Here is a 42,276-nt window from a genome sequence, read left to right on the forward strand (position 1 = left end):
CTGACGTGAGTAACGACAAAACGGGTGAAAAACCCGTTCGCCGAAAGACCAAGGGTTCCAGTCCAACGTTAATCGGGGCTGGGTGAGTCGACCCCTAAGGCGAGGCCGAAAGGCGTAGTCGATGGGAAATTGGTTAATATTCCAATACTTCTGTGTAATGCGATGAGAGGACGGAGAAGGTTAAGTCAGCCTGGCGTTGGTTGTCCAGGTGGAAGGATGTAGGTATGTATCTTAGGCAAATCCGGGGTACTCTATACTGAGATCCGATAGCAAGCTGTACTTGTACAGCGAAGTGGCTGATACCATGCTTCCAGGAAAAGTCTCTAAGCTTCAGTTACACAGGAATCGTACCCGAAACCGACACAGGTGGTCAGGTCGAGTAGACCAAGGCGCTTGAGAGAACTCTGCTGAAGGAACTAGGCAAAATGGTACCGTAACTTCGGGAGAAGGTACGCTGTTGTTGGTGATGGAACTTGCTTCCTGAGCTGATGACAGCCGCAGAAACCAGGCCGCTGCAACTGTTTATTAAAAACATAGCACTCTGCAAACACGAAAGTGGACGTATAGGGTGTGATGCCTGCCCGGTGCTGGAAGGTTAATTGATGGGGTTAGCGTAAGCGAAGCTCTTGATCGAAGCCCCAGTAAACGGCGGCCGTAACTATAACGGTCCTAAGGTAGCGAAATTCCTTGTCGGGTAAGTTCCGACCTGCACGAATGGCATAATGATGGCGGCGCTGTCTCCAGCAGAGGCTCAGTGAAATCGAAATCGCTGTGAAGATGCAGTGTACCCGCGGCTAGACGGAAAGACCCCGTGAACCTTTACTGCAGCTTGACACTGAACTTTGACCTTACTTGTGTAGGATAGGTGGGAGGCTTTGAAGTTGGAACGCTAGTTCCAATGGAGCCGTCCTTGAAATACCACCCTGGTAATGTTGAGGTTCTAACTCTGTCCCGTTATCCGGGACGAGGACCGTGTCTGGTGGGTAGTTTGACTGGGGCGGTCTCCTCCTAAAGAGTAACGGAGGAGTACGAAGGTGCGCTCAGCGTGGTCGGAAATCACGCGTAGAGTATAAAGGCAAAAGCGCGCTTAACTGCGAGACCCACAAGTCGAGCAGGTACGAAAGTAGGTCTTAGTGATCCGGTGGTTCTGTATGGAAGGGCCATCGCTCAACGGATAAAAGGTACTCTGGGGATAACAGGCTGATACCGCCCAAGAGTTCATATCGACGGCGGTGTTTGGCACCTCGATGTCGGCTCATCTCATCCTGGGGCTGAAGCAGGTCCCAAGGGTATGGCTGTTCGCCATTTAAAGAGGTACGCGAGCTGGGTTTAGAACGTCGTGAGACAGTTCGGTCCCTATCTACCGTGGGCGCTGGAAATTTGAGAGGATCTGCTCCTAGTACGAGAGGACCAGAGTGGACGAACCTCTGGTGTACCGGTTGTGACGCCAGTCGCATCGCCGGGTAGCTATGTTCGGAAGGGATAACCGCTGAAAGCATCTAAGCGGGAAGCCTACCTCAAGATAAGATTTCCCTAGGAATTTATTCCTCTAAAGAGCCGTTCGAGACTAGGACGTTGATAGGTTGGATGTGGAAGCATAGTGATATGTGAAGCTGACCAATACTAATTGCTCGTGAGGCTTGACTATACAACACCCAAGCAGTTGTATATAAAGCATCAATCGATTCATAAATCTACAAAGCAACTTGATTTAGTTATTCCACTAGATAAAATGAACACAGTCAGATTCAATCAGCCCAATCTGTAAAGATTTGGAAAACGCTTCGGCAGTCAATAAGACCAAAGCAAGTATCCATAAACAGTTGTGCTGGCGACCATAGCAAGAGTGAACCACCTGATCCCTTCCCGAACTCAGAAGTGAAACCTCTTAGCGCTGATGGTAGTGTGGGGTTACCCATGTGAGAGTAAGTCATCGCCAGCTCATTATTCTAAACACCCCAATCTCAAAAGAGGTCGGGGTGTTGCTTTATGGGCGGTAAATCAATCAGAAAAGAAATATTTAAATATAGAGCTACAAATCATTTTTGGATGCTTACTCGGTTCTATGGATATAATGAGGAAGTTTTTTATTTTTGGTGTCCCCGTGAAAATTAATTCTTTCTCTCCCATATCTGAAGACGATGAAGAACTTTCTCTTCCAGAGTTGATCTATTGGGCATCTTTAGGTGATCTAGAACAAGTAAAACAATTATTAATAGATGGAGAAGACCCTAATCAGACTGATGATGAAGGGTATACTGCTCTACAAGCAGCGGCTGAGAATGATCATTTAGAGATAGTGAAGCTCTTAGTTGAAAAAGGGGCGCATGTCACTTATAAAAGCGAATATACAGCACTACAGCTTGCAGAAATGGCGGGTAATACTGACATAGTGAATTATTTAAAAAGTTTATAAAATTAAAAAGCCCCTTTTATTTGAAAAAGAGGCTTTTTGTTCAATTTAAGACAAATGATATTTCTGTAGTTTCTCGACAATTGATTGAAGCCCTTTTACTTCAAATTCATTGGCTTCGAACTTTTCATCTTTATTGCGTTTAAAGATATCTCGTATTTCTATTACAGCATTTGGGTCAACAATACTTAAACTTGAAGTGACTTGGCGTATTTGGCTAATAGAACGAGAGCCATTTGTTGAGCCATAGCCAATAAATGCGGCTGGTTTGCCACTCCATTCTTTACCAACATAGTCGAGTGCATTTTTTAAAGCTGGACTGTAACCATGGTTGTACTCTGGGCTAATAAAGATAAATGCATCAGCTTTGGCAATTTTATCTGCCCATTCTTGTTGTTTAGGTTGATCATAAATACCTGTTGCAGGTGGGTGAGAGCCTGAAAATAACGGTAAATTCCACTCTTTTAAATCAATTACTTCTGTCTGGAAATCTTCTAGATTAAATGATGGAATTGCTGTTTCTAACCAATTGGCAATTTTAATAGCTGTGCGTCCTTCACGAACACTTCCTACGATGATATAGACCAGCATATATTTTTCCTACGGATTTTTATCTTTATAACTTAATTCATTACCTAGAACGTGAGAATATAGAATTTGTAAGGATTCTTATGACCCATAAAAGTTAAATAATAAAAAAGCCCTCAATCGAGGGCTTTTTTTACATCAACTTAATGCCTTGCTGGCCAGCTGGAGTTACTTTGAATATCTCTACTTCAAAAGTAATATTTTTGCCAGCTAAAGGGTGGTTGAAATCAATTTCAGTAATATCATCATTCACTGACTTCACGACACCAAATAAAGTTGCTTTTGCTTTATCTTCAAACTCGATCATGTGACCAGGAATAGGTCGTTGTTCAAATTTAACTGTATCAAAAGTTTGTATATTTTCAGGGTTCCAAGGACCAAAAGCATCTTCTGGTGGAAGATGTACAGTACGTCGATCACCTGCACGTAAGCCGAATAAGGCTTTCTCAAAACCTGGTAACAAGTTACCGTCGCCAATAGTCAAGCTAACAGGTTCTTCACGGCTCCGTGTATTGTCAATTTCTACGCCATTTTCAAGAGCAACAGAAAAGTGTAGGTCAACTTTAGAACCGTCAGTAATACGAATTTCTTCATTAGGTTGAATAATTTCGGTCATATTATGCATCCGAATTTTTAGGTCTTTGCTTCTCAAGGAAGAATGTATCGATGAGTAGCAAAATGGTACCTAGAGTAATGGCACTGTCCGCTATATTAAAAGCTGGAAAGTGATGATTTTGGTAATAAACATGAATGAAATCGACCACATACCCTAAAGTAATACGGTCAATTAAATTACCTAATGCTCCACCTAAAATTAAAGCGATAGCTACAGGTAGCACCACCATTTTTTTAGGCATACGTAGCAACCAAAATACAAAAAGTATTGAAACTAAGCCTGCCAAAGATGTGAAGAAATAGCGTTGCCATCCTCCAGCATCAGATAAAAAGCTAAAAGCTGCACCATAGTTATGTAATAGTGTCCAGTTTAAAAATGGAAGTACAGGTACAGGATCTGCGTAGTTCAGATGTGTACTTGCAATCCATTTTGTCCATTGATCCAACACAATGGCAAGGACAGAAAGTCCAAGCCAAATGAGGTTGTGCGGATAAAACTGGAATAAGCCTTTTTTAGCTTGTGAATTAGGCATATTTTCTCACTTCGCCACGACCAGTGACGTTCACAATACAACGACCACATAAACCAGGATGATCGGCGTGTGTATTCACATCAGGAAGGACATGCCAGCAACGTGCACATTTTTCACCTTCAGCTGCAGATACTTGTACACGTAAGCCTTCCATTTCAGTTGCTTCACCTTGTTCAGCAAATGGATGTACTACTACTTGCGAAGTAATAAGAACAAAACGGAGTTCATCAGCCAGTTGGTTTAAAACTGTTTGTAATGATTCATTTGCCCAAAGTTCAACTTTGGCTGAAAGATTACTACCGACAAGTTTAGCGTTACGAGCTGCTTCAATCTGTTTATTTACTGCAGATTTTACGCTAATCAATGTTTGCCAATCTTCTTCAGAAAGCAAGTTTGCTTTTGATGAAACAGGTAGATCATACCATTCAGCTGTAAATACATACTTTTCAGTTTGTTCTGGAATAAGTGGCCAAGCTTCTTGAGCAGTGAAGCTTAAGATAGGGCTCATCCAGCGCACAAATGCTTGTACGATATGGTAAAGCGCTGTTTGTGCAGAACGACGTGCTTGTGAGTCAGCCTTAGTGGTGTATTGACGGTCTTTGATAATGTCTAGGTAGAAACCACCTAAGTCATTAATACAGAAGCTTGTTAATGCGCTACACACGACATGGAAGTTCATTTCTTCATAGGCCGCGATAATAGTTTGTTGTACTTCATTCGCACGTTGTAAGATGTATTGATCAAGAGCAATAAGGTCATCTACTGCCAGAGCATCTGTACTTGGTTTGAAACCATTTAAGTTTGCAAGCAAGAAGCGGAGCGTATTACGAATACGACGGTAGCTATCACTTACACGGCTAAAGATTTCTTTTGATGCTGCAATTTCATAGCGATAGTCGCTAGATGCTACATATAAACGTAAGCCATCGGCACCCAGTTGTTTGATAATTTCTTCAAGCGGAATATAGTTGCCTAAAGATTTCGACAATTTACGGCCATTTTCATCCACTGTAAAACCATGAGTTAACAAGGCTTTATATGGCGCACGGTTATGAATTGCCATAGAGGTTAATAAAGAAGATTGGAACCAGCCACGGTGTTGGTCTGAACCTTCTAAATATAAGTCAGCAGGGCTTTCTAATTCTTCACGTTGCTCAAGTACAGCGTAATGTGTTGTTCCAGAGTCAAACCATACATCAAGCGTATCACGAATAGCATTGTACTGTTCAGCATCTTCACCAATGAAGTCTTTTGCATCACGGTTAAACCATGCATCGATACCTTCTTGTTCGATAAGTTTTGCAACTTCTTCAATGAGTTCAGGCGTACGAGGGTGCAATTCATTCGTATCTTTATGAACGAAGAAAGGAATTGGCACACCCCAAGTACGTTGACGTGAGATACACCAGTCCGGACGGCCTTCGATCATTGATTCAATACGGTTTTTACCCCAGTTCGGTACAAACTCGATATCGTTTTCAATCGCGTTAAGCGCACCATCACGTAAACCTTTTTGATCCATGCTGATAAACCATTGTGGTGTAGCACGGAAAATAATCGGAGTTTTATGGCGCCAGCAGTGTGGGTAGCTGTGTTTAATTGGTTGATGAGCCCATAAGCGACCTACAGCACCTAAAGCTTCGATAATCTTTGGATTGGCTTTATAGATGTGCTCACCAGCAAAGATTGGTGCAGTTGGTAAGTAAACTCCGTTACCACCCACTGGATTTTCAACTTTCAGGTTGTATTGAAGACCTACTTTATAGTCGTCTGCACCGTGGCCAGGCGCAGTGTGTACCGCACCTGTACCGCTTGTTGCGATAACGTGTTCACCTAAAATAACCGGAACTTGACGATCGGTAAGTAAAGGATGTTGTAAAGTAAGGTTTTCAAGAACTGAACCAGTGAAGTCAGCTAAAACAACTGGGTTTTCAAGCTTGTAACGCTCAATTGCAGAAGCAACTAAGTCTTTAGCAAGAACAAAGTTTTGCTTACCGCGTTCAGTAGTCACTTGTACCAATTGATATTCAATTTCGGCATGCAATGCAACTGCTTGGTTCGCTGGTAATGTCCAAGGAGTAGTGGTCCAGATCACGATATCAGTTGGATCTTGAACATCTACATTTACACGAGCGCTTAAGTCTTTTAAATCTACAACGCCAAAACCAACGTCAATTGCGTCAGACTTTTTATCTTCGTATTCAACTTCAGCTTCAGCAAGTGCTGAACCACAGTCCATACACCAGTTCACTGGCTTTAAGCCCGGCTGGATATGACCATTTTTTTGGATTAAACCTAAAGCACGAACGATATCGGCTTCTTGTTTGTAGTTCATGGTGAGGTAAGGATTATCCCAGTCACCTAAAATACCAAGACGTTTAAAGTCAGTACGCTGTAAATCAATTTGCTTTAGCGCATATTCACGGCAGTGTTTACGGAAAGTGGCTGCATCAACTTTTTCGCCCACTTTACCTACTTTTTCTTCAACTTTTAGTTCGATTGGCAAACCGTGACAGTCCCAACCTGGTACATATGGCGCATCGAAACCTGCCAAAGTACGGCTTTTTACGATGACGTCTTTGAGTACTTTGTTAACCGCATGACCCAAGTGAATTGTACCGTTCGCATATGGAGGGCCATCATGCAAAATATATTTTTTCTTGCCAATACGCGATGCACGAATCTGCTGATAAATGTTGTCGGTATACCACTCTTCTAACCATTTCACTTCACGTACTGCCAAATTTGCTTTCATTGCAAATTGAGTATCCGGCAGGTTTAGCGTGGCTTTGTAGTCCACTGCATTTTCAGTAGTTTGCTTATCGCTCATGCAAGTTGTCTTCCAGTTTAATCAGCTTGGGAGCCGACATGTTTTACAATCAAAATTCGAATTAAAAAGGAAATTGTGTCGTGTCGTTACGATATTGTCGTAATTGCTGCACGTCATTATCAATTCCTGCCTTAAGTGCCTCAAGCGAAGGGTAGTTCAATTCACCATGAAGATAGTGAAGAAAAGTCACCCGCATAAATAAGCCATACAGATTAGCAGAAACATCAGGGAAATGTACTTCTAATCTCCACTCTGGATGCTCTTGCTGGATGGCCGGACGAGTACCGACATGACCTGCACCATAGAGGCTGTTTTCATGATATCCGGCAATTCCCGGTTTTTCAGGATCATCCTGAAGCACTTTTTGAGTTAGCGAAGTTGTTTCGCAAATGACTTCAACGCCATAAATACCATTTAAACAAGGCTTATGGCGGTTTAGACGAACATTAATCGTTGGAAAATCTAAAGTTCGTCCAATTTGGTCGCCATATTGAACACGTCCGGTAATACTGTACGGACGGCCTAATAATTTAGCTGCTAAAGCGAGATTGCCCACTTGAAGCACTTGGCGAATACGAGTTGAACTGACGCGTTCACCTTCGAGTTCAATCGTATGTAAATTTGTGACTTGAAATCCGTAATTCTTTAAAAATTCGCTGTTACCTTGACGGTCTTTGCCGAAATGAAAGTCATCTCCTAAAACCAAAGCTTGAGCATTTAATTTGTCTTTTAATAAATCTGCAAACTCAGAAGCACTCATGCTACGGAAATGCTGGTCAAACTTGGCAACCGCAATGTAATCCACCCCAAGTTCAGCTAGATATTCAACTTTTTCCCGTAAGGAATTAATACGAGGCGGGGCATCGTAGCCTTTAAAGAACTCAAGCGGTTGGGGCTCAAAAATCATGACCAATGTTTTTAAGCCTTGTGCTGCAGCAATTTTTTTCAGTTGAGCAATCATCGCTTGGTGACCTAAATGGACACCATCAAAATTACCAATAGTTACCGCTGTTTGCGGCAACTGGAAATTGGGCGATAACGCATTAAGACGTAGCAGTTTCATGAACTTAAAATATGGCTATTTTTGCAAGGGCTATATATTGCCATAATCTCACAGATTCGTCTTGTTGTTGTGTTTTTACTCAGGTATTTTTCAATATGAATATCTTTTATATCTAAAAAATTGATGAATTAAATAAAAATAAATCAGTTTTTCTTATTATTAATTTATCCTACTATAGTTTCATCCACTCTTTGATTAGAGACTTAAGATGAAAAGACCCTTTTACCAATTAAATCAAAGTAAAGATGTTATACGGCATTTTACCCCAAATTGGTTTACAGCAACTATGGGTACTGGTGTGGTGAGTATGATTTTAATTCAGCTTCCATTTGCCAAATCATTTTTATTTATGCTGGCGACACTGTTATGGCAATTTAATATTGTTCTATTTAGTGTTTTTTCAGGTCTTTATTTATTGCGATGGTTTCTTTTCCCTCATGAAGCGAAGCAAGTATTTAATCATCCAAATATGAGCTTGTTTTTAGGCGCTATACCGATGGGACTTGCAACCATACTAAATGGCTTTTTAAGCTTCGGAATCGGGCTTTATGGTGAAGTAGCAATCCATATTGCCCAAGCTTTATGGTACATCGATGTCTTTTTAGCGTTAGCAATTGCGTGGATCGTACCATTTTGCATGTTTAGCCGTCAGAATCATCAGCTACATACCATGACTGCAATTTGGTTGTTACCTGTTGTTGCTTGTGAAGTCGCTGCAAGCTCTGCGGGCATGTTGGTTGCACATTTACCAACAGATTTTCACAGCTTTCATTTATTGTTAGCGGGATATGTACTCTGGGGAATTTCTGTATTACCTGCATTTGCCATTTTAACGATTTTAATGTTGCGTATGGCTTTGCATCAGTTACCAGAAAAAGAAGTCGCAATTTCTAGCTGGTTATCTTTAGGCCCAATTGGCACAGGTGCTTTAGGTCTATTGTTGCTAGGTGAACAGGCAAAAAGAGTATTGGTAAATGTTGACTTTTCTGAGTTTGCCCATGTATTTCAAGCATTAGGCGTTGTGGGTAGTCTGGTACTTTTAGGGTTCGGGTTATGGTGGCTAGGTCTTGCGATTTTAACAACACTTCGTCATGCAAAAACAGGTATTCCGTTTAACTTGGGTTGGTGGGGTTTAACTTTCCCATTTGGTGTGTTTATTTTGGCTTTATTTAATCTAAGTCTTCAGATTGAAGTTATATTTCTACAATACGTTGCTGTGGCATTCAGTATTTTATTACTTGTAATGTGGAGCGTAGTAATGAAGAAAACCCTAGCTGGCGCATATAGTGGCAAGCTGTTCTTTTCTCCATGTTTGGTAGCTTTACAAGAAAGAATGCAGTAATGGTGAAAAGGTGCAAAAAAGCTTTTGCACCTGATTTATACTTATTTTCTAATTTATTAATCTTGAATTGAGCCTTTTTGAATGAACAAAGATATCGCTTTAATTATGGCACTTCCTAATGAATCTAAAGGTTTATTTGAGCAAGCAGGTATTGAAGTCCATTACAGTGGTATCGGTAAAATCAACGCTGCCTTTAAAGCATTTGAAGTTATTCAAAAAACAGGCTGTAAAACTCTAATTAACTTAGGTACAGCTGGAAGTTCGTCTTTTAATCGACATGATTTAGTTGAAGTAAAAACCTTTGTACAACGTGATATGGATGTTTCACCATTAGGGTTTGAAGTAGGTGTAACGCCGTTAGATGATCATTTACCGGCAGAGATTCATCTTCAACCACATTTTGCTGATTTGCCAAAAGGAATTTGCGGGACAGGGGATTCATTTGAAACTGGCCAGCCAAAAGTCGCGTGTGATGTGGTGGATATGGAAGGGTATGCTTTAGCCAAAGTTTGCCACAAGCTAGGTGTACGCCTAATTTCGGTGAAATATATTACTGATGGCGCAGACGATACCGCTCATTTAGATTGGGAAGAAAATTTATTATTGGGTGCGCAAAAGCTCTTGGCTCTTTATCAAAATCATTTTTAAAAAAGATCGGCAAATTTGCCGATCTTTTTTATTTTAGCGAGGTAATACGCCGTAGAGCATCATATGTACTGTATGCTCAATCGAGCGTTGGAACATACTGCGGTTACGAAGCGTTTTCCCGGTTACCATTTCCATTTGAGTCGCAAAATCGGCATAATTTTGTGTAAGCCCCCAAATATTGAGAATTAAAAGCTCCGGGTCGATATCCGGTGAAATTTTTCCTTCTTCTTGCCATGTCTGAATAACCTTAGCTTTGCGCTTAAATAGCTTTTTCAAAGGCCCTTTCAGTATAGGCAAAATGTGCGGTGCCCCTTGGATAATTTCCAAAGCAAATAATCGCGAAGCTTTTGGTTGGCTACGAGAAAGTTCGATTTTTTGTATTAAGTAGTGAGACAAAGCTTCGGCTGGTTCTAACTCAGCTTCTAAAGTTTGTAAGGGAGCAAGCCATTTTTGTAAAACTGTGGTCAGCACTTCCACATATAAAGACTCTTTATTTTCATAGTAATAGAAAATATTCGACTTATGCATGTCAGCGAGTTGGGCAATTTCATCCAGACTTGCACCACTGAACCCATATAGTGAAAACACATCAAGGGCGGCAGCAAGAAGCTGATTGCGCTTTTGAGTACTCTTCTTTTGTTCCATTTGCTGCATAAATTAAAAAGATAGTGCTCCCATTGTAAGGTAAATCGTTTGATTTGTGCACAGGTGTCTCACTTTTTTAGTGAAAAAACGGATAGTTATTTGAGCAATAGATATACTATTGTGCAAAAAATAGAGAGATTCACTAGTTTATTGTTATTCTTAAAAATATTTTTTTATATTCGCCCCAAAAAAGAGCAATAAATCATCAGTTTTATTGCTCATTAAGTGGGCATTTTGTTGTTGAAATGGTTCTCATTACTCATCTCAACCTTAAGTTGCTAAGACTGCGTCGAGTACTTGTTGTTCAAGCTGGGCAAAAGTGATGCTCTTTTTACGCGGACGTGGCAAATTCACTTGAAAACTTTGGGCAATTTGGCCCTTATCTAATAGGATAATACGGTCGGCCAGTTGCACTGCTTCACTTACATCGTGTGTGACCAAAATGGCAGTAAAACCTTGCTCTTTCCATAAACGTTCAATCAAGCTTTGCATCTCAAGGCGGGTGAGCGCATCTAATGCACCCAAAGGTTCATCTAGCAGTAAAATACGGGGAGTATGAGATAACGCACGAGCTAGGGCGGTACGTTGTCGTTGTCCACCAGAGAGCTGTGAAGGCCATTGTCCCGCTTTTTCTTTTAAACCTACTTTCTCTAATAATTCTTCTGCTAAAGCATGTTGCGATTTTGGTAGCCCAAGTTGAACATTTTGAAGAATATTTCGCCAAGGAAGTAGGCGTGGGTCTTGGAACATAACCCGAATATCATCGTTAGTAATTCCTTCGCGTAAATGTCGGGCAGATTTAAACTTGATCTCACCAAAACTTGCTTTTTCAAGTTGGGCAATTAAGCGTAGTAAGGTACTTTTACCGCAGCCACTACGACCAACAATAGCTAAAAATTCGCCCGGTTGAATATGTAGGTTAAGATCTTCAAGAACTTTAACCTCACTATAAAACTTATAAAGCTGTTCAATCAGAATCTCTGCACCTACTACGGGTTCTTGTGACTCTGGATGATTTTCTGGAATGAGCTCTACGTCATTCTGATTAATATTTAAATTCAGATTTGTCATATTTTAAGCTCCTTTATTTTTGATAACCGGCATGCCAGCGTAGTAAATAACGTTCCAAAAGTTGTGCTAAAACATCGGCTAACTTACCTAATAGGGCATAAAGAAGAATACCGACGAGTACCACATCTGTTTGCAAAAACTCACGCGCATTCATGGTCATGTAACCGATACCTGCTTGTGCTGAAATAGTCTCAGCTACAATGAGTAACACCCAAACCAAACCTAATGCAAAACGTAAACCAACTAAAATAGAAGGCATCGCACCCGGTAGAATAATTTCTCTGTAAAGCTGCAAACGGGAAAGGCCATAGCTTTTACCCATCTCAATCAATTGGGGGTCGACTGAACGAATACCGTGATAGGTGTTGATATAAATAGGGAAGAAAACACCAACTGCCACCAAGAATAATTTTGCTGTTTCATCAATACCGAACCACAAAATCACCAATGGAATAAGTGCAAGAGCCGGAATATTACGAATCATTTGCAAGGTCGTATCGAGCAGGGTAGAAGCGAAACGTGAAGATCCATTGAGCAGACCTAATAGCAAACCTAAACCGCCGCCGATTAGAAGGCCAAGCAGTGCACGACCAGCACTTACTTTAACGTGATGCCATAGTTCCCCACTCACCAAAAGATGCCAAAATGCCGAAACGACAGCAGTCGGGGCGGGCAAAATACGGCTTTCTAAAAGACCCGAAGTTGAGGCAATTTGCCAAACAACCAATAGAAGAATAGGGAAAATCCAAGGCAGCAAACGCTGCCCGATTTGTTTTGTTCCACGTGAAACCACACTTTCAGCTTTACTCATGCAGGCTCCTTGACGGAACTATTTTGTTTCTTCTCGTCTGGAACGTAGTTGTTGGCAATAATTTCACCGAATGGACCGGTTAAATTTGGCTGAGCAAGTTTAGCGCGAGTTTCAATTGGTAATAACGGGAATACTAACTCTGCAAAACGGATTGATTCTTCAAGGTGTGGATAGCCTGAGAAAATGAAGGTATCAATACCAAGGTCTGCATACTCTTGAATACGAGCAGCAACTGTTTCTGGGTCACCTACAAGTGCCGTACCTGCACCACCACGAACTAAACCAATACCTGCCCAAAGGTTCGGAGAGACTTCTAGCTTGTCTCGGTTGCCGCCATGTAACGCGGCCATACGTTGTTGGCCTACAGAGTCCATTTGTGCAAATTTTTTCTGTGCTGCAGCAATAGTTGCATCGTCTAGATACTGAATAAGTTCGTTAGCAGCTGCCCATGCTTGTTCGTTGGTTTCACGAACAATGACATGTAAGCGAATGCCATAAGTTAATTTACGGCCTTTAGCCTCCGCTTTTGCACGAACATGTTCGATCTTTTCTTTCACGGCCGCTGGCGGTTCACCCCAAGTGAGGTAAGTGTCCACTTGCTCAGCCGCAAGGTCGACCGCGACGTCTGAAGAACCGCCAAACCAAAGAGGTGGGTAAGGTTTTTGAACAGGTGGATAAAGTAGTTTTGCATCATCGACTTGTAAGCGTTCGCCGTGGAATGTAAAAGCTTCACCTGTATGTGAACGCGTCAAAATTTCGCGCCAGATTTTTACGTATTCATTGGCAGTTTGATAACGCGTTGAGTGATCTTCATATAAACCGTCACCGCGTAGTTCTGCTTCATCGCCACCTGTTACCAAGTTGAGTAACACACGACCATTGGACAAGCGGTCAAAAGTTGCAGCCATACGCGCAGCTAAAGCTGGTGTTGTTACACCCGGACGTAACGCAACTAAAAATTTAAGGTGCTGAGTTGCATCAATTAGGCTCGCCGCCGTAATCCATGGGTCTTCACATGAACGGCCCGTTGGAATAAGTACACCTTCATAACCCAAATTATCTACTGCCACAGCAATTTGCTTCATATAGGCATGGTCAACCTGACGAGCGCCTTTACTTGTACCTAAATAGCGACTATCACCGTGGGTAGGAATAAACCAGAAAATTTTCATGTGCATTACCTATATGTCTATTGAAATTACTTGGCACCCCAAACAGCTTGTTTAATGCTGATTGGTTTTGGAATGATGCCTTGTTGAGTAAAGATGTCTGCAAGCTGCTGCTGTTCAGCAATAACTTTGCTGTTAAGAGGAGCTGCTGCTGATGGACGTGGACGACGTTTAATGAATAAGTCACTGGTTGCAGGTTTTAAGCCTGTACTTTGGCCAATCGCACTTGCTGTTTCTGCTTGATGGCTTTGAACCCATTTGTCAGCTTGATTGATCTGCTTGATGAGTCCTGGAACAGCTTTTGGATATTGCTTAACAAAATTTGGAGCGGCTAAGTAAAAGGTGTAGTTCGGGCTTAGGCCTTTACCAGATGCAAGAACACGAGCTTGGTCTTCTAATTGTGCTGAAGCGTAGTAAGGATCCCAAATTGCCCATGCATCAACGGCACCTTTTTGGAATGCAGCGCGAGCATCGGCAGGTGTGAGCCAAATTGGCGTAATGTCGCTCCATTTTAAGCCCGCTTTCCGCACAGCCTGTACAAGTAGGTAATGTGAGCTAGAACCTTTTTGTAGCGCAATACGTTTGCCTTTCAGGTCTTTAAGTTGAGTAAGCTGTGAGTTTTTTGGAACTAAAATTGCCGACGCTAAAGGTTTAGCTGCTTCATAAGCAATATAATATAAAGGCTTGCCAGCGGCTTGAGCATAGACTGGTGGCGTGTCTCCAGTAACGCCAACATCGAGTGAGCCAACAGCCAAAGCTTCTAAAATTTGAGGGCCAGCGGGAAATTCATTCCAAGTGATTTTGGCATTCGGAAATTCTTGTTCAAATAGTTTTTGTTGCTTGGCAATCGCGAAGTTAATCGAGCTTTTTTGGAAACCGATACGCAGTTCTTTTACAGTTGGGTCAATTGCCCAAGCAGGCGCTGCGATTGTTAAACCAAATACAGCGAGCGCGCTAAAGCGCTTAACTAAATGAGTCCACTGACTCTTCTTAAATAATGACTGATCTTGCATATTGATACCCTTGTTCCCTTAAGGCAAGGCACAGCATTTATATCGTTATTTAAGCTGTGCCAAAGCCAGGTTTATTTCAGTTTTAAAATGGCTTCTTGTATGGTGAGCTTGTTGGGAATGAGCTTTTGCGCGTAGAAGGCATCAGCTACATATTGTTGTTCTTGGGCGACCTTGTCAGATATTGGCTGAACTCCAAAACCCATTCGCGAAATGGACGTTTTGAGTACATCAAACTCAAGTGCCGTAGGTTTTTCGAGTAATTTGGCAGCCTCATCTTGGTGTGTGCTGACCCATTCAGTTGTCTGATTTAACGTTTGCACAACAGTGTTGAGTACTTTCGGATTACTTTCTGCAAATTTACGATCAGCCAAGTAAAACTGATGATTGCTCACCAAATTTTCACCAGTCGCTAAAACACGAGCTTGAATTTGATGTTCAGCTGCTGCAAAGAACGGGTCCCAAATCACCCACGCATCGACAGCGCCTTTTTCAAAGGCAGCACGTGCATCTGATGGAGGTAAATAAACAGGTTGAATATCACTTAAGTTCAAGTGATTTGCTTCTAAAACTTTTAATAAAAGATAGTGAACATTCGAACCTTTATTCAGTGCGACACGTTTGCCTTTTAAATCCTGAATAGAGTGAATAGGAGAGTCCTTTTGTACCAATAATGCTTCTGCTTTTGGTGCAGCCGGTTGGTTTGCAATATAGACTAAATTGGGATTGGCCGCTTGAGCAAAAATAGGAGGTGCTTCGCCTGCTTCACCCAATGAAACGCTTCCGACATTTAGACCTTCAAGTAATTGAGGTCCCGCAGGAAACTCAACCCATTTCACTTGTACACCTTGGTCTTTTAGTGCTTTTTCCAAGTCACCACGTGCTTTTAGAATAGGAAGGATGCCATATTTCTGGTATCCAATATTTAGAGTTGTGGTGGTGTGTTCCTCTTTTTTGGCACAACCACCTAGCATCATCACTCCCGCAAGGCTGGCAGCAATGACTGAATATTTTGCCCATGAAGTGGAATTAAAAAGTGCCATGTGGTTTTGTGCTCCCCGAAAGAGAAAAAGAAAAATAATTGGATGAGCAGATACCCTAAAGGGATTTTTATTCCATAAAAAATAAGTATTCGGTCTTTATTTATGCAAAAAAAAGCTAAAAACTTTCGGCGATAAACTTATGCAAAAAAAAGATTTATTAAATAAAATAATATTTAGAAAATTGTGTTTAAGGCTTTGTAAATAAAAAGAAAAATATTAAAAGAATAAAATTTAATGATTTAAAAAAAGTACAACCATACATTAATCGTATTTATGGTTGTACTTTTTGGACTAAGCTTATCTGAAATAAGAATATCTTAAAAAATGCAAAGACTAAGGAAGCAGTTTTTTAAAGACTAAAGAATTTCTTTGATAGTTATAAAGTGCTTGACGGGCATTTGGTAACTCATCAACGGTGACTTGGTGAAAACCATGTTCTAAAAACCAGTGTGCAGTTCGGGTTGTTAAAACAAATAATTGACGAATGCCTTGTTGTTTTGCCTTTTCTTCAAGGAATTGCAAAATTTGGCTACCACGGTTCGATTTACGATAACTTGGGTGTACTGCTACACAAGCAATTTCCGCTGAACGAGTTTCGTTAAACTCCGTCGGAATCGGATAAAGGGCAGCACAGGCCAAAATCATACCGTCTCGTTCAATAACCGCAAACTGGCTAATTTCTTGCTCTAAACGTTCACGTGAACGATAAACCAAAATACCTTCTTCTTCTAACGGGCGTAATAAGTTCATTAAGCCGCCAACATCTTGAATATGCGCCATACGAACTTCTTCATAATGTGCATCGGTAATCATAGTACCTACACCATCACGTGTGAACAGTTCTTCAATAAGTGCGCCATCATAGGCATATGAAATTAAATGAACACGATGTACACCCGACAGAGAAGCTTTTTTTGCTTCTTCTAAATGTAGAGTTAGAGTTGGACTGGTGGTTTGGTATTGTTGAATATAGTAGTCAAGTTGATGCGGACTTAATTCACGCAATAATTGTCCTTCTTCATTGAGCAAACCTTGTTGCTCACCTAAAAATATTAATTTATCTGCTTTTAAATAGGTTGCAGTTTTCGTTGCAACTTCTTCAGCTCTTAAATTAAATACTTCACCTGTGGTTGAATAACCAGTTGGACCAAGTAAAACAATATTATCGTTATCAAGATGGCGTTCAATCGCGTCGGTGTCTATGGAACGAACCTCTCCTGTAAGCTGAAAATCCATACCATCACGAATACCATAAGGTTTAGCTGTTACGAAGTTTCCTGATACGACGTCTATGCGAGCACCGTACATTGGAGAGTTAGCTAAGCCCATAGATAACAATGCTTCGATTTCTAAACGAATAGACCCAACAGCACTCATGACACAGCTTAATGATTCGCGTGTGGTAATACGGCTATTGTCATAAAAAGGTGTTTCGATACCTTTATCTTTAAGGTTTTGATTAATCTGTGGACGTGCGCCATGGACTAAAATTAAGCGAATACCAAGTGAATGCAATAAAGCAATATCATGGATAATGTGTTCAAAATTAGGATCGCGGACTGCTTCACCGCCAAACATTAAAACAAAAGTTTTATCGCGATGGGCATTAATATAAGGTGCTGAATGTCGGAACCAATGTACATAATGTTGGGTGTTATTATGTGATTTCTCTAAAGACTTAGTTGGCATACCGATCTCGAATCAACAGCAAAAAGATATAAAGATGATTCTAAACAAAAAAGCTTAAAGTCGCATGTATTAGATAGAAAAACACCCAAATTACATTTGGGTGTTTGTTGATTTATTAAATTAACGAATCACTTTAATAATTTTATGACTTTGCTCATTTACGAGTACGTAGTTACCGTTCACTTTATACCATTTTTGAAAACGTCCAGGCTTAGTCAATTTATCATGCGTGCGATAGTCGATGACATAACGTGGGTGCTGATATTCATGTGGTACGACTTGGCCTTCTCGCCAGATATTGGCACGATCATCTTTATGAATTACTTTGACTGGTCTGACGTCATGGTTTCGGTAGTTATCATGATGGTCATGATCATTTGGTGCAGCCATCGCTGTTGATGCGATTAAACCACTCATTGAAAGAACAATTGCTGTTGTTAGTTTTTTCATAATGAACCTCGAATGATAAATTAAATTTCGATAATTGAAGATTAGTGAAGAATTACAGATAAATCGTGAAGACTAAGAACAATAAATGTGAAAAATATCTAGGAAATAAGAAGAAATTTAGAATATATAAATTTTTAATATCTTATTGATATAAAAATAAAAAAAGGATAAAACCAATGGGCTTTATCCTTTTTTACTAACTGATGAGTGAGGAGCTATCAGTTTTATAAACCACGAATGCTAACAATGCTATTAGAATCTGTGTCGACTAAAATATAGTCATTATTGATTTTGTACCATTGTTGATTACGGTCTGGTTTAGGTAAGTTATTGTCTCTATAGTCGACCTTATAGCCATTACCGCGATAATGCTGTGGCATAACATAGCCTGGCTGCCAGCGATGTTGTTTTAGACGCTCAAAACCGCGTTCTTCGCGCATACGACGCTCATCGCGAAAACGATCTTCATGATCGTCACGGTCATGTTTATGCCCACGATCATTCCATTCACCACGAGGCCCACCTTTAGGTCCTTTCTGGCCATGTCCTCGGTCAAATGGAGGATCAGCAAAGCTTGCCATACTGGTGGTCAGTACAGTTATGCTAAGGGCTAAGATGGTGAACAACTTTTTCATGATGCATCCTCGTTTACATCTGATGTCTCTCATGTTGAATACTGTACGCGCAAAATGCAGAGAAACTGTGAAGATCATTTAATGCTTCAATTAAAATTACGGATAAATCCAGTGTTTTATCAATAATAAAAAAGGCTTGTATATATCTTTTCAGGTATAGCCAAGCCAGATGTGATGATCGGCCGTAATTTATTTTAGCTTTTCATCTATAGTTATTTAGTCCTGTGCATCAATACTTTGACCATTGAGCGTCAGGCTATCTTCACCCATTAAATAGAGATAAGCTGGCATGATTGACTCTGGTGTTGGTAATGTTTTTGGATCTTCTTCAGGATAAGCTTTAGCACGCATAGCAGTACGTGTTGCACCTGGGTTAATGCAGTTAAAGCGAATATTTGGATAAGTATGCTCAGCTGCAAAAATTTTGCTCACAGCTTCAATCGCGACTTTAGATACTGAATAAGCACCCCAAAGTGCACGTGCTTCGCGACCTACGCCAGAGCTGGTAAACACAACAGAAGCGTTATCTGATTTTTGTAAAAGTGGGAGTAAGGCTTGAGTAAGCGCAAAAGGTGCACGTAAATTGACTGCCATCACATCATCCCACACTTCTGCTGGGTAATGGGCAAGTTCTACTCGATCACCTAAAATACCGGCATTATGCAAAATACCATCTAGACGTCCAAATTGCTTTTCTAACGTATTGACTAAAAAGTCATAATCACGATCAGAAGCACTCGAAAGCTGGAGCGGTAAAATTGCAGGTTGAGGGGCGCCTAAACCTTCAATTTCATCATAAATTACTTCAAGTTTATTTAAGGTTCTACCATGCAAAACCACAGTTGCACCGTGTAAAGCATAACTGAGGGCCGCAGCTCGCCCGATTCCATCACCTGCACCGGTGATTAAAATAATTCGATCTTTGAGTAGATCTGGACGAGGTTGATATTCTGAATATTTCATTGGTAAACCTCCTTCTTTTTATACTGATATAAATAACCGTTAAAAAAGCCTGTAAAACTCTTGTGTTAACTTATCATACGCTGATTTTCCTGTAGAGCAGGAAGCTTTTGACGTAACATCTCGTGTAATTCTGTCACCGTATTTACAATCGAATCGGCTTGCCACGCGGCTAAATCATCGCGATGTTCGATAGGTAAATAGCCGTATGCTGCCAAGATGGTATACATATTGGCATTGCGACCAGCATCAATATCACGTGGGTGATCGCCCACATAAATAATTTCATCTGCTGGAATATTTAACTGCTTTGCAGCCAAATACATCGGTTCTGGGTCTGGTTTAGTTTTAGAAACATCTTCCGGACACACTAAAACTGCACAGCGTTCAGTCAGGTTTAGCTTTTCTAGAAGAGATTCACTTAAACCACGTGGTTTATTGGTGACAATACCCCACGGTATTTGCTGGGCTTCCAGCTCTGCTAAAAGCGGATACATCCCTTCAAATAGATCTGTATCGACGACAATATTATTGCCATACATATCTAAAAAATTTTGTCGATGTGCCAAGAAGATTGGATTGGTTACATCCAGCTCTGGATAGACCAATTTGACCATGGCGCGTGCACCTTCAGACACCTGAGTGCGAATAAGGTCTGCTTCTACAACAGGACGTCTTGCATCACGGCACATTTGTTGAATAATACGAATAAAGTCAGCAGCCGTATCGATGAGAGTGCCGTCTAAATCAAATAAAACAGCTTTCATCATGCACCTGTCTTTACGGTATGAACCATATAGTTAACATCAACATTTGGTGCTAACCAATAACGCTTCGTAATCGGGTTGTAGTGCAAACCTGTCATTTCTTTTAAAGTTAAACCTGCATTACGAATGTCATGTGCCATTTCTGACGGGCGAATAAACTTGTGATAATCATGCGTACCTTTTGGAAGCATACGCAACACGTATTCAGCACCAATAATGGCAAATAAATATGATTTTGGGTTACGGTTAATGGTCGAGAAGAACACATGGCCACCTGGCTTAACCAAAGCCTGACATGCTTTAACAATAGATGCAGGGTCTGGAACGTGTTCCATCATTTCCATGCAAGTGACCACATCATATTGACCTGCTTGTTCTTGAGCCAACTCTTCAACTGGAATTTGGCGATATTCAATATTTTGAACATTTTCTTGTTGAGCATGTAAACGACCTACTGCTAAAGGCGCTTCTCCCATATCGATGCCGAGTACGTCTGCACCGCGGCGCGCCATGCTTTCAGCTAAAATACCGCCACCACAGCCAACATCAAGCACCTTTTTACCAGCAAGACCACCGGCACGTTCATCAATCCAATTTAAACGTAATGGGTTAATTTGATGGAGTGGGCGAAATTCAGAATGTTGATCCCACCATTTGGCAGCAAGAGCTTCAAATTTTGCGATTTCTTGTAAATCAACATTCAATTGCGACATGGTGCTACCTCTAAACTTGGGTTATCTTTTTGATGTAGTTCGCTGTTAGTGTAGCGATTATTGGGAAAAAAGCGATAAACCCAATAAAAAACTTCACAGAAGCAAAACGAATTTAGCATATTTGTTTTATATTTAGGGCATAAGCTAATGCATAACAACTTAGAGGAAAAGCTGTAACAATGAAAAAATTGGTTTTGGGTGGTTTGAGTGCAGCAATTATGGCCATATCGGGTAGTGCAATGGCAGCAGATTTCGTTGCTGGTAAAGACTACACCGTAATTGCCAATCCAGGCAAAGTGGAAGTACCGGGGAAAATCGAAGTTCGTGAGTTCTTTTGGTATGGTTGTCCGCACTGTTTTAAACTTGAACCGCATATGCAAGAGTGGTTAAAACAGATTCCAAGCGATGTACGTTTCGTACGTACGCCAGCTGCTATGAACAAAGTATGGGAACAAGGGGCACGTACTTACTATACATCTGAGGCATTAGGCGTACGTAAGCGCACGCATTTACCATTATTCCATGCAATTCAGGTGAATGGTCAGCAGATTTTTGACCAGGCTTCTGCGGCTAAATTCTTTACTCGTTACGGTGTGCCTGAACAAAAATTTAATAGCACTTACAACTCATTTGCAGTAACTGCAAAAGTTGCCGAGTCAAATAAACTTGCTCAACAGTACCAATTAACAGGCGTTCCTGCTGTAGTGGTAAATGGTAAGTATGTTGTACAGGGTGAAGATGGTAAAGTTACTCAAGTACTTAATTACTTAATTGAGAAAGAACGTAAAGCAAAATAATTTTGAGTGCGTTAGTAAAAGGGCTTCATCAGAAGCCCTTTTTTATAAAATTTATTTCATAATCACGAAATCATTCAATTAATTTTGAGAGTTCTCGTCTTCAATCTGAAAATTTAACGCATCAAAATTGGTGGTTTGGGTGGGTAGTGATAAGGCTTGGTTAATATATAAATTAATCAATTTTTGGCGAGAACCAATCGAACGCTGATAATAAGTCGAATTTAAAAGTAGTGATGCGCCGTAAGTTAGTGACCAGATATAAGATAAATAGTCACGAATCGACATGTCATAATTTAATGATTTTAAATAACTTTCTGTAATATCTTTAATTGCTAAAATGCGTTGCTGGCGAATTTCATAAAGCTCTTCAAAAAGGTGCTTCAACTTAGACTCTGTCATCGTCAGATTTTCTTCAAGCTGATGCAATAAAATCGTTTTTCCCGGTGTGAGCAAATGATGGAGCATGTAACGCGGAGCATACTCTTTGAAATCAGTATTATATTTTTGAGAAATTTCTAAAATTTGTTTTTCATTTTGAATAATGAGTTCAAGCAGAAGTTCATTTTTACTTCTAAAGTGTTTATAAAGCGTACCTTTTGCGATATCTAGCTCGGCCACTAATTCATCTAGAGTAATTTCCTGATTGTTTTCTAGTAACAATTTTTCTGCAACGCTTAGAATTTTTTCTTTGCGCATCAAAAATTGTGTATGACGATCAAGATTCATAGGTATTCCCACACCAGTTTGGCCTAACGAATAGTTTACTTCCTGTAAAAAGAAAAAAGACTTTTCTCGAAATTTTAGCCTTTTTCTTTCACTCTTTACGTATTAACACATAACCTGTTTTTTGTCATTTGCCAGTTTTACCGTTCCCAGTTGGCAATGCCTCTAAACAGTAAGCGAACTTGTGTAGACGCATTTTCAATAAAGGCAATTTGTTGTTGTTTGAGCTGCTCACCTTGATATTGTTTGGCGAGGTTGAGCCACGTCATTGCCCATGTAAATGACATATTGGTCAAAATGGTAGATAAGACATTTAAGTCTTGAGGGTTTTGAATATGTTTAAAATTTTCGAGTTTAGTCAGATCTGTTGTTAGATCTTCAATCAAAAATTCAATTTCTCTAGCAATGGCTGCACGAACGGTTTCGGAACCTCCCCAACGTTCAGCAATCATAAATTGCCATTGCTTTGGACTATGGTTCACTGCTTGTACAAATAATTCAATACTGGTTTGGGTTTTAGCAGATTTATGTTGTAAATAACTTTGTCCAAGTTGATGTAAAACGCTTTTTAAATGTAGGGCAACTTGGTCAACCAATTCTTTCCCAAGTTCATCCATGTCTTGAAAATGACGATAGAACGCAGTTGGCACTAAACCTACTTCACGTGCAACTTCACGCAAACTAATACTACTGAACGAACGCCCAGACGTGCTTAGATGCAAGGCTGCATCGAGAAGTGCCTGACGACTTTGCTGTTTTCGTTCATCTCGTATCGACATTAAAAAAACCTATTTAAACCGTGAGCAAAGTCTAACAAAAAAGAGCAAACTTTCATAAAAAAAATAGTGAACAAGTGTTGACTGAGTGAACACTTATAAATATAGTGTACATATGTTCACTATACGAACATGTGTTCACTCAAATAAATAGCCAGAAACAAAAGAGGAACGTATGAACGCAACACTTAACTATCAACCACATTGGGTTCGAGAAGATTTCGTTGATTTTGTTTTGCAGAAAATTAACGCGACTTGGGCTTGGAAAAGGGTACTTGCAGAAGTTACCGCTGTTCAGCCGCTTCATACCGATATGGTGCTCATTAGACTTAAACCAAATCGTAATTTTAATTTCGATCAGGTTTGTGCGGGACAAAGTATTCTATTGACGTTGCTTATCGATGGCGTTTATCAACAACGTAGCTATTCGATTATTGAAGTAACCACTCAAGGTGAAATCACTTTAGGTATTAAAGTACAAGGCTTGGTGTCTCGTGCAGCTCAACTGTTACATGTGGGTGAGTGTGTTGAGATTTCACAGCCACAAGGTGATTTTACTTTGCATGAAGGTCAGCAGCCTGCAATTTTAATTGCATCAGGAAGTGGTATTACTGCAATTTATTCACTCTTGCAGCAAGCTTTAAAACAGCAGCTTGAACAAATTCATGTCATTTATTTTAATCGTGCGGAAATTTTTCATGCTGCATTAAAAGCTTTGGCAGAGCAGTACCCACAGCTTCAGTATCATTTTTTTAATACTACCGAGCAAAAGCAGCATTTAACTGAAAGCCTACTACAAAAGCTTGTTCCAGATTTTGCGCAGACTGCGACCTATATATGTGGGCACCACGGCATGATGCAGCAGGCGAATGAAATTTATGTGCAAAAAGGAGCCCAGTCTCAGCTTCACCAAGAATATTTCCAACCACTTCAAGTGACTGGTACACATGCAGCACAGCCTGTTATTTTCCGCCGTGCTCAACACGAATTTTTAGCTGAAACAAATTTACTGAGCAGTGCAGAGCAGGCGGGACTACGTCCGCAACATGGCTGCCGTATGGGGGTTTGTAATAAATGCAGTTGTACCAAAGTGAGCGGGGTCACTCAAAACCTGTTAACAGGCGAAATTGAAGACCAACCAAATCGTCCAATTAAACTATGCGTGAGCCAGGCATTAAGCCCAGTCACGATTGATCTATAAAAAGAATTACAGAGGATTAACCCTATGAATATGGCATTAGAATTTTCTACTGTTTCTAAATCTGCTCACTTAACACCGGAACAAACTGAAGAGTTTGGCCGCCGTGTTGAACAGATTCGACAAGATGTTATGAAAAGTCTTGGTGAGCAAGATGCAAAATATATCTACAAAGTCCGTAACTTTGTCCGCTATACCGAAATCGCATCACGTGGCATGTTGATGTTTGGTGGCTGGATTCCACCTGTCTGGTTATTGGGTACAGGTTTACTGGGTATTTCTAAAATCGTAGAAAACATGGAACTTGGTCATAACGTGATGCACGGTCAGTTTGACTGGTTAAATGAGCCAAGTCTGAATGGTAATACCTATGATTGGGATACCATTGCCTCTGGTGATGACTGGCGTGAAACACACAACTATGTACACCACACTTACACCAATATTGTCGGTAAAGACCACGATGTCGGATATGGAATTTTACGAGTAAGTGATCAACAAAAGTGGGAACCTCGTCACCTGTTTAATATTCCACTCGGTCTACAGTTAATGTTTTTCTTTGAATGGTATGTAGGTGTACAAAACTTACATCTTGAAGATGCATTAGTTTATAAAACCAAGAGCTGGAAACAGGTTTGGAAAGATTCTCCTAAAGTCCGTAAAAAAGCCACACGCCAAGTTTTAAAAGACTATATATTTTTCCCTGTGATCTCTGGCCCTATGTTTTTACCGGTTTTTGCGGGAAATGTAGTTGCCAATATTATTCGTAACTTATGGTCATCAGCTGTGATTTTTAATGGTCACTTTACTGAAGATGCAGAAACGTTTGAGCCGGATAATACCGACACTGAAACCAAGGCAGAGTGGTATTTACGCCAGATTCGTGGATCAAGTAATTTTAGTGGTACAGAATGGCTGCATTTTATGAGTGGTAACTTAAGCCATCAAATTGAACACCATTTATTTCCAGATATGCCAGCTAATCGCTATAAAGAAGTAGCACCGAAAATTAAGGCACTTTGTGCAGAATATGGCATTAACTACAACGAAGCGAACTTTATGCGCCAGTTCTGGAGTGTATGGGTGCGTTTAGCAAAATGCTCATTACCAAACCATACAACTGCAAAAGTGATGCAGACATTAGAAAAATTAAAAGCAAAATTCAAATTTGCCTAATCGATAGACCAGTAAATAGCTCCTAAAAAGGGGCTATTTTTATTTTTAAGTCATGAAAAGTGCAGACTTACATTTGAAAGTAGGGAATAAACTCAACCTGTCAAAATCCTTTGCTATACTATGCCCAAGTTTGTATTTAAGAGAATTTAGGAAGGATTATGCGTATTGACCAACGTGCATTAGACCAATTACGTGAAGTGAAAATTACACGAAACTACACCCGTTATGCTGAAGGTTCTGTGCTGGTCGAATTTGGTCACACCAAAGTCCTTTGTACTGCAAGCATTGATAACTCAGTGCCACGATTTTTAAAAGGCCAAGGTCAAGGCTGGGTAACAGCAGAATATGGCATGTTACCGCGTTCAACACACTCACGTTGTGACCGTGAGGCTGCTCGTGGTAAACAAACTGGTCGTACTCAAGAGATCCAACGTCTCATCGGTCGTAGCTTACGTGCGATGGTTGATTTGAAAAAGCTGGGTGAAAATACCATTACCATCGACTGTGATGTCATTCAGGCAGATGGCGGTACACGTACTGCTTCAATCACTGGTGCTGCTGTAGCATTGGTTGATGCGATGAATGTTTTACTTGCACAGAAAAAAATTAAGCAAGATCCACTTAAAGGCTTAGTTGCTGCAATTTCTGTAGGCATGTATCAAGACGAAGTATTGCTTGATCTTTGCTATGAAGAAGATTCGAACTGTCAAACTGACTTAAACGTAGTAATGACACAAGCTGGCGAGTTTATTGAAATTCAAGGTACAGCGGAAGACAAACCGTTTACCCGTGCTCAAAGCAATGCCATGTTAGAAATGGCTGAAAAAGGAATTGCCGAGCTGATTAAAAAGCAACAAGAAGCTTTAGGCTGGTAATTTTAAGTTATCTAAAAAACGCATCTTCGGATGCGTTTTTTTTATCCCTTCATCAAATCGACATAAAAACATCACTTGTCTGTCACCTTTTCACTTTATTAGTAGTTCGCATTTAAACCGTTTGGAAAAAACCAATGCGAAAATTTTCACTTTTATTAATTACATCTTTAGCGCTTATGCTCAGTGCTTGTAACGATGACAACAACTCAGATAATTCATCGCCAACACCACCACCAACCAGCAATTGCAAAATGCACTGTGCACCATAATAAAAATTAAGGATGAAAAAATGAATCGTCGCGAATTTCTTTTAAATTCTACAAAAACTATGTTTGGGACAGCCGCTCTGGCAAGTTTTCCGCTAAGTATTCAAAAAGCCTTAGCTATCGATGCGAAAGTTGAAAGTGGAACTATTCAAGATGTTAAACACATCGTGATTTTGACTCAGGAAAACCGTTCTTTCGATAATTATTTCGGAACATTAAAAGGTGTACGTGGTTTTGGTGACCGCTTTACCATTCCTATGACAGAAAGCCGCAAAGTGTGGGAACAATACGATGCTAAGAAAAATAAAGTACTGCCTTACCATCTCGACAGCCGTTTAGGAAATGCTCAGCGTGTTTCAGGTACACCTCACTCATGGTCTGATGGCCAAGCTGCTTGGGACAATGGTCGTATGAGTGATTGGGTGGCATATAAAAAACCGCAGTCAATGGGCTACTATAAAAAGCAAGAAGTTGAATATCAGTTTGCTTTAGCCAACGCTTTTACCATTTGTGATGCCTACCATTGCGCTATGCATGCGGGAACCAACCCGAACCGTAAATTTATCTGGACGGGAACTAATGGACCTACAGGGGCAGGTGTTGCGAGTGTGGTCAACGAATTTGATGGCATTGGCCCATCAACAGAAGGTTATGAATGGACGACTTATCCTGAGCGTTTACAGCAAGCTGGCGTGACATGGAAAGTTTATCAAAATATGCCAGATAACTTTACCGACAACCCTTTAGCTGGTTTCAAACAGTATCGCCGTGCAAATGAGCAATCTGGTCAGCCAGTCAGTAACGATACCCTCACTTGTCCAGCATATGATGAAAAAATCGATGCGACTCAACCACTTTATAAAGGTATTGCCAATACCATGCCGGACGGTGGTTTTCTAGGAACTTTTAAAGCTGATATTGCGCAAGGTAAATTACCGCAAGTGAGTTGGTTAGTTGCTCCTGCAACTTACAGTGAACATCCAGGGCCATCTAGTCCTGTGCAAGGCGCTTGGTATATTCAGGAAGTATTAAATGCGTTAACTGAAAATGCTGAGTTGTGGAGTCAAACCGTTTTATTGGTGAACTTCGATGAAAATGACGGTTTCTTTGACCATGTTCCTTCACCAAGTGCACCGTTTAAAGATGCAAATGGTGTTGTATATGGAAAAACCACTTTAACGGATCAGCAAGTATCTTATGAGTACTTTAACCATCCAGCAGTAGCGACTTCGAAATCTCAACCTAAGCCAGATGGTCGAGTGTATGGTCCGGGTGTACGTGTTCCAATGTACGTGATTTCACCATGGAGCCGTGGAGGATGGGTAAATTCTCAAGTCTTTGACCATACTTCTATTTTACAGTTCTTGGAAAAACGCTTTGGTGTCCAAGAGCCGAATATTAGCCCATACCGCCGTGCTGTATGTGGTGATTTAACAACGGCTTTTAATTTTAAAACACCGAATCTTTTGCCTGTTGCTGAACTAGATGGGAAGAAAACCAAAGCCGAAGCCGATGCGATTCGTGTTGCTCAAGCTTTATTGCCCCAAGTTCCTGTTCCGAGCCAGCAGCAATTTCCGCAGCAGGAAATGGGGATTCGACCATCACGTGCTTTGCCATATATTTTGCACACCAGTGCCAAAGTTGATGGCACTCAAAAAACAGTTAAATTGATGTTCTCTAATACGGGTAAACAGGCAGCCGTTTTCCATGTGTATAACCGATTGGACCTAACGTCAATTCCACGCCGTTATATGGTTGAAGCGGGTAAACAGCTCGATGATGTATGGAATGCTACAAATGGGCAGTATGATTTATGGGTACTCGGACCAAATGGTTTCCACCGTGCGTTTAAAGGTAATTTGAGCCAAGTTAACCAAACTCAAGCTTTACCGGAAATTAGAGTATGTGTGGAAGAGTGTGATGCGAATTTGTATTTAAAAGTGCGTCATGATGGCAGTAAGTCAGTTAAGCTCACAGTCAAAGCAAATGCTTATCTACCAAATAAAACATGGAATATAGAAACCAACAGTTCCGAAAAAGAATTGGTTTGGGATATGTCTGAATTTGGTGGTTGGTATGACTTTACGGTGACATTAGCTGATGATGCAACGTTTAGTCGCCGTTTTGCAGGACGTATAGAAACTCAAGAAGATTCAATTTCTGATCCATATATGGGTTATTTAGAGTCTTAAGTTGCTCTAATGGATGAATGATTAAGATGAAGTCTTAAGTTAATCATATTTTAAATTAGCTAGCACGACGGAGTCTTATCATTTATTCATCCAGTGGAAGTAGCTAATTCGTTACTTTGGTTTCGCCCAAAGTAACCAAATGCATTTGTCATCTACAAAACCTGTTCTCTTCCTGCATATATCTGATTTATTGCAAAAACAATATATTCATAGATTTTGGGCAGGTTGTAGATGACATCTCGCACAATCTAATGTTGGGAAATATAAATGAAGGGGAGTAATATCTTATTATTTAGATGAATAATAAAAATAAAGGTTTACCTTTTGTAACAGAATCTCCTAAGCCTGGTCATATTTATCTTTTACCTTGAAACCCTAATTTTTTTAAAGTGATGGGGAAAATTTATGCTACAAGGTTTTATTGTATTATTAGCAGTAGTTACTTTTGTTTTAATGGCTGCCGACCCACGGGATAGTGGGGCACAAGCGACTCAGTCAGCATGGCAAAAAACACAAGCGGCAGACATGACTAAGTCGCAAAAAAATACCAATAATGATGCTGATTTTATTTAAGCATTAAAACGCATTGATAAATCAACGGCTTTGACGTCTTTAGTCAATACGCCCATAGAAATATAATCGACACCAGTCGTCGCTACTTCGCGTAAGTTTTCAATAGTGATATTTCCCGAAGCTTCGAGTTTACAACGTCCAGCCACATGTTTTACGGCATCAATCATTTGTTGTTGGCTAAAATTGTCGAGCATGACAATATCCGCACCTGCTTCAAGTGCTTGGTTTAGCTCATCCCAAGTTTCAACTTCGACTTCAACAGGTTTACCCGGCGCAATTTGATGTGCTTTTGCTATCGCTTGGGCAATACCGCCCGCTGCCATAATATGATTTTCTTTAATTAAGAATGCATCAAATAAACCGAGGCGGTGATTTTGTCCGCCGCCGACGGTTACTGCGTATTTTTGTGCAATGCGTAAGCCCGGTAAAGTTTTACGTGTATCGAGAAGTTTTGTATTTAAACCTTCAAGATGTTGAACATATTCAGCAGTTTTTGTAGCCACAGCCGATAATGTTTGAATAAAGTTTAGAGCAGGGCGCTCTACTGTAAGTAAGCTACGTGCAGAACCAGCAAGCTTTAAAAAGGCTTCATTTGCAGCAACACGGTCACCTTCTTGTTTTAACCAAGTCACCTGTACAGTGTTGTCATAAGCTGAGATGAGTGCGTTTACCCATGGTTGTCCAGCTAAAACCATATCTTCCCGGCTAATGATGATTGCAGTTGCCTGTTCATTTTCCGGTGTGAGCATGGCGGTAATGTCACCGTCCCCAATATCTTCTTGTAATGCTTGTTGAATATTGATTTGAATTGACTGTTCAAGCAAAGACTGAGGTATGCTCATACGGTTTCCATTTTGTCGATGACCCTAAAACTTGCGATATATTAGCACCGTCGACTTTAAAAATAAGCTGTTTTATTCGCTTAATCGCGATAAACAATCGTACTGGCTACTCTGAAAAGCATATAACTGTTTTAAACTAAAACAATTGGCAAGCAATTTATTGGCATCTCAATGAAGCAAATCACACCGTATGAAGTTATAGATGGGCATTTAAAAGGGGCGAGACAAGTCCCTTCTCCAAATTTTAACCAGCGTCCGGCTGGTACCGAAATTCAAATGATTGTGGTTCATAATATTAGCTTGCCACCTTCTCAATTTGGGGGAGACTATATTGAGCAGTTTTTCCAAAATAAATTAGATTGGTCCGTACATCCCTATTTTCAGACTATTGAAGGGATGCAGGTCTCTACGCACCTGTTAATTTTACGAACAGGTGAGGTCCTACAGTTTGTTAATTTTAATGATCGTGCATGGCACGCAGGGCGTTCGAGCTATTTAGCCAAAGTTGAATGCAATGATTATTCAATTGGTATTGAGCTTGAAGGAAGTGATGATTTACCTTTTGAAGAAATACAGTACAGCATACTAACAGATGTGGTTAGGGCTATTCGCCAAGCTTATCCTGAAATTAAGAATCATATTGCAGGGCATTCAGACATTGCACCGGGCCGAAAAACCGATCCGGGTCCTTATTTTAAATGGCAGCATTTTAGACAACTGTTAACACAGAAAAAAACTTGAGTTCATTCATCATTTCACAACGAAAAGATTTTCTAGTTTCATTACAATAGCGACTTTCGAATATATAGCTGTAGGTGAGTACGATGGCATTATGGCGATCGACTTTTATTGTCAGTGCGATGACGATGTTGTCACGTGTGTTGGGGTTGGTACGAGATGTCGTATTGCTCAACGTGTTTGGTGCGGGTAAAGATTTCGATACCTTCGTTGTGGCTTTTCGTATTCCCAATTTCTTTCGACGATTGTTTGCCGAAGGAGCTTTTTCTCAGGCTTTTATTCCAGTACTAACAGAATATAAAACAGGCCGAGCACATGCTGAAGTTCAAATCCTGATTAGTCGGGTATTTGGTTGTTTACTCACGGTCATGACCTTACTCACTTTTGTGGCTATGGTGTTAGCTCCGGCGATCATCTATATGTATGCGCCGGGCTTCCATAATGACCCTGAAAAGTTCGATTTAGCGGTCAGTATGTTCCGTCTGACTATTCCATATTTAATGTTTATGTCATTGACTGCTTTTGCTAGCAGTATCTTAAACAGTTATGGTTCTTTTGCTTCCCCAGCTTTTTCACCTGTATTGCTCAATGTAGCAATGATTGCTGGCGCATGGTGGCTTACGCCGTATATGGCTGAGCCAATTAAAGCATTAGGATGGTCAGTTGTAGCAGCGGGTATTTTACAGTTAGCTGTACAAATTCCTGAGTTATGGCGTAAAAACCTCCTAATTCCACCTAAAGTTGATTTTAAACACGAGGGTGTAGAACGTATTTTAAAATTAATGCTTCCTGCATTATTTGGCGTATCTGTAACTCAGATTAACCTGTTGTTAAATACAATTTGGGCATCTTTCATGCAAGATGGTTCGGTATCTTGGCTCTATAGTGCTGAGCGTATGACAGAACTACCTTTAGGTTTAATTGGAGTTGCGATTGGTACAGTGATTTTACCTTCGCTTTCAGCACGCCATGCTGAGCAAGATCAAGAAAAGTTCCGCGATATGATCGACTGGGCAGCAAAAGTTATTGTATTGGTGGGATTACCAGCAAGTATTGCCTTATTTATGCTTTCTACACCGATTATTCAGGCTCTATTCCAACGTGGTGAGTTTGACCTACATGACACTCAAATGACTGCACTTGCATTGCAATGTATGAGTGCTGGTGTAATTTCCTTTATGTTAATTAAGGTATTTGCACCGGGTTTCTATGCTCAGCAAGATACGAAAACACCAGTTCGTGTGGGTTTAATGTCTGTTGCCGCAAATGCTATTTTAAACGTTGTATTTATTGGATTCTTTAAACTAATCCATTGGCAGGCTGAACATATGGCGCTTGCGTTGGCATCTTCTGGTTCAGCTTTGGTAAATGCTGGTTTGCTCTACTTCTATCTACATAAGCGTAATATTTTTCGATTCGGCTCACATTGGAAAAAACTGATTCTTCAATATGGATTGGCAAACCTTGCCATGATCGCAGCGCTTTGGTTTGGGTTAAATTGGTATAACGGCGAGCTTTCTCAATGGATCCGTATTGCTGAGGTCGCAGGTCTATGTGTAGTAGGCGTAATCGCTTACTTAATTGGCTTATTGATTAGTGGCTTTAGACCAAGAGATTTAAAACACTAAAATAAAAAGCGATCAATTTAGATCGCTTTTTTTATATTTTAGAGGATTACTTTGGCAAAACTTGTAGCAATTCAATATCAAAAATTAACGTACTATTTGGACCGATACTATCACCAGCACCTACTTCACCATAAGCAAGTTTAGCTGGAATGAAGAAACGGGTTTTACCACCTTCTTTCATTGTTTGTAAGCCTTCTGTCCAGCCGGCAATAACCTGATTTAATTGGAAATCTACAGGATGATTGCGTGCAATTGAGCTATCAAAAACAGTCCCGTCAAGTAAACGACCTTCATAGTTGACTTTTACGCGAGAAGTAGCTTTAGGTATTTTACCAGAACCTTCTTTTAATACCTGATATTGTAAACCCGATTTAGTTGTAATCACACCAGATTTTTTCGCATTTTCAGCGAGAAAAGCAGCGCCAGCCTGAGCATTTTGTTGCCCTAGTTTTTGAAACTCAACGAGCTGCTTAGCTTCTAAAGTTTTCTTATACTCATTAATTGCTTTAGCCATTTCTTCGTCTGTCAAGCGTGCAGTTTTTTTCTGTGCACCTTCTTGAAGACCTTGATAAAAGATATCAAGATTTAAATCTGTTAATGCATCAGTATTATTACGACCCATTAAATAGCCATAACTATAACTAAACTGATCTTTTGCTGGACTTTTATTTGTTACAGGTGTCGCAGCAATAACCGATAAACTCATTGTTGATGCAGCAATAACCAAACTGATTTTTTTCATGTCATTTTCCAAAAAAAACAGGAGAGTATAACGACTCTCCTGGATTGTTATTATTTCACTGAAATGAGTTCTACATCAAAAATCAGTGTACTGTTTGCTGGAATTCCAGGAAGCTCTTGTGGGCCATATGCAAGATTTGATGGTATGAAGAAAGTCGCTTTTCCACCTTCTTTCATGAGTTGAAGACCTTCAGTCCAACCCGGAATGACCTGATTAAGCGGGAATTCTACTGGTTGACCACGCTTATAAGAACTATCGAAAACCTGTCCATTAATTAAGCGACCTTCATAATGTACTTTGACAACAGACTGAGCAGTTGGCTGTTTACCAGTACCTTCTTTAGTAATGATATATTGCAAACCTGATGCAGTGGTTTTTACGCCAGCTTTCGTTTTGTTTTCTGCAAGGAACTGTGCATCTGCAGAGTCAGTAGCTGTACCCGCTTGCTCAGGCTTATCTTGATGCTGCATTTTTTGTTGTAACTCTTTTTCATAAGCAGCAACGGCAGCTTTTAAATCTTCTTGAGTATAAGCACTAGGCTGCTTATTACGCGCATCATGGATCCCTTGAACAAATGCTTTGGTATCCAGTTCAGGAGGAGTTTGCTGAGCAACTTCATACCCAAGAACGTAACTGATTTTTTGAATTGGAGAAGAATTTTTGTCTGCTTTACGTCCGACTTCTGTGGTCGGATGTTGAGTTGCATAATATACAGGTACAAGTGCAGCACCGCCTAAAACTACAGCGACAGCAATGGGTAAGGCTTTACTCATAAAAGGTTCCAAAAATAATCATTTGAGTCTAAAAGGCTGCTTCGATCTTAGCATGCTTCGACTTAAGCATAGAATGTTTAAGAAAAAAAACGAGTGGTTTTTTTATATATTTTAGTTAGTTTTAATATGGCAAAACTTAAAAAGCAAATAAAAAAACCGGATCATATGATCCGGTTTTATGGAGAGTTTTAATTAGTCTTCTTTTTGTGCCTTATAGGCATAAGCATAGTTATAACCATACCCACCCCCACTAGAGCGTTGAATATCGTTAAGGATAAAGCCATTCACCTTAACACCTGCTTGTTCAAAACGGTTAACGGTTAATTCAAGCTCTTTCATATGTGACTTGGCGTAGCGTGCAACGATCAAGTTTACACCAGTGTACTGAGAAATAATAATACCATCGGTTACCGCAAGCACTGGTGGAGTATCAATAATGATATGGTCATATTGAGTCTGGAACTTTTCTAGTAAGTCTTTGAACTGGGTAGAGCTCAACATTTCTGAAGGGTTGGTTGGACTCTTACCACGGGTAATCACGTCGAGATTCGCAACTTGCGTTTTATGTAAAACTTGTGTCAAGTCAGCTTGGCCACTTAGTAATTCAGAAAGACCAGGTTTCACGTCAACATCGAAGTATTTATGCATATAACCACGACGCATATCAGCATCAATCAGTAATACACGTTTATTCCCTTGTGCGAAAATAGTCGCTAAGTTAGTTGAAATAAATGATTTACCGACTTCTGGAGACGGGCCAGCAATCATAATAATATTATTTTTTGCTGAGGTTAAAGCGAAGTGAATGGCTGTACGAATACTACGCAAACTTTCAATCGCAATATCATCACTACTTTTAACTGCCAAAATAGGAATACTCTTTTTCTTTTTCAAGATATTCATACGAGTTTCTTGAATAGGAGAACGAGGTACAGTCGCATAAACTGGTAAATCTAATTCATTTTCAATTTGAGTTGAATCATTAACTCCGCTACGCATCATATTGCGTAATAATGCAATTAATACACCGATAAAACCACCAACAAAAATAGAAAGTATTAGAACAATTAATTTCTTAGGTTTAATAGGTTTAACAGGTTCTACAGCAGTATCAATAATGCGAACATTACCAATCTCACCTGCATTAGCAATTTTAAGCTGTTGATAACTGTTTAGTAACGACGTATAGAGCTCTGTGTTTACTTTTACATCACGATATAGTTGTAAATATAAACGTTGTGTTTCAGGAAGTTGAGTTAAACGATTATTAAGATCAGCAATCTTTTTATTAATCTCTGTAATTTGTGCATCGATTTGACGGATTAATGGATGATCATTGGTATATTTAGCAGAAAGCTCAGCTTGTTTCTGTTGTAGCTCGATTTTAAGCTTTTCTAAATCAATATTTTGCTTAAGTAATAGCTCCGACTCAGCATTTACATCGACTGTTTTATACTTTTCACGAAATTGGTTAAACTTGATCTCAGAATCTTCTAGCTGCTTTCGAAGCTCTGGTAATTGTTTCTCAAGAAAAGCTAAAGTTTGTTTAGATTCTAAAGACTTTCGCTCAATGTTTTGTTGGTGATAAACAGTTAGAACATTATTTAGTACTTGTGTAATGTGCTCAGGATCTTGACCTAGATAATTTAAACCAATAACACCAGTCACTTTACCTTTTTCAGCAACACTATAGATATCATTAAAATTTTTAACGGCTGTTGGTAGAGCGAGTTTAGTTAAAGTATAGCTTTGTTCTTTCAGGTTACCTTGAGCATTAAGTTGTACCTGCCAAAGACCTCTATTTGTATTTAGTATATTTTTTTTGTTTAATTGACCATTAAATACAACTTGATCTTTGTATGTTAAAGTGAATTGATTTGCACCTTTGAACTCTAACTTTAAGGGTTTATCTAAATAATATTCAGGTACTTTAAGTTCTCGTATAATCAAATTATTATTTTGATTACTGTACAGTACAGATTCATGACGATACTCAAGTCTACTCTTATCTTGTGAAATTAACTTGTCGATCAATCCTGATTGGTTATCTTTGACGTTAATATCAAGATTAAGGTTCTGAATGACTTGTCCTAAAACCATTCTAGAACGAAGAATCTCTATTTCTGGATCAGCTGGTGATTTTTGAGATAGACCTCCACTGACTTTAGAAAGGTCACCAAGCAAAGCAGCAGAGGCAGCGCCTTTACTGTCCTCAACTTGTACCATTGCATCTACAGAATAAGTATCTGGCGTTATCCGTAAGTATAGCAAGGCACAAATTAAACTTAAGACCACGCAGCATGCTATGATTTTCCACTGTGCAATCAATGAAAAGAATAACTCTTTTAAATCGATGCTATCTTCGCTAGTTTTAGAGTTTTGGTTCATAAATTTACAACTAATATACAATTATAATTGAGTGCGCCAATCTTGCACATAGCTTTGAATGTTGCGGCAAGTCTGATCAAAAAAAGCTTGGTCATGCTGATAGGGGTCAGGTATATTTTGCCCTTGCCAATGGCCAAGCCTAAAAATTTTACCCTTAGCAAATGGCCAAGTTTGTTCAATATGCTTTTGCTGATTATTGCTCATTACTAAAATCAAATCATTTTGTTTGATCAATTCAGCACTGAGCTGGCGAGCCACGTGTGGTCTCATATCAATATTCAACTGATCCATACAATGAATCGCTTTGTCATCTGCAGTATGACCTACTAGGGCTGAAATACCAGCAGATGAGATATTTAATGTAGGATGTTGGGCCTTTAAAAAGTATTCTGCCATTGGACTGCGGCAAATATTACCTACACAGACTACTAAGATATTTTGTAACTGCATTCTAGTTTTTACCCAATTGATCAAATGTATAGAGTGCACTTGAGAATGGTACAATCTGGTTCATAATACGCTGCCAGCGTGTTAAGCCAGTTGCATCAATATAAACAATATCATTTTTTTGCATTTGGAATTGATTAGATAATGCAAGGTTACCAATACTACTCAAATTGAGCTGATAGATTGTTGATCTTTTTGTTTGTAAATCTGTACGCATGACATAAATACGAGCTGCACTTGCCGAGTATGGATTAACACCTTCACTCTCGCCCAATACATCACTTAGGGTCATTCCCTGATCTCGTAATGGAATTGCTGAACTTTTATTAGACTCACCCATAACATAGAGTTTTTGATTTTGTTTAGTATTTACATAAATTGTATCATTGGGTTGGACTAATAATTTGTGTAGTGAATAACCTTGTTTCTCAAGTGCAACGACATTTAAATTATAAACTTCGCCATTACGAATGAGTTGAATATCAGTATTATCACCAGACTCTTGATTTACACCTCCAGCCATACTTAAGGCTGTATAAATACTAATTGGTTGATCATCTAAAGTGTATTGTCCACTTTTCATAACCTGACCATTAACAAAATAGCGTTTAGCTTGATATGACAACACGCGAACTACAACATCAGGTGTTTTTAAATACTTAGCAAATTGACTTCGTAAATATTTATTGGTCTCAGCCAGTGTTTTCCCTGCAATGTGAACTTGGCCTACAAGTGGTAACTGTACATTTCCTGCAGAATCAATAGGGTATCCAAATGCTTTAATATCAGTAGAGGCACCTTGAATAGGAGGAGTAATTTCAGGATAAGCCCAAAGCTGAATAGATAAAACATCCCCAGCACTTAAGCGGTATTGATAAAAAGGAGTATTAAATAAGGCGCTTATATTTCCTTGTGGACGCAAAGCCTCAGAACTAATCTTTGGAATATTGTTTTGGGTGAGTTGAACAACAGAAACCTCTGCGCCTTGTTCTGTTTTAAAAGTACCTTGTTCAGGTAAGTCGTAAGTTTGTAAGCCTGAGGTGACTGCACATCCTGTAAACGAAAGTGAAATGGCTAAAAATAATAATGTGCTTTGGTGCTTCACATTCAAACCCTTTATTGTTTGTAATCCAATGATACTTTGCATGAAGACATTGGATTGTAGTCTATAATTAACCCAAATCATACTTTATTTGCCAAGCAGTGATTGTATATTTCGAGAAAATTTTGTTTAAAGTCTGCTATATTAACGTAGTAGGTCGTATCCATGATGTTTCTCCATTTAAAATTAAATGGTTAGGTTTTATATATGTTTCAACTTGAGCAACTAAAAATAGCAATTATCGGCTTAGGGTATGTTGGATTACCTTTGGCAGTTGAATTTGGTAAACATAAACCTACAATCGGATTTGATATAAATGAAAATCGGATATTAGAGTTAAAAAACGGATATGACCATACATTAGAAGTGACTTCTGATGAGTTAAAACACGTACAGCATTTGTCGTATACAGCACATATTCAAGACTTACAGAATATAAACTTTTTCATTGTCACTGTGCCAACACCCATTGACGATTTTAAACAACCTGACTTGACCCCTCTCATAAAAGCATCCCAAAGCATTGCTAAAGTTCTAAAAAAAGGCGATATCGTTGTTTATGAGTCAACGGTTTATCCTGGTGCGACAGAAGAGGTTTGTATACCCGAATTAGAAAAACATTCCGGTTTAAATTTTAATAAAGATTTCTTTGTTGGTTATAGTCCAGAACGTATTAATCCTGGTGATAAACAACGACGTGTCACTAATATTTTAAAAATTACCTCAGGTTCGACTCCAGAGGTCACTGACTATGTTGATCAAGTATATAATTTAATTATTGAGGCGGGTACACATAAGGCCCCGAGTATCAAAGTCGCTGAGGCTGCTAAAGTCATTGAAAATACACAAAGAGATGTGAATATCGCTTTAATCAATGAGTTGGCTCTGATTTTTAATAAAATGGGTATCGATACAGAAGATGTACTCAAGGCAGCAGGTACAAAATGGAATTTTTTAAACTTTAGACCTGGTTTAGTTGGTGGTCATTGTATTGGTGTTGATCCGTATTATTTAACGCATAAAGCAGAGTCAATTGGTTTACATCCAGAAATTATTTTGGCAGCTCGTCGCTTAAATGATCGTATGGGTGAATATGTTGCAACCCAATTGATCAAAGAAATGGTAAAGAAACGTATCCAAGTTGTTGGTGCTCGTATATTAATTTTAGGTTTGAGTTTTAAAGAGAACTGCCCAGATATACGAAATACTAAGATTGTAGATATGGTTAAAGCACTAAAAGAATACGATTTAGATCTTGATATCTATGATCCTTGGGTAGATAGTGCTGAGGTTGAAGCAGAGTATGGGTTAGCTCCAATCATGGAATTAAAACAAGGTCGGTATGACGCTATCGTAATTGCAGTTGCACATGATCAGTTTAAGGTAATGAGTACTGAAGACTTTCATTCTTTAGGTAAAAAAAAGCATGTCCTTTATGATTTAAAGCATGTTCTTAATAAAGTAGATGCAGATTTAAGACTATAGCAATGGTATTGATTGGGAAGTTAAAGAACAAAGTATTTGCCAATTCTGTTTGGATGATGTCTGAAAAACTAATTTCAATTTTTGGTTTAATCTTTGTTACCTCATTTGTTGCAAAGTATATAGGTCCTGAAAACTTTGGAAAGCTAACCTTTGCAAGTTCAATTTTTGCGATCATTCAAACAATTGCAATGTTTGGATCGGAAAATATTATTTTTCAAAAAACATCTAAAAACAAAAAAATAGGTGAATATATAATTGATTCCACAAAAATAATTAGAGATATTCTGTATCTTGGCTTTTCATCACTTACATTGTTTTATATTTATTATGCTACTGATTATCTAACTTTTGTATTTTCACTTGCGACAAGTGTGGCGATTTATTTTGCTGTTCACGATGTATATTTAATATATTTTAATGCAATTTTGCAATCTAAAATAAATGCATATTGTAATATTTTAGCTTTGATTATTTCACTAATTATAAGATATTGTATCGCAAAATTTCAGTTAGCAATAGAGTTATTATGTATTCCGATAATAATGATTACCTTGGTACCTTTTTTTATTAGAAAGTATTTGTATGCACAGAAAAAAGTGAGTGAAAGTGATATTGTAGTAGAAAAATTTAAGCGTTATCGAAAATTTATGTTGGGTGTGGGGCGTAAACTTGCTTTCTACTCACTTTCAGTTGCAATTTTTACAAAAACATCGCAGTTATTTCTAGGTATTAAGTCCCAATATGATTTGGGTATTTATACTGTAGCAATGACATTGGGGAATAGTTTCTATTTTGTTTTGGTTGCAATAATTTCTTCATATTTTACACAAGTTTATGTTGAGAAGGATTTTGAAAAAAGCCAAAATATGGTTGCTAAGCTAAGTTTGGTTATCATTTTAATCTGTCTGTTAGTAATGGTTATTTTTTCTTTAACAGGACATTATATTATTGAATGGTTATATGGTAAGCAATATGCAAGTGTAAATAATATTCTAATATTTACAGTATTTGTTACGTTATTTTCAGGGCTTTCCACAATTGCGGAGAAGTATTTGTTGAAATTTAATGCATATGACTATTTGAAGAAAAAAACACTTTATTTAGTTGTCTTTAATATCATACTAACAGCTTTTTTTGTTCATTTTTGGGGTTTAAATGGTGCAGTTTTTGCCATTTTAACTACAGAAATTATGTCATTTTCTATATTTAATTATTTTTATAAAGATAGAATCATACTCGATGTTCAAAAGAGAATTTTTTTACCTTCCACTTATAGAAAAGAGTACAACTAATGATAATTTTAAGTATAATTGTTCCTATATATAAAGTAGAAGAATATATTGTTGAGTGTATTGAGAGTATATGTAATCAATTGATCAGTGGCGTAGAGATTATTTTGATTAATGATGGTACGCCTGATAGATCTATGGCTTTAGCACGTAATTATATTGCTCAGAAATATCCTCATTTTGAAAAACAATTTGTTTTTATTGATCAAAAAAACCAAGGACAAAGCGTTGCTAGAAATAATGCATTAAAAATAGCAAAGGGTGAGTATGTTGGATTTTTGGATTCAGACGATTATTTATTACCAAACTATTTTTATGAATTAATAAAAGTTATAAATGAGAAAAAAGTAGAAATAATTCATTTTAATGCTAAACAATATGATACAGATAAAGGTTATGTTGAGAATATTTGTTTTGTTACACATAGTAAAATTTCAATAAATGATGAATCCTATAGAGAAAAGTTGTTTTTACAGTCTTATTGGTATCCTTGGTTAAGAGTTATCAAAAAAGACATTCTAAGTAAATTTGCTTTTGATATTAATGTGTATATGGAAGATAAGCTGTATTTTCCAAAAATTTATTACTTTGCAAATGGTCTAGAAATTTTTGAATTGCAAAAAGAACTTATTTGCTACAGACATAGAGAGGGTAGTTCAATTAGAAGTGGGTATCCAGCACCTCTTCTAAATGGAATTGACTTAGGGATAAAGAAATTTATACCAACAAATAAATATCCTCTTTATTCTATTATTTATAATCAATTTTTATCTCAAAAAATATCAATAATGATAGATAGAGGGCAAAGTTTGTCTACAGTCTATTCATTTGTTATTAGTGAGGAGGCAAATATTAAGCTAAATTATAGAGTTAGTTATAAGATTTTTTTGTTAAAGTATTTTCCTTTTATCTATCTAGTGTTATTAAAGTTAAAAAAGAAATGGGTGTGAAAGAATATGGATATGGTTTTTAAAAATAATAAAATAATAGCAACTGTAATTTTTTTAACATTTAATATTGTTTGTATTTTATTTTACTTTTTTGGAATTTTTAATGACTTAAGTGATAGCTTCTATCATAAGTTTTGTGAATTTTTATATATATTAAACTTTGCCCTAATCCCCTTTTTGTTTTATATTTATAGGGTGAAAATATTTTCTCCTCAAGGCTTGTTTTATATATCAAGTTGTTTGTTTGCTTTAGGTAGAGTTTTTTTAAGTTTTTTTGGTTTATATCGAGATTACTATGAATTGTATTGGGGGATTAGGGCA

At 38.9% G+C, this 42,276-nt stretch carries 40 protein-coding genes, 2 rRNA genes and 1 pseudogene; 18 read left to right on the forward strand and 25 right to left on the reverse strand.

Translation table 11 applies throughout. The features are described from left to right. The 3 genes from J582_RS0104930 to J582_RS17375 form a co-directional block, all read left to right on the forward strand. Positions 1 to 1,648: ribosomal RNA gene (locus J582_RS0104930) — 23S ribosomal RNA — on the forward strand; the annotation flags it as partial. Positions 1,649 to 1,827: 179 nt separating this feature from the next. Continuing rightward, positions 1,828 to 1,942: ribosomal RNA gene (gene rrf / locus J582_RS17370) — 5S ribosomal RNA — on the forward strand. Between the two features lie 123 nt (positions 1,943 to 2,065). Further along, entirely contained in the window at positions 2,066 to 2,416 is a 351-nt protein-coding gene (locus J582_RS17375; protein ID WP_025469575.1) for an ankyrin repeat domain-containing protein, read from the forward strand. A gap of 45 nt (positions 2,417 to 2,461) precedes the next feature. Here J582_RS17375 and J582_RS17380 read toward each other — a convergent pair whose 3' ends face one another. The 5 genes from J582_RS17380 to ribF all read right to left on the reverse strand — a co-directional run bounded on the left by J582_RS17380 (position 2,462) and on the right by ribF (position 8,042). After that, positions 2,462 to 3,004 (reverse strand): NADPH-dependent FMN reductase, encoded by a 543-nt coding sequence (locus tag J582_RS17380; RefSeq protein ID WP_004884038.1) that lies wholly within the window; start codon positions 3,002 to 3,004, stop codon positions 2,462 to 2,464. Between the two features lie 130 nt (positions 3,005 to 3,134). Continuing rightward, a complete protein-coding gene (locus J582_RS17385) occupies positions 3,135 to 3,617 on the reverse strand; it encodes an FKBP-type peptidyl-prolyl cis-trans isomerase (RefSeq protein ID WP_004884037.1) in 483 nt (160 codons plus the stop codon). Between the two features lies 1 nt (position 3,618). Further along, entirely contained in the window at positions 3,619 to 4,149 is a 531-nt protein-coding gene (gene lspA, locus J582_RS17390) for a signal peptidase II (protein ID WP_001133879.1), read from the reverse strand. Further along, positions 4,142 to 6,979 (reverse strand): isoleucine--tRNA ligase, encoded by a 2,838-nt coding sequence (ileS, locus tag J582_RS17395; protein WP_032048296.1) that lies wholly within the window; start codon positions 6,977 to 6,979, stop codon positions 4,142 to 4,144. The genes lspA and ileS overlap by 8 nt, the downstream gene beginning before the upstream one ends. A 61-nt stretch (positions 6,980 to 7,040) precedes the next feature. Further along, positions 7,041 to 8,042 carry a bifunctional riboflavin kinase/FAD synthetase gene (gene ribF, locus J582_RS17400; protein ID WP_032048297.1) on the reverse strand — a complete coding sequence of 334 codons (1,002 nt, stop codon included), beginning with the start codon at positions 8,040 to 8,042 and terminating at the stop codon, positions 7,041 to 7,043. A 208-nt stretch (positions 8,043 to 8,250) separates the two neighbouring features. On the opposite strand from ribF, the gene J582_RS17405 reads away from it, so the two are divergent. Then, positions 8,251 to 9,384, forward strand: a complete 1,134-nt coding sequence (locus J582_RS17405) for a TDT family transporter (RefSeq protein ID WP_032048299.1) — start codon at positions 8,251 to 8,253, stop codon at positions 9,382 to 9,384. 81 nt (positions 9,385 to 9,465) lie between these two features. Beyond that, complete coding sequence (locus J582_RS17410) at positions 9,466 to 10,032, forward strand: 5'-methylthioadenosine/S-adenosylhomocysteine nucleosidase (RefSeq protein WP_004884033.1); 567 nt, start codon at positions 9,466 to 9,468, stop codon at positions 10,030 to 10,032. A gap of 33 nt (positions 10,033 to 10,065) precedes the next feature. Here the strand turns inward: J582_RS17410 and J582_RS17415 are convergent, their stop codons facing one another. The 12 genes from J582_RS17415 to ubiG form a co-directional block, all read right to left on the reverse strand. After that, positions 10,066 to 10,686, reverse strand: coding sequence for a TetR/AcrR family transcriptional regulator (locus J582_RS17415; RefSeq protein ID WP_002050490.1), 621 nt, complete (start codon positions 10,684 to 10,686; stop codon positions 10,066 to 10,068). 261 nt (positions 10,687 to 10,947) lie between these two features. Beyond that, entirely contained in the window at positions 10,948 to 11,748 is an 801-nt protein-coding gene (locus J582_RS17420) for an ABC transporter ATP-binding protein (RefSeq protein ID WP_004884031.1), read from the reverse strand. A gap of 13 nt (positions 11,749 to 11,761) precedes the next feature. After that, positions 11,762 to 12,559: an aliphatic sulfonate ABC transporter permease SsuC gene (ssuC, locus tag J582_RS17425; RefSeq protein ID WP_004884029.1), complete on the reverse strand. Its 798-nt coding sequence runs from the start codon at positions 12,557 to 12,559 to the stop codon at positions 11,762 to 11,764. After that, positions 12,556 to 13,731 (reverse strand): FMNH2-dependent alkanesulfonate monooxygenase, encoded by a 1,176-nt coding sequence (gene ssuD, locus J582_RS17430; protein ID WP_000689549.1) that lies wholly within the window; start codon positions 13,729 to 13,731, stop codon positions 12,556 to 12,558. The genes ssuC and ssuD overlap by 4 nt, the downstream gene beginning before the upstream one ends. 26 nt (positions 13,732 to 13,757) lie before the next feature. Beyond that, on the reverse strand, positions 13,758 to 14,741 hold the full coding sequence (locus J582_RS17435) for a sulfonate ABC transporter substrate-binding protein (protein WP_004884025.1): 984 nt from the start codon (positions 14,739 to 14,741) through the stop codon (positions 13,758 to 13,760). Between the two features lie 71 nt (positions 14,742 to 14,812). Then, positions 14,813 to 15,781, reverse strand: coding sequence for a sulfonate ABC transporter substrate-binding protein (locus tag J582_RS17440; protein ID WP_004884023.1), 969 nt, complete (start codon positions 15,779 to 15,781; stop codon positions 14,813 to 14,815). Positions 15,782 to 16,114: 333 nt separating this feature from the next. Next, positions 16,115 to 17,470: an amino-acid N-acetyltransferase gene (gene argA / locus J582_RS17445; RefSeq protein ID WP_002050496.1), complete on the reverse strand. Its 1,356-nt coding sequence runs from the start codon at positions 17,468 to 17,470 to the stop codon at positions 16,115 to 16,117. A 120-nt stretch (positions 17,471 to 17,590) separates the two neighbouring features. Then, positions 17,591 to 17,920, reverse strand: a complete 330-nt coding sequence (locus J582_RS17450; protein WP_002050532.1) for an RcnB family protein — start codon at positions 17,918 to 17,920, stop codon at positions 17,591 to 17,593. Positions 17,921 to 18,144: 224 nt separating this feature from the next. After that, positions 18,145 to 18,555, reverse strand: coding sequence for an RcnB family protein (locus J582_RS17455; RefSeq protein ID WP_004884020.1), 411 nt, complete (start codon positions 18,553 to 18,555; stop codon positions 18,145 to 18,147). Positions 18,556 to 18,771: 216 nt separating this feature from the next. Next, positions 18,772 to 19,518 carry a YciK family oxidoreductase gene (locus J582_RS17460; RefSeq protein WP_004706106.1) on the reverse strand — a complete coding sequence of 249 codons (747 nt, stop codon included), beginning with the start codon at positions 19,516 to 19,518 and terminating at the stop codon, positions 18,772 to 18,774. A gap of 65 nt (positions 19,519 to 19,583) precedes the next feature. Beyond that, a complete protein-coding gene (locus tag J582_RS17465; RefSeq protein ID WP_016803557.1) occupies positions 19,584 to 20,285 on the reverse strand; it encodes an HAD family hydrolase in 702 nt (233 codons plus the stop codon). Further along, a complete protein-coding gene (gene ubiG, locus J582_RS17470; protein WP_002050579.1) occupies positions 20,282 to 20,995 on the reverse strand; it encodes a bifunctional 2-polyprenyl-6-hydroxyphenol methylase/3-demethylubiquinol 3-O-methyltransferase UbiG in 714 nt (237 codons plus the stop codon). The genes J582_RS17465 and ubiG overlap by 4 nt, the downstream gene beginning before the upstream one ends. Before the next feature lie 179 nt (positions 20,996 to 21,174). On the opposite strand from ubiG, the gene J582_RS17475 reads away from it, so the two are divergent. After that, entirely contained in the window at positions 21,175 to 21,792 is a 618-nt protein-coding gene (locus tag J582_RS17475) for a thiol:disulfide interchange protein DsbA/DsbL (RefSeq protein WP_002050528.1), read from the forward strand. 78 nt (positions 21,793 to 21,870) lie between these two features. Here J582_RS17475 and J582_RS17480 read toward each other — a convergent pair whose 3' ends face one another. Together J582_RS17480 and J582_RS17485 are read right to left on the reverse strand one after the other, a co-directional pair. Beyond that, positions 21,871 to 22,518 (reverse strand): TetR/AcrR family transcriptional regulator, encoded by a 648-nt coding sequence (locus tag J582_RS17480; protein WP_002050537.1) that lies wholly within the window; start codon positions 22,516 to 22,518, stop codon positions 21,871 to 21,873. 137 nt (positions 22,519 to 22,655) lie between these two features. After that, entirely contained in the window at positions 22,656 to 23,294 is a 639-nt protein-coding gene (locus J582_RS17485) for a TetR family transcriptional regulator (protein WP_022574311.1), read from the reverse strand. Between the two features lie 172 nt (positions 23,295 to 23,466). On the opposite strand from J582_RS17485, the gene J582_RS17490 reads away from it, so the two are divergent. From J582_RS17490 to J582_RS26130, 6 genes are all read left to right on the forward strand, one after another. Beyond that, a complete protein-coding gene (locus tag J582_RS17490; RefSeq protein WP_032048300.1) occupies positions 23,467 to 24,492 on the forward strand; it encodes a ferredoxin reductase in 1,026 nt (341 codons plus the stop codon). 30 nt (positions 24,493 to 24,522) lie between these two features. Beyond that, positions 24,523 to 25,665 (forward strand): fatty acid desaturase family protein, encoded by a 1,143-nt coding sequence (locus tag J582_RS17495; RefSeq protein ID WP_081405549.1) that lies wholly within the window; start codon positions 24,523 to 24,525, stop codon positions 25,663 to 25,665. 158 nt (positions 25,666 to 25,823) lie between these two features. Then, positions 25,824 to 26,540: a ribonuclease PH gene (gene rph / locus J582_RS17500; RefSeq protein WP_001217232.1), complete on the forward strand. Its 717-nt coding sequence runs from the start codon at positions 25,824 to 25,826 to the stop codon at positions 26,538 to 26,540. Between the two features lie 134 nt (positions 26,541 to 26,674). Further along, positions 26,675 to 26,809, forward strand: coding sequence for a hypothetical protein (locus J582_RS27490; protein ID WP_265091520.1), 135 nt, complete (start codon positions 26,675 to 26,677; stop codon positions 26,807 to 26,809). A 20-nt stretch (positions 26,810 to 26,829) separates the two neighbouring features. Further along, positions 26,830 to 28,998, forward strand: coding sequence for a phosphocholine-specific phospholipase C (locus J582_RS17505; RefSeq protein ID WP_032048302.1), 2,169 nt, complete (start codon positions 26,830 to 26,832; stop codon positions 28,996 to 28,998). 405 nt (positions 28,999 to 29,403) lie between these two features. Next, positions 29,404 to 29,571: a hypothetical protein gene (locus J582_RS26130; RefSeq protein ID WP_000938939.1), complete on the forward strand. Its 168-nt coding sequence runs from the start codon at positions 29,404 to 29,406 to the stop codon at positions 29,569 to 29,571. On the opposite strand, the gene nadC is transcribed toward J582_RS26130, so the two are convergent. After that, positions 29,568 to 30,413, reverse strand: a complete 846-nt coding sequence (nadC, locus tag J582_RS17515; RefSeq protein WP_031952033.1) for a carboxylating nicotinate-nucleotide diphosphorylase — start codon at positions 30,411 to 30,413, stop codon at positions 29,568 to 29,570. The genes J582_RS26130 and nadC overlap by 4 nt on opposite strands. Before the next feature lie 171 nt (positions 30,414 to 30,584). Here nadC and ampD point away from each other — a divergent pair, with 171 nt between their 5' ends. After that, complete coding sequence (ampD, locus tag J582_RS17520) at positions 30,585 to 31,154, forward strand: 1,6-anhydro-N-acetylmuramyl-L-alanine amidase AmpD (protein ID WP_031952035.1); 570 nt, start codon at positions 30,585 to 30,587, stop codon at positions 31,152 to 31,154. A gap of 74 nt (positions 31,155 to 31,228) precedes the next feature. Next, positions 31,229 to 32,779, forward strand: a complete 1,551-nt coding sequence (gene murJ, locus J582_RS17525; protein ID WP_171071052.1) for a murein biosynthesis integral membrane protein MurJ — start codon at positions 31,229 to 31,231, stop codon at positions 32,777 to 32,779. 46 nt (positions 32,780 to 32,825) lie between these two features. On the opposite strand, the gene J582_RS17530 is transcribed toward murJ, so the two are convergent. From J582_RS17530 to J582_RS17550, 5 genes are all read right to left on the reverse strand, one after another. After that, complete coding sequence (locus J582_RS17530; protein WP_031952039.1) at positions 32,826 to 33,521, reverse strand: FKBP-type peptidyl-prolyl cis-trans isomerase; 696 nt, start codon at positions 33,519 to 33,521, stop codon at positions 32,826 to 32,828. 50 nt (positions 33,522 to 33,571) lie between these two features. Next, entirely contained in the window at positions 33,572 to 34,294 is a 723-nt protein-coding gene (locus tag J582_RS17535) for an FKBP-type peptidyl-prolyl cis-trans isomerase (RefSeq protein WP_032048303.1), read from the reverse strand. Positions 34,295 to 34,486: 192 nt separating this feature from the next. Next, positions 34,487 to 36,682, reverse strand: coding sequence for a polysaccharide biosynthesis tyrosine autokinase (locus J582_RS17540; RefSeq protein WP_031952041.1), 2,196 nt, complete (start codon positions 36,680 to 36,682; stop codon positions 34,487 to 34,489). A gap of 21 nt (positions 36,683 to 36,703) precedes the next feature. Beyond that, positions 36,704 to 37,132, reverse strand: coding sequence for a low molecular weight protein-tyrosine-phosphatase (locus J582_RS17545; protein ID WP_002050525.1), 429 nt, complete (start codon positions 37,130 to 37,132; stop codon positions 36,704 to 36,706). A 1-nt stretch (position 37,133) separates the two neighbouring features. Then, positions 37,134 to 38,276: a polysaccharide biosynthesis/export family protein gene (locus tag J582_RS17550; protein ID WP_001190673.1), complete on the reverse strand. Its 1,143-nt coding sequence runs from the start codon at positions 38,274 to 38,276 to the stop codon at positions 37,134 to 37,136. 162 nt (positions 38,277 to 38,438) lie between these two features. On the opposite strand from J582_RS17550, the gene tviB reads away from it, so the two are divergent. The 4 genes and pseudogenes from tviB to J582_RS27100 form a co-directional block, all read left to right on the forward strand. Beyond that, positions 38,439 to 39,716, forward strand: a complete 1,278-nt coding sequence (tviB, locus tag J582_RS17555) for a Vi polysaccharide biosynthesis UDP-N-acetylglucosamine C-6 dehydrogenase TviB (RefSeq protein ID WP_000487067.1) — start codon at positions 38,439 to 38,441, stop codon at positions 39,714 to 39,716. 2 nt (positions 39,717 to 39,718) lie between these two features. Continuing rightward, complete coding sequence (locus J582_RS17560) at positions 39,719 to 41,008, forward strand: oligosaccharide flippase family protein (protein WP_031952043.1); 1,290 nt, start codon at positions 39,719 to 39,721, stop codon at positions 41,006 to 41,008. After that, positions 41,008 to 41,955 carry a glycosyltransferase family 2 protein gene (locus J582_RS17565; RefSeq protein WP_000584983.1) on the forward strand — a complete coding sequence of 316 codons (948 nt, stop codon included), beginning with the start codon at positions 41,008 to 41,010 and terminating at the stop codon, positions 41,953 to 41,955. The genes J582_RS17560 and J582_RS17565 overlap by 1 nt, the downstream gene beginning before the upstream one ends. Before the next feature lie 6 nt (positions 41,956 to 41,961). Beyond that, positions 41,962 to 42,276, forward strand: a pseudogene (locus J582_RS27100) (O-antigen polysaccharide polymerase Wzy); the annotation flags it as partial.

The sequence above is a fragment of the Acinetobacter sp. 1566109 genome (genome assembly GCF_000582255.1).
Classification (GTDB): Bacteria; Pseudomonadota; Gammaproteobacteria; order Pseudomonadales; family Moraxellaceae; genus Acinetobacter; species Acinetobacter nosocomialis.

What these genes read in the sequence shown, in the direction of transcription:
- J582_RS17495 (WP_081405549.1), top strand. Translation starts at nt 24,523, where the DNA reads ATGGCATTAGAATTTTCTACTGTTTCTAAATCTGCTCACTTAACACCG.
- J582_RS17565 (WP_000584983.1), top strand. Translation starts at nt 41,008, where the DNA reads ATGATAATTTTAAGTATAATTGTTCCTATATATAAAGTAGAAGAATAT.
- J582_RS17485 (WP_022574311.1), bottom strand. Translation starts at nt 23,294, where the DNA reads ATGTCGATACGAGATGAACGAAAACAGCAAAGTCGTCAGGCACTTCTC.
- J582_RS17490 (WP_032048300.1), top strand. Translation starts at nt 23,467, where the DNA reads ATGAACGCAACACTTAACTATCAACCACATTGGGTTCGAGAAGATTTC.
- lspA (WP_001133879.1), bottom strand. Translation starts at nt 4,149, where the DNA reads ATGCCTAATTCACAAGCTAAAAAAGGCTTATTCCAGTTTTATCCGCAC.
- J582_RS17435 (WP_004884025.1), bottom strand. Translation starts at nt 14,741, where the DNA reads ATGCAAGATCAGTCATTATTTAAGAAGAGTCAGTGGACTCATTTAGTT.
- ampD (WP_031952035.1), top strand. Translation starts at nt 30,585, where the DNA reads ATGAAGCAAATCACACCGTATGAAGTTATAGATGGGCATTTAAAAGGG.
- ileS (WP_032048296.1), bottom strand. Translation starts at nt 6,979, where the DNA reads ATGAGCGATAAGCAAACTACTGAAAATGCAGTGGACTACAAAGCCACG.
- argA (WP_002050496.1), bottom strand. Translation starts at nt 17,470, where the DNA reads ATGCCAACTAAGTCTTTAGAGAAATCACATAATAACACCCAACATTAT.
- J582_RS17420 (WP_004884031.1), bottom strand. Translation starts at nt 11,748, where the DNA reads ATGACAAATCTGAATTTAAATATTAATCAGAATGACGTAGAGCTCATT.
- J582_RS17460 (WP_004706106.1), bottom strand. Translation starts at nt 19,518, where the DNA reads ATGAAATATTCAGAATATCAACCTCGTCCAGATCTACTCAAAGATCGA.
- J582_RS17475 (WP_002050528.1), top strand. Translation starts at nt 21,175, where the DNA reads ATGAAAAAATTGGTTTTGGGTGGTTTGAGTGCAGCAATTATGGCCATA.
- J582_RS26130 (WP_000938939.1), top strand. Translation starts at nt 29,404, where the DNA reads ATGCTACAAGGTTTTATTGTATTATTAGCAGTAGTTACTTTTGTTTTA.
- J582_RS17375 (WP_025469575.1), top strand. Translation starts at nt 2,066, where the DNA reads ATGGATATAATGAGGAAGTTTTTTATTTTTGGTGTCCCCGTGAAAATT.
- J582_RS17545 (WP_002050525.1), bottom strand. Translation starts at nt 37,132, where the DNA reads ATGCAGTTACAAAATATCTTAGTAGTCTGTGTAGGTAATATTTGCCGC.
- rph (WP_001217232.1), top strand. Translation starts at nt 25,824, where the DNA reads ATGCGTATTGACCAACGTGCATTAGACCAATTACGTGAAGTGAAAATT.
- J582_RS17405 (WP_032048299.1), top strand. Translation starts at nt 8,251, where the DNA reads ATGAAAAGACCCTTTTACCAATTAAATCAAAGTAAAGATGTTATACGG.
- ssuD (WP_000689549.1), bottom strand. Translation starts at nt 13,731, where the DNA reads ATGAAAATTTTCTGGTTTATTCCTACCCACGGTGATAGTCGCTATTTA.
- J582_RS17410 (WP_004884033.1), top strand. Translation starts at nt 9,466, where the DNA reads ATGAACAAAGATATCGCTTTAATTATGGCACTTCCTAATGAATCTAAA.
- ribF (WP_032048297.1), bottom strand. Translation starts at nt 8,042, where the DNA reads ATGAAACTGCTACGTCTTAATGCGTTATCGCCCAATTTCCAGTTGCCG.
- J582_RS17380 (WP_004884038.1), bottom strand. Translation starts at nt 3,004, where the DNA reads ATGCTGGTCTATATCATCGTAGGAAGTGTTCGTGAAGGACGCACAGCT.
- J582_RS17540 (WP_031952041.1), bottom strand. Translation starts at nt 36,682, where the DNA reads ATGAACCAAAACTCTAAAACTAGCGAAGATAGCATCGATTTAAAAGAG.
- ssuC (WP_004884029.1), bottom strand. Translation starts at nt 12,559, where the DNA reads ATGAGTAAAGCTGAAAGTGTGGTTTCACGTGGAACAAAACAAATCGGG.
- J582_RS17385 (WP_004884037.1), bottom strand. Translation starts at nt 3,617, where the DNA reads ATGACCGAAATTATTCAACCTAATGAAGAAATTCGTATTACTGACGGT.
- J582_RS17530 (WP_031952039.1), bottom strand. Translation starts at nt 33,521, where the DNA reads ATGAAAAAAATCAGTTTGGTTATTGCTGCATCAACAATGAGTTTATCG.
- J582_RS17415 (WP_002050490.1), bottom strand. Translation starts at nt 10,686, where the DNA reads ATGCAGCAAATGGAACAAAAGAAGAGTACTCAAAAGCGCAATCAGCTT.
- J582_RS27490 (WP_265091520.1), top strand. Translation starts at nt 26,675, where the DNA reads ATGCGAAAATTTTCACTTTTATTAATTACATCTTTAGCGCTTATGCTC.
- J582_RS17440 (WP_004884023.1), bottom strand. Translation starts at nt 15,781, where the DNA reads ATGGCACTTTTTAATTCCACTTCATGGGCAAAATATTCAGTCATTGCT.
- nadC (WP_031952033.1), bottom strand. Translation starts at nt 30,413, where the DNA reads ATGAGCATACCTCAGTCTTTGCTTGAACAGTCAATTCAAATCAATATT.
- J582_RS17560 (WP_031952043.1), top strand. Translation starts at nt 39,719, where the DNA reads ATGGTATTGATTGGGAAGTTAAAGAACAAAGTATTTGCCAATTCTGTT.
- J582_RS17505 (WP_032048302.1), top strand. Translation starts at nt 26,830, where the DNA reads ATGAATCGTCGCGAATTTCTTTTAAATTCTACAAAAACTATGTTTGGG.
- ubiG (WP_002050579.1), bottom strand. Translation starts at nt 20,995, where the DNA reads ATGTCGCAATTGAATGTTGATTTACAAGAAATCGCAAAATTTGAAGCT.
- tviB (WP_000487067.1), top strand. Translation starts at nt 38,439, where the DNA reads ATGTTTCAACTTGAGCAACTAAAAATAGCAATTATCGGCTTAGGGTAT.
- J582_RS17450 (WP_002050532.1), bottom strand. Translation starts at nt 17,920, where the DNA reads ATGAAAAAACTAACAACAGCAATTGTTCTTTCAATGAGTGGTTTAATC.
- J582_RS17480 (WP_002050537.1), bottom strand. Translation starts at nt 22,518, where the DNA reads ATGAATCTTGATCGTCATACACAATTTTTGATGCGCAAAGAAAAAATT.
- J582_RS17535 (WP_032048303.1), bottom strand. Translation starts at nt 34,294, where the DNA reads ATGAGTAAAGCCTTACCCATTGCTGTCGCTGTAGTTTTAGGCGGTGCT.
- J582_RS17455 (WP_004884020.1), bottom strand. Translation starts at nt 18,555, where the DNA reads ATGAAAAAGTTGTTCACCATCTTAGCCCTTAGCATAACTGTACTGACC.
- J582_RS17550 (WP_001190673.1), bottom strand. Translation starts at nt 38,276, where the DNA reads ATGCAAAGTATCATTGGATTACAAACAATAAAGGGTTTGAATGTGAAG.
- J582_RS17465 (WP_016803557.1), bottom strand. Translation starts at nt 20,285, where the DNA reads ATGATGAAAGCTGTTTTATTTGATTTAGACGGCACTCTCATCGATACG.